Annotated in this window: 52 protein-coding genes and 1 pseudogene (1 of these 53 running past the window's edge); 24 read left to right on the top strand and 29 right to left on the bottom strand. The window is 62.5% G+C overall.

Annotation, left to right across the window (positions count from 1 at the left end):
• The first annotated feature begins 142 nt into the window (after positions 1 to 142).
• Positions 143 to 1,336, top strand: coding sequence for a porin (locus GH665_RS27560; RefSeq protein WP_153140406.1), 1,194 nt, complete (start codon positions 143 to 145; stop codon positions 1,334 to 1,336).
• A 6-nt stretch (positions 1,337 to 1,342) separates the two neighbouring features.
• On the opposite strand, the gene GH665_RS27555 is transcribed toward GH665_RS27560, so the two are convergent.
• The 9 genes and pseudogenes from GH665_RS27555 to GH665_RS27515 form a co-directional block, all read right to left on the bottom strand.
• A complete protein-coding gene (locus GH665_RS27555; protein WP_153140405.1) occupies positions 1,343 to 2,212 on the bottom strand; it encodes a helix-turn-helix domain-containing protein in 870 nt (289 codons plus the stop codon).
• Between the two features lie 133 nt (positions 2,213 to 2,345).
• On the bottom strand, positions 2,346 to 2,909 hold the full coding sequence (locus tag GH665_RS27550) for a carboxymuconolactone decarboxylase family protein (protein ID WP_153140404.1): 564 nt from the start codon (positions 2,907 to 2,909) through the stop codon (positions 2,346 to 2,348).
• A gap of 119 nt (positions 2,910 to 3,028) precedes the next feature.
• Positions 3,029 to 3,217: a hypothetical protein gene (locus GH665_RS27545; protein WP_246216382.1), complete on the bottom strand. Its 189-nt coding sequence runs from the start codon at positions 3,215 to 3,217 to the stop codon at positions 3,029 to 3,031.
• 28 nt (positions 3,218 to 3,245) lie between these two features.
• Positions 3,246 to 3,443 (bottom strand): annotated as a pseudogene (locus tag GH665_RS27540) (SDR family oxidoreductase); the annotation flags it as partial.
• Positions 3,444 to 3,482: 39 nt separating this feature from the next.
• Positions 3,483 to 4,052 carry a TIGR01841 family phasin gene (gene phaP / locus GH665_RS27535; protein ID WP_153140402.1) on the bottom strand — a complete coding sequence of 190 codons (570 nt, stop codon included), beginning with the start codon at positions 4,050 to 4,052 and terminating at the stop codon, positions 3,483 to 3,485.
• Between the two features lie 108 nt (positions 4,053 to 4,160).
• Positions 4,161 to 4,358 (bottom strand): hypothetical protein, encoded by a 198-nt coding sequence (locus tag GH665_RS27530; RefSeq protein WP_153140401.1) that lies wholly within the window; start codon positions 4,356 to 4,358, stop codon positions 4,161 to 4,163.
• A gap of 509 nt (positions 4,359 to 4,867) precedes the next feature.
• The gene (locus GH665_RS27525; RefSeq protein WP_153140400.1) at positions 4,868 to 5,974 is read right to left on the bottom strand and encodes a porin; all 1,107 of its coding nucleotides are present in this window, start codon (positions 5,972 to 5,974) and stop codon (positions 4,868 to 4,870) included.
• 84 nt (positions 5,975 to 6,058) lie between these two features.
• Positions 6,059 to 7,387: a uracil-xanthine permease family protein gene (locus tag GH665_RS27520; RefSeq protein WP_153140399.1), complete on the bottom strand. Its 1,329-nt coding sequence runs from the start codon at positions 7,385 to 7,387 to the stop codon at positions 6,059 to 6,061.
• A 30-nt stretch (positions 7,388 to 7,417) separates the two neighbouring features.
• On the bottom strand, positions 7,418 to 8,533 hold the full coding sequence (locus GH665_RS27515) for an aryl-sulfate sulfotransferase (RefSeq protein ID WP_153140398.1): 1,116 nt from the start codon (positions 8,531 to 8,533) through the stop codon (positions 7,418 to 7,420).
• 104 nt (positions 8,534 to 8,637) lie between these two features.
• Here GH665_RS27515 and GH665_RS27510 point away from each other — a divergent pair, with 104 nt between their 5' ends.
• Positions 8,638 to 9,594: a LysR family transcriptional regulator gene (locus GH665_RS27510; RefSeq protein ID WP_153140397.1), complete on the top strand. Its 957-nt coding sequence runs from the start codon at positions 8,638 to 8,640 to the stop codon at positions 9,592 to 9,594.
• On the opposite strand, the gene GH665_RS27505 is transcribed toward GH665_RS27510, so the two are convergent.
• On the bottom strand, positions 9,587 to 11,761 hold the full coding sequence (locus GH665_RS27505) for a tetratricopeptide repeat protein (RefSeq protein ID WP_153140396.1): 2,175 nt from the start codon (positions 11,759 to 11,761) through the stop codon (positions 9,587 to 9,589). The two genes, GH665_RS27510 and GH665_RS27505, sit on opposite strands and share 8 nt — an antisense overlap.
• A 228-nt stretch (positions 11,762 to 11,989) precedes the next feature.
• Between GH665_RS27505 and GH665_RS27500 the strand changes: the two genes are divergently transcribed.
• From GH665_RS27500 to GH665_RS27475, 6 genes are all read left to right on the top strand, one after another.
• Positions 11,990 to 12,391, top strand: a complete 402-nt coding sequence (locus GH665_RS27500) for a DUF2946 domain-containing protein (RefSeq protein ID WP_153140395.1) — start codon at positions 11,990 to 11,992, stop codon at positions 12,389 to 12,391.
• 83 nt (positions 12,392 to 12,474) lie between these two features.
• Positions 12,475 to 14,853 carry a TonB-dependent receptor gene (locus tag GH665_RS27495; protein ID WP_153140394.1) on the top strand — a complete coding sequence of 793 codons (2,379 nt, stop codon included), beginning with the start codon at positions 12,475 to 12,477 and terminating at the stop codon, positions 14,851 to 14,853.
• A gap of 127 nt (positions 14,854 to 14,980) precedes the next feature.
• Positions 14,981 to 16,504 (top strand): PepSY-associated TM helix domain-containing protein, encoded by a 1,524-nt coding sequence (locus GH665_RS27490; RefSeq protein ID WP_153140393.1) that lies wholly within the window; start codon positions 14,981 to 14,983, stop codon positions 16,502 to 16,504.
• A 50-nt stretch (positions 16,505 to 16,554) separates the two neighbouring features.
• Positions 16,555 to 17,016: a copper chaperone PCu(A)C gene (locus GH665_RS27485; RefSeq protein ID WP_153140392.1), complete on the top strand. Its 462-nt coding sequence runs from the start codon at positions 16,555 to 16,557 to the stop codon at positions 17,014 to 17,016.
• Complete coding sequence (locus tag GH665_RS27480; RefSeq protein WP_246216381.1) at positions 16,980 to 17,981, top strand: DeoR/GlpR family DNA-binding transcription regulator; 1,002 nt, start codon at positions 16,980 to 16,982, stop codon at positions 17,979 to 17,981. Before GH665_RS27485 ends, GH665_RS27480 begins: the two co-directional genes overlap by 37 nt.
• The gene (locus tag GH665_RS27475) at positions 17,978 to 19,156 is read left to right on the top strand and encodes an MFS transporter (RefSeq protein ID WP_153140391.1); all 1,179 of its coding nucleotides are present in this window, start codon (positions 17,978 to 17,980) and stop codon (positions 19,154 to 19,156) included. Before GH665_RS27480 ends, GH665_RS27475 begins: the two co-directional genes overlap by 4 nt.
• On the opposite strand, the gene GH665_RS27470 is transcribed toward GH665_RS27475, so the two are convergent.
• From GH665_RS27470 to GH665_RS27445, 6 genes are all read right to left on the bottom strand, one after another.
• Positions 19,079 to 19,972: a sterol desaturase family protein gene (locus tag GH665_RS27470; RefSeq protein WP_153140390.1), complete on the bottom strand. Its 894-nt coding sequence runs from the start codon at positions 19,970 to 19,972 to the stop codon at positions 19,079 to 19,081. The two genes, GH665_RS27475 and GH665_RS27470, sit on opposite strands and share 78 nt — an antisense overlap.
• Positions 19,973 to 20,249: 277 nt before the next feature.
• Entirely contained in the window at positions 20,250 to 20,966 is a 717-nt protein-coding gene (locus tag GH665_RS27465) for an OmpA family protein (protein ID WP_153140389.1), read from the bottom strand.
• A gap of 95 nt (positions 20,967 to 21,061) precedes the next feature.
• Entirely contained in the window at positions 21,062 to 21,835 is a 774-nt protein-coding gene (locus GH665_RS27460; protein WP_153140388.1) for a flagellar motor protein, read from the bottom strand.
• A gap of 80 nt (positions 21,836 to 21,915) precedes the next feature.
• Positions 21,916 to 23,160 (bottom strand): Crp/Fnr family transcriptional regulator, encoded by a 1,245-nt coding sequence (locus GH665_RS27455; protein WP_153140387.1) that lies wholly within the window; start codon positions 23,158 to 23,160, stop codon positions 21,916 to 21,918.
• A gap of 280 nt (positions 23,161 to 23,440) precedes the next feature.
• Complete coding sequence (locus GH665_RS27450; protein WP_153140386.1) at positions 23,441 to 23,914, bottom strand: VOC family protein; 474 nt, start codon at positions 23,912 to 23,914, stop codon at positions 23,441 to 23,443.
• A gap of 258 nt (positions 23,915 to 24,172) precedes the next feature.
• Positions 24,173 to 24,376, bottom strand: coding sequence for a hypothetical protein (locus tag GH665_RS27445; protein ID WP_153140385.1), 204 nt, complete (start codon positions 24,374 to 24,376; stop codon positions 24,173 to 24,175).
• Positions 24,377 to 24,653: 277 nt separating this feature from the next.
• Here GH665_RS27445 and GH665_RS27440 point away from each other — a divergent pair, with 277 nt between their 5' ends.
• Complete coding sequence (locus GH665_RS27440; RefSeq protein ID WP_246216380.1) at positions 24,654 to 24,806, top strand: hypothetical protein; 153 nt, start codon at positions 24,654 to 24,656, stop codon at positions 24,804 to 24,806.
• 44 nt (positions 24,807 to 24,850) lie between these two features.
• On the opposite strand, the gene GH665_RS27435 is transcribed toward GH665_RS27440, so the two are convergent.
• From GH665_RS27435 to GH665_RS27415, 5 genes are all read right to left on the bottom strand, one after another.
• Positions 24,851 to 25,954: a nucleoside hydrolase gene (locus GH665_RS27435; protein ID WP_153140384.1), complete on the bottom strand. Its 1,104-nt coding sequence runs from the start codon at positions 25,952 to 25,954 to the stop codon at positions 24,851 to 24,853.
• A 133-nt stretch (positions 25,955 to 26,087) separates the two neighbouring features.
• Complete coding sequence (gene rbsK, locus GH665_RS27430) at positions 26,088 to 27,020, bottom strand: ribokinase (RefSeq protein ID WP_153140383.1); 933 nt, start codon at positions 27,018 to 27,020, stop codon at positions 26,088 to 26,090.
• Positions 27,021 to 27,065: 45 nt separating this feature from the next.
• Positions 27,066 to 28,067 (bottom strand): ABC transporter permease, encoded by a 1,002-nt coding sequence (locus tag GH665_RS27425; protein ID WP_153140382.1) that lies wholly within the window; start codon positions 28,065 to 28,067, stop codon positions 27,066 to 27,068.
• A 3-nt stretch (positions 28,068 to 28,070) separates the two neighbouring features.
• Entirely contained in the window at positions 28,071 to 29,696 is a 1,626-nt protein-coding gene (locus tag GH665_RS27420; protein WP_153140381.1) for a sugar ABC transporter ATP-binding protein, read from the bottom strand.
• Positions 29,697 to 29,774: 78 nt separating this feature from the next.
• Positions 29,775 to 30,740, bottom strand: a complete 966-nt coding sequence (locus GH665_RS27415) for a sugar ABC transporter substrate-binding protein (protein WP_153140380.1) — start codon at positions 30,738 to 30,740, stop codon at positions 29,775 to 29,777.
• A gap of 200 nt (positions 30,741 to 30,940) precedes the next feature.
• Here GH665_RS27415 and GH665_RS27410 point away from each other — a divergent pair, with 200 nt between their 5' ends.
• Complete coding sequence (locus GH665_RS27410; RefSeq protein WP_153140379.1) at positions 30,941 to 31,813, top strand: LysR family transcriptional regulator; 873 nt, start codon at positions 30,941 to 30,943, stop codon at positions 31,811 to 31,813.
• Here GH665_RS27410 and GH665_RS27405 read toward each other — a convergent pair.
• A complete protein-coding gene (locus tag GH665_RS27405; protein WP_051743311.1) occupies positions 31,791 to 32,276 on the bottom strand; it encodes an Rrf2 family transcriptional regulator in 486 nt (161 codons plus the stop codon). The genes GH665_RS27410 and GH665_RS27405 overlap by 23 nt on opposite strands.
• A gap of 173 nt (positions 32,277 to 32,449) precedes the next feature.
• On the opposite strand from GH665_RS27405, the gene GH665_RS27400 reads away from it, so the two are divergent.
• The 5 genes from GH665_RS27400 (at position 32,450) to GH665_RS27380 (ending at position 37,808) form a co-directional block, all read left to right on the top strand.
• Positions 32,450 to 33,367: an NAD(P)/FAD-dependent oxidoreductase gene (locus GH665_RS27400; protein ID WP_153140378.1), complete on the top strand. Its 918-nt coding sequence runs from the start codon at positions 32,450 to 32,452 to the stop codon at positions 33,365 to 33,367.
• Positions 33,368 to 33,598: 231 nt separating this feature from the next.
• On the top strand, positions 33,599 to 35,944 hold the full coding sequence (locus tag GH665_RS27395; protein ID WP_153140377.1) for a TonB-dependent receptor: 2,346 nt from the start codon (positions 33,599 to 33,601) through the stop codon (positions 35,942 to 35,944).
• 37 nt (positions 35,945 to 35,981) lie between these two features.
• The gene (locus GH665_RS27390) at positions 35,982 to 36,641 is read left to right on the top strand and encodes a MotA/TolQ/ExbB proton channel family protein (RefSeq protein ID WP_153140376.1); all 660 of its coding nucleotides are present in this window, start codon (positions 35,982 to 35,984) and stop codon (positions 36,639 to 36,641) included.
• Positions 36,638 to 37,036: an ExbD/TolR family protein gene (locus tag GH665_RS27385; RefSeq protein WP_153140375.1), complete on the top strand. Its 399-nt coding sequence runs from the start codon at positions 36,638 to 36,640 to the stop codon at positions 37,034 to 37,036. The genes GH665_RS27390 and GH665_RS27385 overlap by 4 nt, the downstream gene beginning before the upstream one ends.
• A complete protein-coding gene (locus GH665_RS27380) occupies positions 37,029 to 37,808 on the top strand; it encodes an energy transducer TonB (protein WP_343038770.1) in 780 nt (259 codons plus the stop codon). Before GH665_RS27385 ends, GH665_RS27380 begins: the two co-directional genes overlap by 8 nt.
• Positions 37,809 to 37,814: 6 nt before the next feature.
• Here GH665_RS27380 and GH665_RS27375 read toward each other — a convergent pair whose 3' ends face one another.
• The 5 genes from GH665_RS27375 to GH665_RS27355 form a co-directional block, all read right to left on the bottom strand.
• On the bottom strand, positions 37,815 to 38,666 hold the full coding sequence (locus GH665_RS27375; protein WP_054039020.1) for a carbohydrate ABC transporter permease: 852 nt from the start codon (positions 38,664 to 38,666) through the stop codon (positions 37,815 to 37,817).
• Positions 38,667 to 38,676: 10 nt separating this feature from the next.
• Positions 38,677 to 39,675, bottom strand: coding sequence for a carbohydrate ABC transporter permease (locus GH665_RS27370; RefSeq protein WP_153140373.1), 999 nt, complete (start codon positions 39,673 to 39,675; stop codon positions 38,677 to 38,679).
• An 84-nt stretch (positions 39,676 to 39,759) separates the two neighbouring features.
• Positions 39,760 to 41,013 carry an ABC transporter substrate-binding protein gene (locus GH665_RS27365; protein WP_153140372.1) on the bottom strand — a complete coding sequence of 418 codons (1,254 nt, stop codon included), beginning with the start codon at positions 41,011 to 41,013 and terminating at the stop codon, positions 39,760 to 39,762.
• Between the two features lie 74 nt (positions 41,014 to 41,087).
• The gene (locus GH665_RS27360) at positions 41,088 to 43,112 is read right to left on the bottom strand and encodes a beta-galactosidase (protein ID WP_153140371.1); all 2,025 of its coding nucleotides are present in this window, start codon (positions 43,110 to 43,112) and stop codon (positions 41,088 to 41,090) included.
• 11 nt (positions 43,113 to 43,123) lie between these two features.
• Positions 43,124 to 44,281 (bottom strand): ABC transporter ATP-binding protein, encoded by a 1,158-nt coding sequence (locus GH665_RS27355; protein ID WP_153140370.1) that lies wholly within the window; start codon positions 44,279 to 44,281, stop codon positions 43,124 to 43,126.
• 194 nt (positions 44,282 to 44,475) lie between these two features.
• Here GH665_RS27355 and GH665_RS27350 point away from each other — a divergent pair, with 194 nt between their 5' ends.
• From GH665_RS27350 to GH665_RS27325, 6 genes are all read left to right on the top strand, one after another.
• Positions 44,476 to 45,510, top strand: a complete 1,035-nt coding sequence (locus GH665_RS27350; RefSeq protein WP_153140369.1) for a LacI family DNA-binding transcriptional regulator — start codon at positions 44,476 to 44,478, stop codon at positions 45,508 to 45,510.
• 254 nt (positions 45,511 to 45,764) lie between these two features.
• The gene (locus tag GH665_RS27345) at positions 45,765 to 46,529 is read left to right on the top strand and encodes a flagellar brake protein (protein ID WP_153140368.1); all 765 of its coding nucleotides are present in this window, start codon (positions 45,765 to 45,767) and stop codon (positions 46,527 to 46,529) included.
• A gap of 371 nt (positions 46,530 to 46,900) precedes the next feature.
• Positions 46,901 to 47,905 (top strand): sugar ABC transporter substrate-binding protein, encoded by a 1,005-nt coding sequence (locus tag GH665_RS27340; protein WP_153140367.1) that lies wholly within the window; start codon positions 46,901 to 46,903, stop codon positions 47,903 to 47,905.
• A 97-nt stretch (positions 47,906 to 48,002) separates the two neighbouring features.
• Positions 48,003 to 48,989 (top strand): ABC transporter permease, encoded by a 987-nt coding sequence (locus tag GH665_RS27335; RefSeq protein WP_153140366.1) that lies wholly within the window; start codon positions 48,003 to 48,005, stop codon positions 48,987 to 48,989.
• A 17-nt stretch (positions 48,990 to 49,006) separates the two neighbouring features.
• Positions 49,007 to 49,804, top strand: a complete 798-nt coding sequence (locus GH665_RS27330; protein WP_153140365.1) for an ATP-binding cassette domain-containing protein — start codon at positions 49,007 to 49,009, stop codon at positions 49,802 to 49,804.
• 30 nt (positions 49,805 to 49,834) lie between these two features.
• Complete coding sequence (locus tag GH665_RS27325; RefSeq protein ID WP_153140364.1) at positions 49,835 to 51,061, top strand: ROK family transcriptional regulator; 1,227 nt, start codon at positions 49,835 to 49,837, stop codon at positions 51,059 to 51,061.
• Positions 51,062 to 51,071: 10 nt separating this feature from the next.
• Here the strand turns inward: GH665_RS27325 and GH665_RS27320 are convergent, their stop codons facing one another.
• Positions 51,072 to 54,158: a transglycosylase domain-containing protein gene (locus tag GH665_RS27320; protein ID WP_153140363.1), complete on the bottom strand. Its 3,087-nt coding sequence runs from the start codon at positions 54,156 to 54,158 to the stop codon at positions 51,072 to 51,074.
• A gap of 194 nt (positions 54,159 to 54,352) precedes the next feature.
• On the bottom strand, positions 54,353 to 55,336 hold the full coding sequence (locus GH665_RS27315) for a LysR family transcriptional regulator (RefSeq protein ID WP_153140362.1): 984 nt from the start codon (positions 55,334 to 55,336) through the stop codon (positions 54,353 to 54,355).
• Between the two features lie 162 nt (positions 55,337 to 55,498).
• Between GH665_RS27315 and GH665_RS27310 the strand changes: the two genes are divergently transcribed.
• The 3 genes from GH665_RS27310 to GH665_RS27300 all read left to right on the top strand — a co-directional run.
• On the top strand, positions 55,499 to 56,431 hold the full coding sequence (locus GH665_RS27310) for a dihydrodipicolinate synthase family protein (protein ID WP_153140361.1): 933 nt from the start codon (positions 55,499 to 55,501) through the stop codon (positions 56,429 to 56,431).
• 132 nt (positions 56,432 to 56,563) lie between these two features.
• Entirely contained in the window at positions 56,564 to 57,133 is a 570-nt protein-coding gene (locus GH665_RS27305) for an RNA polymerase sigma factor (RefSeq protein ID WP_153140360.1), read from the top strand.
• Positions 57,133 to 57,344 carry the 5' portion of an anti-sigma factor gene (locus GH665_RS27300; RefSeq protein WP_153140359.1) on the top strand. Its footprint extends 571 nt past the window's final position, so only the first 212 of its 783 coding nucleotides appear in the window; it begins with the start codon at positions 57,133 to 57,135; its stop codon lies off the right edge, out of view. The genes GH665_RS27305 and GH665_RS27300 overlap by 1 nt, the downstream gene beginning before the upstream one ends.

The following is a 57,344-nucleotide window of genomic DNA, read 5'->3' as shown; positions in this document are numbered from 1 at the left end:
CCGCCAGAAATCGCGCAAGCCGCTTCCCCCGCTTCCCGCAGTCTGCTCCGTTGTTCAGGAGCGGACTGCGTGTGCGCGGAAAAAAAGAGAGATCGCCATGCAGGCGACCTGAGATCGACGATCCAACCAAGTTACCACTACGATGAAAAAGCACTTGCTTGCTGCACCCCTGTTGTTGTCTTTCGCGGGTATCGCGTCCGCGCAGAGTTCCGTCATGCTGTACGGCATCGTCGATGCGGGTATCACGTATCGCAGCAACGAACGCACCGGCACCACCGGCGCTTACTCGGGACACTCGAACGTCGCGATGACGAGCGGCAACCTCTCCGGCAGCCGCTTCGGCATCAAGGGTCAGGAAGACCTGGGCGGCGGCTGGAACGCCCTGTTCCTGCTGGAGGACGGTTTCGACATTACGAACGGCAAGACCGGCCAGAACGGCGGGCTGTTCGGCCGTCAGGCGTTCGTCGGGATTGGCAGCCAGCAATACGGCACGGTCACGCTCGGCCGCCAGTACACGTCGCTGAACGACTTCGTCGCGCCGGTTGCGCCGGTCGCGATGGTCGGCGGCTATGGCGCGCATCCGGGCGACATCGACGATCTCGATCAGACCGCGCGGGTCAACAACTCGGTCAAGTACACGAGCGCGAACTACTCGGGCTTCACGTTCGGCGCGTTGTATGGGTTCGGCGGTCAGCCGGGGAGCCTGAAGCAGCAGAACACGTGGAGCGTGGGCGCCGGGTACGGCAATGGCCCGTTGCATGTGGGTGTCGGCTATGAGCGTTCGGACAACAGCAAGAGCGGGACGAAGGATTCGACGTACGGCAAATGGAGCGGCACCGACGACGGCCTGTTCAATTCGTCGATCAATGAAGGTTACGCGAGCGCGCAATCGCAACAGATCATCGCCGCGGGCGCGACGTACAACTTCGGACCGGCCATTCTCGGCGTGAACTACAGCAATGTGCAGTACCGCTCGGGTGCCGATTCATTGTTCAACGGGCATGCAACGTTCAACGTCGCGGGCGTATTCGGACAGTGGACCATCCGCCCGGCCGTGCAACTGTTCGCGGGCTATAGCTACACGCGTGGCGGCGAGGTGCAAGGTGTTGACGAGCGTGCGCAATATCACAACGTCACGCTCGGCGCGCAATACAACATGTCGAAGCGCTCCACGGTGTATCTGATGGGCGGCTATCAGCACGCGTCCGGTGTCACGCTGGATGCGCTCGGCAATCCGGTCGCGGCAACCGCATCGGTCAGCGACAAGGGCAACGGCCACTCGTCGGATACGCAGTCGCAGGCGATCGTCAGTATTGGCTTGCGGCATCGGTTCTGACGAGGCTTAGTGCTGTTGCGGGAGCGCGTTGATCAGTTCAAGATGCCGTGCTTCCGTTTCGTCGTCCGCGGGGAACATGCATTCGATACGCAGTTCCTGCGCGGCGACGGTGCGTGGTGTGCCCACGGTGGCGACCATTGAAAAGTAGTTGAGGACCTTGCCGTCCTTGACGAAGCCAATGGGTATTACCGGCATGCCTGCTGTCGCGGCGCCGGCTCCCAGTGAGTCCTGGGAAGATTTCACGTCCGGTTTCACGTCCGGTTTCACGTCCGGATAGGCACGCAACGCGGCAAGCAACTCGCGTGTCTGATCGTCGACCACACGGCCGACCGACTCCCGATAGACACGCTGAATCAGGCTATCCGCCACTGTTTGCCAATCGGCCACGAACGGCCGCATGCCGTCCGGATCGAAAATCAGATGCAGCATATTGCGCGGCCCCTTGCGCGCCGCCATGTCGATAAAGCAATTGAAGAAATGCGGCGCCGATTCGTTGGTCATCAGCACGTTCCAGTAGCGATCCATCACGAGCGCGGGAAACGGCTCATGCTGTCGCAGCATGCGCTCGAGTGCGCTGGTGACACTCCGCATTTCCTGTGCATTCCACGCGCTGTCGGCATACATCGGCGCGTAGCCTGCCGCCAGTAGCAGCGTGTTGCGCTCGCGCAGAGGAATATCGAGCGCCTGGGCGAGATCCAGCAGCATCTGACGGCTCGGCACGCTGCGGCCGCTTTCGACAAAGCTGATGTGCCGCTGCGAGACGCCCGCGTTGAACGATAAGTCCAACTGGCTGAGGCCGCGCATGTCTCTCCAGTGACGCAACAACGCGCCAAGTTCATTCGACGGCGTCTTCCGTTCGGGATTCGCGGGATTCATCGGTCTATTTTTCGCAAGTCGGTACAGATCGGGTTGGATGAGCGGTGGCGCCGGAACATCCGTGGATGTCCGGCGCCACGCGGTGGTTCGAACCGCGTCGATCAGCATACTCCCTTCCCTGTTACTGAACGGCTCAGCGAGACGGGACCGGGGCGGTCCAGGCGTGCTCCTGGAAAGGCGCTTCGAGTGCCGGCTTCGTGATGTTGCCGGTGTAGTTCGTGATCGCGGAAGCAGCCAGCACCGTGAGAACCTCGAGCACCTGGTCCTTGCGGAAACCTGCCTCGATAAACTGGTTCACTTCATGGTCGCTCAGGTGTCCGCGCTTTTCGATCGCCGTTTTCGTCAGCGTCGAGAGCGCCGCGTGTTTCTTGTCGGCAGGCGCGCGGCCGTCGCGAATCGCTTCGACATCGGCGGATGAAAGCCCCTCTTTCAGTGCAAGAGCCGTGTGAAACGCAACGGCCCACGAGCACGCGTTCGTCACCGCGTTAGTCAGCAACAGGGTCTGGATCTGCGCTTCCGTAAACGTGCCCGAGTGGACTTTCTGGAAGATACCGATGAAGCCGCCGATCAGCACCGGCGATTCAGCCATGGCTCCCGCAATGTTGGGGATAAGGCCGAAGTTCTGCTGGAGTTGCCGCAGCACCGGCCGGGATTGTTCGGGTGCGGAATCAATCGTATGAATCTGGAAGGTCGACATGACAGGTCCTCGATCGTATGCGCCGCTCGGGATGAGTGGCGCGATGACCGAAGATTAGGCGTGTGCGTGCGGCTCGCCAATTACCTCGGATGTAATAGGTTCCAGCCGCCGGCACACCCTCACCTGCCGCGCGTGCGTTGATTGGCGCGATCCGGCCGCCCCTTGCTCCAGTACGGCCAGTAGTGAAAATGATCCAGTTTCCTGAGCCGTTTTCGATGCATCTGCTCCCGGTAATAATGAGCGGCGACGAACACGGGTGCCATCGCCAGCACGAACGAACCCATCACGATTCCCACTGCTTCACTCATCGCAACCTCCATGGCGGAACGGCCAGCTTCACTGCAGGTGTTGCCCTCCGTTGATGGCAATGTTGGCACCGGTCACGAAACCCGCTTCGCGCGAGCACAGGTACAGCACGAGTGCGGCAACTTCGTCGGGTTCTCCGAGGCGGCCGACCGGAATCTGCGGAATGATCTTCGTCTCGCGGATTTCTTCGGGCACGGCCATCACCATCTTCGTCGCGATATAGCCGGGCAAACGCGTTCACCGCAGGCATTGCTGCCCGCGTCACTGCTATCGCTTCGTGCTTGCGGCTACGGGAGTCTGTTCGGCATTGCTTCGTGCCGCTTTTGACGCTGTGGCGGTGACCGCCTCGAGATTACTCTCCGCCATCTTCACGGCCTGTTGTCCCGTTTTCTGCAGTGTTTCACACAGGGTCGTGGTAGCGGCAATCGCCGATCTCCACGCAGCGATCGCGGCTTCGGACCCTGAGGGAGCATGTTTCGCCGCATCTTCAACGAGGGTCTGCACGCGATTGTTATATCGCTCGTAGTAAGCCTGGGCGAGTTGCGTGACTTCAGCCTGCGTGGCCGCGGCGATGTCGAACACCTGCCGGCCGTACGACAGCGATTTTTCCGCCCAGGGCCCGGCGAAATCTGCCGCCAGCGTGAACCCTTGCTGCGGCTCGCTGGCACTGGACACCTGGCTCACGTTCTCCTGCGTCTCGGCCAGCGTGGCCCTGAGCGCCTGCAAGTTCAGTGCGGCCAGTTTTTCGACACCCTCATAAATCTTTCCGCCCACCTCAAAGAACGTGTCGACGTTGATCTTGGTGGCGGCAGCCTGCTCGGGACTCAATAGAGTCATGGTTGAATTCCTCAGATTTCGATCCGACGCGCGAACGCCCGCCCGGACGGGCTGACAGATTTCGGTGGATCGCGATAGTGAATAAATCGCAGCAGATATCGCCGATGCCTAGCGCATCCGGGCGACCGCCTTAAGAATGGAATCTCCTGCGCTGGTGATCTGAGGACGTGAGCGTCCCGACGCGAGGTTTTCCAGTGATATGAGTTGTCGCTCGATCAGGGCGTCGAGCTCGGCGCGGCCCAGTTCAATCTGATCCGGCGCGTTCTTGATGAGCATTAAGGTAGCGAATTCATGGGGACTCAGCATATCGTCTCCTCGATTTAGTCTATCTGCGCGGGAAGCATTAATTACCCCCTCCAGCCCGAATGCCCGGCAAATATTTCTGCCGCCTCCGTAGAGCGATCATTCGAGAAACCGCCTCACGGAGACGCCATCATAACCGTTAAATTTCCAATTGCAATATGCCGTGTGCGTTTTATCAAGGCAGCCGTTTTGTCTGTTGATTTCTGTTTTGTCTGCTTAATATTTTTGTATTGAATGACGCCCGGAAGCGCCCCGCCCGAGCCAGAATATCAGCACCCGATAAGGCTTACAGGCCGATTTGACGGACTCACCAGGATTTTAAAAGATCGCTTACATAACAATATCGATTCATTTCCATTTCACTGGGCTTTTATTTATACCTGAATATTATATTTACGGACCGTCGCTTTAATTGCGCGACCCATATACCCATACATTGCGAAATATTTATTACAACGCACACGCATTTTCGCAATACTCAATATTTCGATCAGCATCGCCTCACGTTCAAATCAGAACAGGTGATGTATCCCGCTCAGAAACACTGTCTGCCTGCCACCCGACGACGCGCCGATCCCAAGCGTGTTCGCCACGGCCCCGCCACCGGCAGTCTCGAACATCAAGTCCGCGTAGACTTGGGTCGTTTTCGACAGCGAGTACACGTTCGCCACAGTAAGTTGCGTCCAGCGATGCCCGGCGAGCGTCGCGGACCAGGCCCCCGCCGCGATTTCTTCCGCCGGTGTCAGGCGCACGTTGACGCCGCCGTCCACGGTGCGAAAGTGCTCGCTGCCACGGTCCGACTGAATCCTCACATCCGTGGCGAGTGCATGCAGCGTCACGCGTTCGAAGCGGTACGAGCCGCCGATCCCCGCGTCGCGCACCTGTTTCGCGTTGAAGTTCGCGCCGGGTGCGAGCGTTTGTCCTTCGAACGAAGTCAGACCCAGCCCGTTTGAGAGCGGCAACAAACGATCGCGGTATTCGGAGTAGACCGCCACCAGCTTGAGCGGCCCATTCGTATAGTTGGCGCCGAAGCTGATGGTCCGCCCATTCGTGTTGCTGGCCGAAGCGCCGGGAAAACCGTACAGCGCGCCGAAACTCAATCCGCTGTAGTTCGCGCTTTTCCATTTCACCGTACTCGACAGTTGTACCGGCAAGGTGCTTCCAAGGCCGTCGAGATTGCCGGGGTGAAATGCGGAAAAGTCGCCAAGCAGTTGACCGGTCGACACCGAGCCGAGCCAATCGAAATTCCAGTCGGTCTGGCGGCCGAGCGTCACGGTGCCGAACATCGGATCGGACATCCCTACGTAGGCCTGACGATTGAAAAAGGTGCTGCTACTGGCGGACGCACCGGTTGTCGTGACGAAACCGCTTTCGAGCCTGAATACCACCGAACGGCCCGCGCCGATATCTTCGACGCCCTGGAAGCCGAAGCGGTCAGCCTGAAAGGTGCCCTGCTCGGCGATATAAGCATGAGCGCCGTGCAGATTGCTCACGTAGCCAAGGCCCGCGTCGAGACTTCCATACAGCGTCACACTACTCTGGGCGTTGGCCGCGGTGGAAACGACGAGCGCGGCCATGCACGCGACATCCGTCGCGCGGAAAGCGAAATTGGTTTTCATGGAAAAAGGATTGAAGCGTTTGAGGGAGAACTGCGAGGGCTTGCGTTAAAAGCTAAAAACCAAAGCAGGAACTGAAACCCGCGATCAGATTGCCTGGACCTTTTCCACAGGACTCACACGCCATGCGCCAAACACCAGATTGACGACGATTGCGGTGAGTGTCCCCGCGGCCATGCCGTTGCCCAATATGATCTGCGAATAGCCGGGGAACGACGCATACACGTTGGGAACAAGAATCGGCAGCAGGCCCACCACCAGCGCGGCAGCAAGCGTGTACTGATTGCCGCGTGCATGCAGGTCGACCTTGCCGAGCAGGTTCACGCCCATCACACCGATCATCGCGAATACGATCAGTGCCGTGCCGCCCACCACCGGCGCGGGAATCGCGTAGGCGAAGCGTCCGAGCGGCGCAAACAGCGCGATGACCATCAGCATCGCACCGGCCGTCGCGGTCACATAGCGCGAGCGCACGCCGGTGGTCTGCACGACACCGATATTCTCCGCGCTCGTGATGATGAGCGAGGTACCCAGCAGCGAGCCGAGCAGCGACGCCACCGCATCGCCGCGAATCGTTCTCGGCACGTCGCGGCGCATGTCGATCTTCTTGCCGGTGATCTCGCCGACGGCCACCGTCTGCCCGGTTGCCTCGGCCATCGAAATAACGCTGAAAATCAGCATTGGCAGCGCGGCGAGCACATCGAAGCGCGGCATGCCGAAAGGCAGCAAGACCGGCAACGTGAAAATTGGACCGGCCCACATGCCGCCCGCCGGCATCAGTCCGGCTGCCCAGCCGGCACAGGTACCGATCGCGAGACCTAGCAGCACGGCGAGCCGTCCCGCCGTGCCCTTGAACAGACGCGCCACGGCCAGCGTGGCCACGATCGTGAGCAGCGCGAGACCCAACGACTGCGGTCGCGCGAAGCCGGGCGTTCCCGCTTGGCCGACGACAATCCCCGCGTAGATCTTGATGAGACTCACCGAGACGAGCAGCAGCATCGTCCCCACCACGACACGCGGAAAAAAGCGCAGGCAGCGCGCGAATACCGGCAACACGAGCCAGTAGAACAGGCTGGTGAGAATCGCCGCGCCCGCGGCCGTGCGCAGGTCCGTCTGCATGGCGATCACGGCGAACAGCATGGCGGGCGCGCCACCCGGCACCATCACGAAGGGCAGCCGTGAACCGATCGACCCGGCCCCGAGCGATTGCAGCAGCGTGCCGGCACCGCAGGCAAAGAAAGTCGCGCCGATCAGTTGCACGGTCATGCCCGGTGAAAGCGCCAGCATCCGTGACACCAGAAAAACCGCGGTGACGGGCGAAGCCGCCATCGACAGGACATGCTGCAAGCCGAACAGCACGAGTTGCCATGCGGGCAAGCGCGTATCGACGCTGTGTGTGGCTGGGTCAGAATTCACGTTACCCCCGGGGGATCGAAAACGCGGCGTTCAGGCGCGCAGCCACGGCAATTGCTCGCGGCTGTAGCGGAAGGTCTGGAAGACGCTGTTCAACTGGCCAGGGCCGGTCTTGCGCGCCGCTTCGTCCGGGTACTCGCCGAACCACGGGATCACGTACTCCCACACCACCTCGCCCGCGGGCGTCACTTCGAAGAGGCGGCCCGTCGCCGACTCGGTGATGTGCGTGTTGCCGTTCGCGAGCCGCTGCGCGTTGCCCATGAACGCGCTGTAGAACGCATTCACCATGTCGTCGGCGTACGACCACACGACTTCGTTGTTCTTCGGATCGATCTCGAGCACGCGCGAGAAAGCCACATGTGCGCCGCTGCGGAAATTGCCGTTGTCGAACGTGAGAATGTTGCCGTTGGCAAGCGCCACCGGAGCGTGCTGGTGCGACACCACGCTCGGCGGAATATGCAGCGTGAGCCCACCGCTCCTGCGATCGACGGCGATGATGCCTGACGTGGTGCGCAGGCTCATCAGCACCTCGCCCTTCGCATTCACGCCGAGCCCGTTCACGAGCGGCCAGTGATACCGGCCGAAGCCGGACGCGATCGGAAAATCTTCGGGCTTCAGGTGCTCCCAGGCCTTCCATTCCCACACCAGTTCACCCGCGCGATTGACTTCGCGAATCACGTCGCCATACATGACTTCTTCAGGACCGTGCGCGGTGCCGCCCGGCACGCGCTCGGCAAACCCCGCCGGCACCGGTGCGCACGCGGCATACAGCAGATTGCCGTTGGCGAGCCACTGCGCGTCATGGTGATGCGCGGGATCTTCGTAATGCCAGACTACCTCGCCCTCAGGCGTGACTTCGGAGAAATCGCCGCCGTGCCACATCGACCACGGCGCGTAACGGTTTTCCGATTTTGCATGGTTGCCGTTGTAGCCGAGATTGCCGTTAGGAAGAATCACCGCGTGGCGGCCGGCCCGCACCGGCATCTTCCACTCGTGCACCACCGCGCCCTCGATATCGATGAGATAGACGTGGCCGCCCGCCGTTTGCGGAGCGATCAGCGTATACCCGCCGAATGAAACCCTGGGGTCGTGGGCGATGAGGCCGACGCCACGGCGGCGCTGGGTAATTTGATCGACTGTCGTGGTCACGATTCGCTCCGTTAAGATGATGAAGCGAAATCTAGGCTATCCGTTCCGTCAATAAAATCTGATTATTCTTTACGGGCCGTATGGAAAAACTATACGGTTGATTTATGCGTCCAATATCGCAGACATTCCGTTGTTTCGACGAAGTGGTCAGACGTGGCTCGATCCGCAAAGCGGCCGACTCGCTGCACCTGACCGCTGCTGCCGTTCACCAGCAAATCCTCAACCTGGAGGAGCAGGTTGGCTCGCCGCTGTTCGACCGTTTGCCGCGCGGCATGCAACTCACCACGGCGGGCGAGATCATCATTGCTGCGGTGCGGCGCGGCCAGCGCGATTTCGATAACGCGATGACCCAGGTGGAGGATTTGCGCTCGCTGCGCCGCGGGCATATCAACCTCGCGGTGTCGCCGTCGACAGCCGAACGCCTCGTGCCCGAAACCATTCAGGCAGCGATGCAAAGCTATCCGGGCGTCACGTATAGCGTGCGCTCCGGCAATGGCGAAAGCATTCTCAAGTGGGTGGAGACCGGCGAAGCCGACATCGGCTATGGCTTGCGCCGCAAGCCGCCGCCGGGCGTCGTGGAAGTGCGCGCGTTCTCCCAGCACCTCGGGCTCGTCACGCCGCCGGGGCATCCGCTCACGAAGCTCGGCAAGCGGCCCCGGTTGCGCGACTGTCTCGACTACCCGCTCATTCTGATGACCCCGGATACGGAGTTGCGGGCCATGGTGGATCAGATCGATCACCGCGAGCAACGCAAGGCACGCCCGCTGGTGGAGACGAGTTCGGTTTCGATGGTGCGCCGGCTGATCGTCGACGGTATCGGCATCGGTTTCCTGATTGGGGAGAACGTGGCGGAAGATGTAGCGCAGCGCAAGCTCGCGTGGACCGCGCTCGCCGATGCCGGCGCGAAGTCGTTCAGTTGCCTCTATCAACGCTCGGACCTGACCACGACCGTCGCGATGAGCATGTTCCTGCAGTTCCTCGGCCACGCGATCGAGCAAACCGAGAGCCAGTTCCACACCGCGTCGCAATCCGGCCGCAAACGTGCGCAACGAGTCAGCTAAGGAGTCCGGAGGTATTCGCGATGCAGAAGCGCTCCACACACGCCTGCCGCACGCGTTCGACCGTCACAGACCAGGCTTCGCCCGCTGCCCGGCGAAACAGCCGCAGCGTGTGCGGATACCACGGTGAATCGCTGCGCCCGTGCATCCAGCGCCAGTCGATGTCTTTCTCCGGCAGCATCACCCAGCACGGTTTGCCCAGCGACGCGGCCAGATGCGCGGTGGACGTATCCACGCAAATCACCAGATCGAGTTGCTCGATGATCGCGGCGGTGTCCGCGAAATCGTTCACCGCCGAGCCAAGCTCCAGCAGCGGCTGACCGGCTGGCGGATTGCGCGCGTCATCCTCCCCCTGGCCTTTCTGCAGGCTCACAAAGCCGATGCCGGGCACGCTCCAGAGCGGTGCGAGCGTGGCCAGCGTGGGGATCGAACGGTTCGCGTCGTTGTGGTGTTTCGCGTTGCCCTTCCAGACCAGGCCGATTTTGCGGCCGGGCGGCATGGTCTCGAGTATCGGCCGCCACTTTTCGACGAGCGACGGCTCGGCCGCGAGACGAAGCGCGCGCGGAATCGTATCGACCGTTGTACGCAAATGCAGCGGCGCGCTCAACAGGCTCGTCCAGCAGTCGTAGGTGGAGGCAGCCACGCGGGCCAGTGCCGTGTCGTGATCGAGCACGGCATCGATGCCGTCCACCGCAGCCATCAGCCGGTGCAACGCCGGTGCGCACGCAAAGGCGATATGCGCGGCCCCTTTTGCCTTCAGCAACGCGAAATAGCGGCCGAACTGGAGCATGTCGCCGAGCCCGTCTTCCTGCCAGACCAGCAAAGATTTGGCGGTCAGCGTGTCGCCTTGCCACTGCGGACAGCTCAACATGGAACGCGTCTTGTGATGCACGAAACCCGGCTGGTCGTAGCGGCACTCGTACAGGCGCCAGCCCTCTTCGAAGCGCCCCATGCCGAGCAACAGCACGGCCAGACCGAATCTGGCGTCGCCGTAATCGGGGCGTAAAGCCAGCGCGCGAAGGTAAGCGGCTTCGGCCTCGGGTAGCTGCTTGAGTTGCGCCAGCGCGGTCCCGACGTTGTAGTGCGCTTCAGCCAGATCGGGGCGCAGCGCGAGTGCTTGCGAGAATGCCTCGATGGCTTCGGGCAACCGGTCGAGCAAACGCAGCACGCAGCCCAGGTTGTTGTGCGCATGGACGATCTCGGGCCGGCAGCGAATCGCCTCCCGGTAGGCCGTTTCGGCTTCGGCCAGACGCTCCAGATTGGACAGCGCGAGGCCGAGGTTATAGTGAGCCTCCGCATAGTCCGGGCGATGCGCGATGGCCTGCCGGTAGGCCGCCTCAGCCTCGGGCAAACGCTTGAGATCCGCCAGCACCGCGCCGAGGTTGAGGTGCGCCTCAGGGTAATCCGGGCGAATCGCCAGCGCGAGCCGGCAAGCGAGTTCGGCTTCGGGCAGGCGCAACGCGGCCTTCAGTGCGCCGCCGAGATTGTTGAGCGCCTCGGGATACTGGGGCTTGAGGGTCAGCGCCTGGCGGTACGCGGTATCGGCATCGTCGACACGTCCGAGGCCCATCAGCACGTTGCCCAGATTGTTGTACGCCTCCGCATGCGCGGGCAGCCCGATTAGCGCGTGGCGATAGGCGGCTTCGGCTTCATGCAGGCGGTGCAGTTCGTGCAATACGATCGCGTGGTTGTAATGGGCCTGGGCATAGCCGGGGTGGATCGTGACCGCCTGGCGATACGAGGCCTCCGCCTCGTCCTTATAGCCCAGCCCGTAGAGCACGGTGCCGAGATTATTGTGCGCGTCGGCCTGGCCGGGCCGCAACGCGACCAGTTGCCGATAGACCGCCTTGGCCGCCGAGAGCCGCCCGAGCGACTTGAGCAGCATGCCAAGACTGCTGTACACCTCGGCGTAGTCGGGCCTGGCGCGCAGACATTGGCGCCAATGGTTTTCCGCGTCCGGCAGATTGCCCATCCCATACGCACAGGCTCCGGCAATATTCAACGCGTCGGCCCGCACGTCTTCCGTTACGCCGGCATGCGGTTCGAGGATCGGCATTACCAGTGCCAGGGCCTCGGCAAATTGCCCGGCCGAGCAGAGCGACGCCGCCTGCTGATTGAGGTCGCTTATCGGGGATGCCCGCGTCGGCGTGAATGTCTGCGTGGATGCCATGAGTCGTCGTAGTGGGGCTGGCGGGATTCGGGTCGGCGGCGTTCGGGCCGGCCCGAAGCATCCGCCTGGAAAGCGCAACCTGTACCACGCAGCTTACGGCAAACGGCCGGACGGCAACGCCCGGAAATGAGCGGGTTTCGGGCTTCTAATCCCACGCTATAAACGGAATCAGACGAGAAAAGAATGCGCGGGAATGCTAGAATCGCCCGCGTCCTTACGTTGACCATCATGACTCTACGTTCCCGCAACCGCATGACCGCATGGCTTGGCCTGATCGCCATGTGGCTCGTCGTGTTCGCGCCGATCGTGAGTCAGATGCTGGTGTCGAACCGCGCGAACGATCCTTTCACCGTGCTGTGTTCGGCGCTCCAGCCGCGCACCCAGAGCGTCGCGAGCCCGTCCACCCAGACCAGCCCGGCACCGGTCCATCTCAGCCACGAAGACGCCTTCGGCGCATGCGGCTACTGCCACCTGCTCGAACACCACGTCGCCCTGCCGGGCATCGCGGTCGTCGAACCGCCTGCCGCGCTCGCGCTGGCGGGCACCGCGCCGTCCGCCCTCTCCACCCGCTTCACACCGCTTGGCGCGTTCCCGTCCGGGCGCCCACGAGATCCACCCGCCGTTTCCTGATCGCCGTTGTTGCCGGTCGCGCATCTTGTCGCACCCGTTGAGGGCGCGCGCGATCGCCTGTTCAATGCATCAAGGAAACGTTCATGTTCAACTTCGCTCTGCGAAGGCTGCCCTTCCGCGCCCGCCGTGGTGCGCGGCGCATTCCGTCCGGCCGGCGGCCGCTGTCGTACTTTCCAGCGTATTTTCCCGTATTGGCGCCCGCCTTCGTGCCGGTCCTGATCGCCTCCCCGGCTCACGCGCAGAACGCCCCCGCCGACGCCACCCTGCCCGCGGTCAGCGTTACTGCCAATGCCGTTGCCGCACCACGCGCCGTCGACCCTAACCTGCCGGCCTCGGTCGAGACCGTGACGCGCGAGCAGTTCGACAACTGGAATGTCGTCAACACCGAAGACGTGTTGAAGTACATGCCGAACCTCGCGGTGCGCAAGCGCTTTATCGGCGATCTGAATTCGATCATCGCGGTACGCGGCACCAGCAACTCGCAGAGCGCGCGCGGTCTGGTCTACGCGGACGGTCTGCTGCTCAGCAATCTGCTCGGCAACAGTTATTCGTTTCCGCCACGCTGGTCGATGGTATTCCCCGACGAGATCCAGCAGGTCGACGTACTCTACGGGCCGTTCTCCGCGCTCTATCCGGGCAATTCACTGGGCGCCACGGTGCTCATCAGCACCCGCATGCCAAAGCAGTTCGAAGCCAACGCCGACGTCAAGGCCTTCACCCAGCATTTCAGCCTTTTCGGCGTGAATCAGAATTTCAACGGCAGCGAAGCGAGCGCCTCGATCGGCGACCGGATCGGCAAGTTCTCGTATTTTCTGGGTGTGAATCACCTGGAGAACACTAGCCAGCCGCTGCAATTCGCCACGCTCGCCAGGTCCAGCACGCCCGCGAAGGCCGGCGACACGCCGGTGACCGGTGCGTACTTCTACAACAACCAGACCAATACGCCGACCGCGGTGCTCGGCGTGAACGGCGAAGGGATCGAGCGCACGGTGCAGGACCAGTTCAAGCTGAAGATGCAATACGACTTCACGCCGACGCTGCAGGGCGCCTTCACGCTCGGCTACTGGCACCAGACCTATAACAGCGCGACGTCGACTTTCCTGCGCGACGCGAACGGCAACCCCGTATACAGCGGCAAGGTCGCGATCGCCGGCTATGAGTACACGATTCCGGCGGCCGCGCTCGCACCGAGTCTCGGCCACAGCGAGAACTGGCTATACGGGCTCACGCTGAAAACACGCAACGCCACCGGCTGGAACGGCGAAGCAGTTGCTTCGTACTACGACGTAGGCAATAGCGTGGCGCGCACCGCGAATTCGGGTGCGCCGGGCAACGGCCCAGGCACCGTGATCTTCGGCGACGGCACCGGCTGGAAAACGCTCGATCTGCGCACCACCTATACCCCCGTCACGCCGCAAGCGGGGTTGACGAACCACGCGTTGAGCTTCGGCTACCACTACGACAACTACTTCCTCGACAACGAGAGTTACAACACGCTGAACTGGCGCGATGGATCGGCCACCTCGTTTGCCAATGCATTCACCGGCAAGACGCAGACCCAGGCGCTGTACGCGCAGGATGCATGGCGTTTCCTGCCGCGCTGGAAGCTGGTCTACGGCGTACGGTACGAAGACTGGCAAGCGTACGGCGGCTCGCAAGCGCTGCCCGGCGCAAGCATTGCGTACGCCGACGCGAGCCAGCATCACTTCTCGCCGAAAGCCTCGTTGTCGTTCGACGTTACCGACGATCTCACCTTGCGCGCTTCGATCGGCCGCGCCTATCGGTTTCCGACTGTGGGTGAGATGTTCCAGGGGCAAATCAACGGTTCATCGATCGTCAACAACAATCCGAACCTGAAACCCGAAGACGATCTCTCGAAAGAGCTGACCGCTGAATGGGCGCACTGGAACGGCGTGTTCCGCTTCTCGCTGTTTCAGGACGACGTGAAGAACACGATCTTCAGCCAGACCGATACGACCGTGATTCCGAACGTGACGAACTTCCAGAACATCGGCAAGGTGCGCTCGCGTGGCGTGGAAACGAGCTACGTGGGACAGGATGTGTTCGTACGCGGTCTGGATCTGCTGGGAAGCGTGGCATACACCCAGTCGAAGATCCTCGCGAATGCGCAGAACCCGGCCAGCGTCGGCAAGTACTTCTATCGGATTCCGCTGTGGCGCGTCAATCTCGCCGCAACGTATCACATCGACGAACGCACGGCGCTCACGCTCGCTGCGCGCTACTCGGGCCGTCAGTACAACACGCTCACCAATACCGACACGAATCCCGATGTATTCGGCGGCACCAGTTCGTACACGGTGGTCGACGCGAAGCTGACGTTCAAGCCGACGAAGCTGAGTGAGATCGGTATCGGCGTGGACAACCTGTTCGACGAACGCTATTTCGTCTACCACCCGTATCCGGGCCGCACTTTCTACGTCGAAGCGAAGCTGCGCATGTGACCACGCAGTGTGGCCGGGCCATTTGCCCTCGCGCTGTCGTCCTGGTCGAGCTACTCGCGAGTCGCAAACCGGCCCATGCGTCGCTGCGCAAACCGATCGACCCATTGTCTGTTTTCAGGAGGATTGAATGTCCACCACCCTTGCTCAACACACGACCTCGTCGACCGGCGCTGCGAACGCCGGTTACCGGACACTCTGGCGCTGGCACTTTTACGCCGGTCTCTTTGTGATGCCGTTTCTGGTGGTGCTTGCGATCACCGGCACGCTGTATTGCTTCCAGCCGCAAATCGAGCCGCTGCTTTACCCGCACCGCCTGATCGTCGAACCGCAGGCCACGCCCAGACTGACTGAAGACGTCCTGCTCGCCAAAGCACGCGCGGCGATGCCGGCCGATGCGCGCGCGGTGACGGCTCCCATCCCCAACGCACCGAACCGCAGCACCGAGTTCATCTTCCGTCTCGCCGACGGCGAAAAGCAGAGTGTCTATCTGAACCCGTACAACGGCGAAGTATTGGGCACGCTGAGCATCGAGCACCGCTTCATGCAGGTGGACCGCATGCTTCACCGCAAGCTGCTGCTCGGCAAGCCCGGCGAATTGCTGATGGAACTGGCCGCGTGCTGGACGCTGGTGATGATCGGTACCGGCGTCGCACTCTGGTGGCCGCGCGAGAAAACCACCGCGCGCGCGGCACTGGTGCCGCGTTTCTCGCTAAAAGGGCGCCCGCTCTGGAAGAACCTGCACGCCGTGATGGGTATCTGGCTGGCGCTCGGCGCGCTCGTCTTCGTGCTGAGCGGTCTGCCGTGGACGGGTTCATGGGGTAAGCAGTTCAAGGCACTTGCAAGCGCCGCCAATCTCGGCGCGCCGCCAGGCGCATGGGGTGGCCTGTCCTTGCGTTCCGCACTGCCGGGCACGGCGGATAGCCACGCCGGAGCGCAACCCACCCATGCAGTCCACACTGCCCACGCCGCGGCCCACGAACACGATATGCACGATGAGCACGACGAGCACAGCGCCCACGAAGCGAACATGGATTCGATGCCGGGCATGGTGATGGATGACCTGCCCTTGCCGCTCACGCCATGGGCCGTCGGCAACACCCCGGTCCCGCACTCCGCCGACCCGCACGCGGCGCAGGCGCTGCCCCTCGGGCGCATCGTCGCGCTCGTTGCATCGCTCGGTGTCCCGAGCGGCTACGACATCGTGCTGCCCACCTCCGCAACGGGCGTTTATACGGTCTCGTACTTTCCCGCCGACCCGAAAGACGAGCGCACGCTTTACATCGACCAGTACAGCGGTGCCGTGCTGAAAGACATTCGTTACGGCGATTACGGCGTGGTGTCGAAGGCCGTGTCATACGGCACGTCGTTGCATATGGGCCGCTATTTCGGTGTCGCCAATCAGATTCTCTGCGCGGCGATTTCACTCGGGCTGGCTGGGATGGCCGTGACCGGTTGCGTGATGTGGTGGAAACGGCGCCCCCAGCGCTCGCTCGGCGCACCCTCGCGCGAGCGCGCCGCGCCGCCGATGCGCGGCTGGAAAACCAGCCTCGTTCTGCTCGGCCTCGTCTTTCCATTGATGGGTCTCACGCTGCTCGCGGTGTGGCTCGCGGACCGCACGATTTTCGGCCGCGCCACGCGGCAAGCCGCATAGGTAATCCACTTAACGCTTCATTCCCGCTGTCAAAAATCAAGGAGTACATCATGAAAGCATCACGCCCACTGCTACTCGCCGCGTTGCTGTGCGGAGCAACCCTGCAGGCCTTCGCGGGCACCGTGGCAAGCGCTTCAACCGCGGCGAGCATATCGGACTGCTGGATCCGCGCGTTGCCGGGCGATCTGCCGTCGGGCGGCTATTTCAAGGCCAGCAACTCGGGCGAGCAGCCGGTCAATCTCGTCGGCGTCAGCGCCGACGCGTTCGGCATGGCCATGCTGCATCAAACGCAAAGCCAGGGCAGCACCTCGTCGATGGCGATGGTCGATCAGGTGGCCGTGCCCGCGCACGGCTCGCTCGTTTTTGCGCCGGGGAACTATCACGTGATGCTGGAGCACCCGAAACAGCCGCTCAAGGTCGGCACGACGATCCCGTTGACGTTCTCGTTCAGCGACGGCGAGAAAATCACCGCCAATTGCGCCGTGAAAAGCGCGGGGACGATGAGCCAGTAACAGAGACCGGAATGTCGATGGATCGACAGTCCGCCGGCAACGCGTGGACTCACGCTGCATGCTGCACCCGGCGGCCCAACCCGCCCCCGTTTTCCGGCGTTGCGCATGATGCTCGTTTGAGCTATATTTTGCTCGATTATGATCGTTTCGTAACCGGGCAAGGTAACGTCATGCAACGAACGCGGCAAGACGCGGTGGACGGGCTTCTGCCCGAGGAACGGGAACAGCTGATTCTGGAACGGCTGCGAGCACGGGGCCGCGTCCTCGCCTCGGAACTCGCGGCTGAACTCCAGACATCCGAACATACGGTGCGCCGTCACCTGCGCGAACTGGCCGACCAGGGTCATTGCAAACGCGTCTACGGCGGCGCCCTGCTGATCTCGCCCGCCGCCAAAAGCGCTGCAGTCCGCATGCACGAAGCGGTGGACCGCAAGGCCTGTCTGGCCGTCACCGCTGCATCGATCGTGCGGCCCGGACAGATCATTCTGCTGGACACCGGCTCGACCAATGTCGCGATTGCCGCGGCGTTGCCTGACAACGCGGATCTCACCGTCGTAACGAATTCGCCGGAGGCGTGCGCGCGGCTTCTGAACCGGCCCGGCTTCGACATCATTCTGGTCGGCGGGCGCATCGCCGCGCACGCGGCCGGCTCGACCGGCGCCACAGCCTTGCTGCAGATCCAGCAGATCAAGCCCGACCTATGCTTCCTCGGCACCTGTGCGTTCGATCCGGACGAAGGGGTCGCCGCGTGCGAAGCTGAAGAGGCCGAACTCAAACGGGCGATGGTCAAAGCCAGCAGCCAGGTCGCGATTGCCCTGACATCGGAAAAGCTGATAACCGCCGCGCCGTTTTTCGTGGCGCCGGCGCGCGCCGTGGACTACCTGTTCGTCGAAGCGGATGTGACAGCCGAGCGGCGCGCCCTGCTCGAAACGGTCTGCGACAACGTCATGGTGGCGCACTCATGAACACACTCAATAAGCCGTTCGTTCAGCCGGACACCCGGCCGCTCAAGGAGCGTGTGGCCACCCTCGGCGTGTTTCTCGCCAACGGATTCGGGATCGGCGCCTGGGCGGTCGAAGTACCGCGCATCAAGGAAAGCCTGGCGCTCAGCGACACTTCGCTGGGCATCGCGTTGTTCGCCTTCGCATTGGGGGCCATCGTGGCGATGCCGCTCGCCGGACAGCTGGCGCCGCGCTTCGGCAGCGGCCGGGCTACCGCGTTGCTCGGCGCGGCGTTTGTCGTCGCGCTGCCGCTGCCCGCTTTCGCGCCGAACATGGCGGCACTGTGTATCGCGCTGCTTGCGCTCGGCGCGGCGAACGGCGCGCTCGACGTCTCGATGAACGGTCACGCCAGCACGATCGAAACGCAATGGAAGTCGCCGATCATGTCGTCGTTTCATGCGTCGTGGAGCGCAGGCGGCCTGCTCGGCGCGGCAACCGGCGCCATGCTGCAGAAAGGCGGCGTCGGCGTGATCGGCGGCCTCATGCTGCCGGACGTGTTCATCGCCGCCCTGATTCTGGCCGCCGCGCTGCTCGCATTGCGCGATCTCGGCCCTCGCGTGGCCGCGTCCTCCAGTGGATTCGCGTGGCCCACGGGCGCCGTGATGAAACTCGCGCTGCTGGCGTTTCTTTGCATGCTGGTGGAAGGCGCGGTGGCCGACTGGAGCGCGGTGTATTTACGCTCGGCCTTGAAAGGCGAGGCCAGCGTCGCCGCGGTCGGCTATTCCGCGTTTGCCTTCTCGATGGCCGCCTGCCGTTTCGTCGGCGACGTCTCCGTGCGCCGTTTCGGTTCGAGCAAGGTGATCGGCTTCGGCGGCCTTCTCGCGGTCGCCGGGTTCACGCTGGTGTTGAGCCTGCCGACCGTGGTCACGGCCTGCGTGGGCTTCGCCATGGTCGGCGTCGGTCTGGCGAATATCGTCCCGGTCATTTTCAGCGCGGCGGGCCGTTCGACGGCCACGCCGGCTATCGGTGTGTCGATGGCGGCCACGGCGGGCTATGCCGGCTTCCTCGTCGGCCCACCGTTGATCGGGCTCGGCGCGGGCCTGTTCGGCTTGCGCCTCGCGTTATGCGTGCTCGTCCTGGCCACCATGGTCGTCTGCCTGCTGGGCGGTAAAGCGGTGCGCAGCGCGAGGCTGGTCTAGAACGGGCGCGGCGTGCGCGCGCAGCGGCCAGCTCAGCGCGCCGAGCAGCGAGCGCGGTTGCGCGCCGTCGTCGAGCCCGGTGGCCGGCCATTCGTGTTTCGCGGGCAGCCACAACGTGCCGAACAGGTGATCCCACAGCGGCAGCAACTGCGTGAAGTTGTGGTCGAAGTGTTCGGCACGGTTCGAGTGATGCAGGCGGTGGTATTGCGGATTGTTGACCCACGCCGTAAAGCGACCCAGGTCGATGCGCAGGTTCATATGCGCGAAGTAATTGCCGAACATGAAAATGATCGAGGTCACACCGACAATCCACGGCTCGACCTTGAACAGCACACCCACCACCGGATAAAGCAGGCAGCCTTTGATGAGCACTTCGAACCAGTGATGCCGGAACGTCACCGTGATATTGAATTCGGTGGCGCTGTGGTGCAGCGAATGCAATTTCCACAAGACGGGCCATGCATGCTGCAAGCGGTGAAACCCATATTCGAGCAGATCGATCGTCAATAGCACGATCACGATGGAAGCCAACGCGCTCCACCCGCGCGAGGCCAGCACGACCCAGCCGCCGCCGAGTGCATTGACGATCGCGACGCTGACCATCGCCAACAGCGGCCGCACGGCTTCCGCGAGCGCCGAATACAGCGCCGCGTAGACGATGTTAAAGCGCTTGCCGGCCCGCGATTGCAGCAATTCGGCCGGCCAGCGCCGCTCCAGCGCCGCCCCCGCGGCCATCGTCAACAGAACGAGCGCGAAACCGAGCAGCCACTGGCTCGCATGGTTCAGCAGTCCGGCAAACGGGCTCGACGCAAACATGTAACTCCCCGGTCAATACGGTGCGGCGCACTCAATCGCTCAAGCCCGATCTGGCCATGATCGGAAACAGTCGGCCCGCTGCCTGAAACGCCGAAGGCAATCATCGCCGCGGCGAAAGGCGTCGGACAATGCGATACATCAGAGGATAGCGCGATTCAACGCAATCTTCGCAGCCTGTTTCGCCGCGCGCAAGTGCCGCTCGTTGCGCCGGTTACCGGCTTGCCATGCAGGGTTCGAAGCGGGCTTTCAGCACGTATGCGCTCACCCGTCCGTCGACTCAATACGCCACGAGAATGGTCACGCGGCGATTCGCGGCGCGCGCCGCCGCATCGTCGCCGATGATCAGCGGAAAATTGTCCGCCCTGCCGATCGCGGCCATTCTGTGCGGCTCAATGCCCCGGCCGGCAAAAAATCGAACAACGGCGCCGGCCCGCGCCGATGACAGCTCCCAGTTCGACTCGTACTTCGCGCTCGAGATCGGCACACTGTCCGTGTGCCCTTCGACGAGGATGTTGTTCTTCGCGCGCTCGCGCAGGACCCCGGCGATCCGATTCAAGACGTCGAAGGATTCCGGCAACAGATGCGCGTCGCCAGAGTTGAAGAGCACCTTCGCGTTGATCGCGATCTCCACGCCCTGCGAAGCATTTGAAATCGTAATCTGCCGGTTATCCTGAAGCGGCGCGAGCAAGGCAAGCAGTTGCCGTCTTGCCGCGTCGGGCACTTCGGGCACGGCGGGAGGAGCCTGAACCACACGAGCGGCCGTTGCCGTTTTCACCGCACGCTGCGCCAGCATCTTTACTTCAAGCTCGCGGTTCTTTGCCAACTGCAACGCATACAGCGCCAGGAACAACACCATCAGCGTGGTGATGAGGTCCGCATAGGAAATCAGCCAGCGTCCGGACTGCACTTCATCGTCCGCGTCGCCGTTCCCGTCAGCGTGCCGATAGCCGGTTTTGTCCGCCACAAGGCGCTTGTTACCCGAAGAAGTGTTCATGCCAGGAACGTCTGTTTCCGAATGCGTTTAATCAGGTGCGCGGCTCGCCGGTGCCGACCGGTCACGGCCGGCTTCGCGATCGCGGTCGAATACGATCAACCCAGCAACTCGGCCGACCGTTCCCGGATGTCGCCCGCCAGCCGGGTTTCGATCGTATGAGGCGACTCCTTGCGTGAAATTGCGAGCAGGCCGTCGAGGTATAAGCGCCGGAAGCGCAACTCGCTGTCCACCTGCGCCCGGATCTTGCCGTACAACGGCAGGAACACCAGATTCGCCAACGCGAGACCGTACAAGGTGGCCACGAACGCGACGGCAATCCCCTCGCCGAGTTGCGCCGGTTCGAGCATGTGGCCGGTGACCTGAATCAGGCCGAGCACCGCCCCCAGAATGCCGAACGTCGGCGCGTAGCCGCCCGCCTGCTGCCAGATGCGTGCGGCCGCCATGTGGTTGCGCTCATAGGCGTCCAGCTCCCGTTGCAAGGCGTCTTCGAGTACGGCAGTCGACACGCCGTTGGCCAGAAGCTCCAGACCGCGTTTGGCAAACGGATTGAAGCCACCGGCCTCGCTCACCTCGAGCGACTCGAACACAAGCATGCCGTTCAGCTTCGCCTGATCGCCCCACTCGAGCAGGACCGCCAGGCTTTTCCGGTCGACCTGGCGCGCCTTCACAAAGGCGAACCGCAGTTGCTTGACGCCGTCGTAAAACCTGGCCCAGGTGTTCTGGATCATCACCGCGCCGAACGTGCCGCCCAGGACGATAACGAACGCCTCCGTCTGAAACAGCGAAGTGAAATGCCCACCCTCGAGCGAAAAGCCGGCCACGATGGCCGTTACGCCAAACAAGGCGCCAAATAGCGTCAAAAGATCCATACATCCTCTCGAACGGCTGCCCGGTCATCCGGGCAGCAATCCTGCAAAGCACCCGGCCGTCCCGCTGGCAGACACAGGCGTCAGGCACTCACGTTGGCAAGCGGCGCTACAGCAGCGGCCGAGAACTTGAGCGAGCGCACGGTCTCGATGAAGCGCTCCTCGATCTCAGCAATCTCGAGCGGATCGATCTTGATTTCACGGCGCATGACCCACGACACCTCCTTCTTTCGCGCCTCGGTCATCACCGAAAAGAGGCGCTCGGAGATCGGCTCGCCGGTTACCGCGGCGAGCAATTTCGCGAGGTCATAGGTGTCGAACGCACTCACGGCTTCGAACAGGGTGCGCTGGTCGACCAGCTCCAGATCGGCCAGCGTCTTCAGCTCGCTCGTGCCCTGCGGATTGCGCCGGGAAAAATACGTAATGCCCTTTTCCTCGACGTAGTTCAGGACCCGCGTCTTGCGAAACGCGAAGACGTCTTCGGCAATCTCCGCATGCGAGAGCTTGTTGAGGATCAGGTTCTTCTCGACGCCGATCAGGGCTTCGAGGTCGGCCAGCTCGATCAGCTCCAGCTCGCTGTTGATCGACAGGTCGAGATCGTGGTCCGCCACCTGCTGGGCCCGTTCCGTGATCCGCACGGGATCGAAGGTGACGAGCTGCCGCCCGGCCGCGCCGTCCTGCGCGGAATAGCGCGCCGACAGCGTGCTCAAGCGATCGGAGCGGCCCGGTTCGAGCGTCACCAGATTGAGTTTTTCCATGCGCTTGAGCATTGCCATCACATGCGGACGCGAATGGCCGGCAATCGCATGGCACTTCTTGATGACTTCTGGCAGCGGCACCGAACACTCCTCTCCTTGAGCGCGGCGCGCGCGTCCGTCCACGCGGTCCGTGTTCTCGATGCCCGCCATCAGCGAAAGGACGTGCGCGTACGAGAGCACCCCCGGAAGAAAATCGGCATGCGTATTGGTGGCGAGAACGTCGTCCTTCTTCTTCACGCGTCGAATCATGGTGCGCACGATATACCGCAACAGCGGCGATACGCGTTCGAGCTCTTCTTCCACGACGCCCGCCGCGATCACGGTCAATTGACAGAAGCTGATGGCTCTCGCGGTATGCGCGCGCGGTTCGGCGGGTAACAAGGACGCCTCGCCAAAGAACTCGCCCTTGCCGAGCGTGGCGAGGATGACCTTCTTGTCATCGCATTGCGTGGAAATTTCGACTTTGCCGTCTGCGATCACGTAGATGACGGCGTCGCCCGCGAAGCCTTCAGCATAGATGACCTCACCTGGCGCCGCTGTGCGCGGCCATGGCGATCGTTGGTGATTCAAGTTTCGTTCCCCCGGAGAGCTCTATTGCCTCGGCCATCCCGCGCTCTCGTGAGGCGCGGGTATGGACGATGGCCCTGACTTGTTTGACAGGATAACGACATGCAAAACGCAAATCTTTAGCCTGACAAATCGTCGGCAAATAGCTGCAACGGCGCAAACGTTTGGTGAAGCAGCGACGATCGGTGCGCGATTACGCTGGGCATGCGCTGCAGTACCCGGCTACCCTCGCGCTGCGCGCCGCCGGGTGACACGGAAAGTGAAACTGCAGCAGGGTCTTCTGTTATTTCGCCGTCCCCAGATAGGCGGCTTTCAGCGCCTCGACGTCAAGCTTCACCATTTTCATCATGGCTTCGGCAACGCGGGTGGCCTTGACCGGATCGGGGTCGGCCATCATGCTGATCTGCTCGGTTGGAGTGAGCTGCCAGGAGACGCCGAAGCGGTCTTTCAGCCAGCCGCAGGCCTCAGGCGAACCGCCATCTTCGAGAAAGGCGTTCCAGTAACGGTCAAGTTCCGCCTGATCGTCACAGCTCACCATCAGCGAGATCGCGTGGTTGAACGAGTCGGGTCCCGAGGCGCTCATTGCAATGAAGGGCTGCCCGAAGAGAACAAACTCGACGACCTTGGTGTTGCCGGCACTCGGCACCGCCGTCACCCGGACGACGCGCGAGTCCGGAAAAATCTTCGCATAGAAGGCTGCGGCCTCTTCAGCTTGCGTGGAGTACCAAAGGAAAGGGGTGATCTTCTGAATCGTCATGGCAAATCTCCTGTCAGGATGGACGAAATGCGGAGGCGAACCGCGTGCCACCACTGAGACGACGAAACAAGACCATCAAAATCGACAGCGGGCGCGGAAAAGTTCCATTTTTTTGCCTGCCCGATGTCGTATGACCCCGGTCGACCCGCGGTCCATGTTAGCTGCTATCCGTTATGGTCAAGCTGTCTCGCTGAGGATATTTGCACATTCTGCCGCGCCACGGTTCTCCGGCATTCGCGGGCGATGTTCCGTCTTCGCTCAGCCCCCCGCGCCCATACGCAACCGTTCCAGCAGTGCACGGCCCTGGCGGGTGAGTTGCAGCGTCGATCCTTGCGGATCGCGCTGCCGTATTTCAACGAGTTCGTAGCGGCGTAAAGCCAGCACGTCTGGATCGATAGTTTCCAACCGCTTGTCTGTGTCGCCAAGCAGCATGAGTGTCGCGAGTTCGTGATGGCTAAGCATCCGGCACCTCCATTGATCGATACATGGGCGATGGGGACATCCTAGACACGTGACACTACAGTTCGGCTACGGTTGTGTTTCGGTGGATTACCTGCAGCGCTGTAAGCGTCGGCGGTAATCCGCTGCCACGCCTTGCGGCACAAGCAATGCGCGGCATGGGCGGGTAAAGATGCGCAACATTCTTCGCGCGCCGCGTAATTGGGGTCTGCGTAGAGGCCTCACGCCCCTCATGACCGGCGGATCGGGTGGGCCGCCGGCCATGACGTCATGCGGTTTTATGGATCCGCTTAAGCGCCCCGCGTTGCCGCCTGTCTCATACGTCGCCATGCATCGGGCGGAGCAGCCCCATTCGCTCAATACCGAGATCGCGCGGCTCGCCGCGCAGTGCCGCGACTTCGGTTCGAATCTGCTCGATCCGGGCCGGGTCTGACCGAGACCGCGGCCCTTGTGAGCGATGCGTCCTGCCTCGTGCCATCAAGGCAGCGTGATCGGCACCGGACGCGTTAGCAGGTCGACGTAAAGGCTGAAAAACCGATTGTTGTCGAACTGCGTGACATAGGTGATCTTGTTCGGCGACGCACCCGGCGCGGGCTGGTCGGGGTAGACCGTCACATGCCCCTGATCCTCGCCGTTCGTGGTATCGATATCCAGGTAAGCGCTTTTCGTCTGCGTGGCATAGGTCGGATCCATGAAATACGCGATCGTCAGCGTGTCGAACAGATGAGTGTTGTCGCCGAACGAACCGGCATTGACAATGCCGTACGTTCTCGTCACCGCTGTCTGCTTGTTCGGGTTGTTGACGATCTGATCGAAGATGCTCTGCGTAAGCGGCACCGTATCCGTAACATCGAGCGGAATGACGGCCTGCGGAATCGTCGTTTGAAGCACCGTGCGCACGGCAAGCGGATCGAACCACCAGTTCAGCTCACCCACGGCGTTCGCATTGCCCGGCACCGCCATCGCCCCGCCCATGTACACAATCTGCTTGATCAGCGGCACGATCTCCGGCGCCTTCATGATCGCCGTGGCGAGATTGGTGGGCGGCCCCACCTCGAGAATGGTGACCTGATTCGGATAGCGCTTGATGGTCTGGATCATGAAGTCCGCGGCGCTTTGAGCCTGCAGTTTCGTCGACACCGCGAAGCCATCAGGCGGCGCAACAAGCTGCGACTGCTGGGTCGGTTCAGGCCGCATCCACGCGCCGAAATAGCCTTGCGGATTGGCGGCTTGCTGCGCACGAATGCTCGCCACGTCGTATTGCAACGGATAGTCCGCGCCGCCGTAGACGCCCACCACGTTCTGCACGCCCATGCGCTCCACGGCCTTTAGCGCATCCGCTTCTTCCTGGAGCAACCAGTCGTTGCCGGTCACGACAGTCAACCCGAGCAGGTTGACCTTGCCCTGCCCCATCAACTGCGTGGTCATGGCGAACAACTGGCCGTCGTCGCCCATCGTGTTGAAGTCCGAGTCGATGATGACCTTCGGCGCGTTGGCGAGTGGATCGGTGGCCGTCACGTTGCCGCCGCATGCGGCGATGACCAGCGACATCATCAGGATGCCTATATATTGTGATTTCATGTTTCGTCCATTGATTCCAGTAGAGATCGCGATTAAACCAAAGGAACACCATCCGGAGATGGTGCCGGTCATTCAACGTCAAGCTACCCAGAGTTGCAGGTCGAACTGCCTCATGTCACAACAGGCATCCGCCTCACACTGCGCTGTCGACTTCCGCGCGAGTCGGAATCGACGGCTGCGCGCCGGCGCGCGTGACGGAAATCGAAGCCGCGCGTTGCGCGAGGCTGATCGCGCCTTCCAGCGGCTGCCGCGCGGCGAGTTGCGCGGCAAAGACACCGATAAAAGTATCGCCGGCCGCGGTCGTGTCGACCGCCCGCACCTGCGGCGCCGGGAAATGCGTGCCTTCGCCGCCCTCAGGCAACAGGTAGGCGCCCTGCGAGCCGAGCGTGACGATCACATTGCGGGCGCCGCCGCGTTGCAATTCCAGCGCCGCCCGGCGCGCGCCGCTTTGCGATTCGACCGGCAGGCCGGCGAGTATCCCCGCTTCGACCTCGTTCGGCACGAGGTAGTCGACCAGCGGCAGCCATTCCGCGGGCAGCGGGCCGGTTGCCGGCGCCGGGTTCAGCACGGTGATCTTGCCCAGCCGCCGGCCCAGCGCAAGTGCTGCGTGGACGGAATCCCACGGCGTTTCCAGCTGGCACACCACGACGTCGCTGGCCTTGATCGCCGCTTCCTGACGCGCAACGCTCTCAGGGGTAAGTTCGCCGTTACTGCCCGCGACCACCACGATCGTGTTCTGCCCGTCGTCCGAGACCGTTACCATCGCCACGCCGGTAGGCTGCGCGGGGTCGACTTCGATACCCGCGCAGTCGATGCCCTCCGCTTCCAGATCCTGGACCCGCTGCGCGCCGTTCGCATCCTTCCCCACCCGCCCGATCATCGCCACGCGCGCGCCGATGCGGGCGGCCGCCACCGCCTGGTTGCCGCCCTTGCCGCCGGCAACCTGCGAGAACTCATGCCCGCCGATCGTCTCGCCCGGCCGCGGCAAATGCGGGGCACGGGCGACCAGATCGGTATTGATGCTGCCCACCACGAGTACGCGGCCCTGCTTCACTTCTTTCGACACTTTCACTCTCCTGCTGACCCGCCATGCGTGGTCGCCAATGGTCAATTATGCGGCGCGACGCCGGCTTCTATAGGTATCCAGCACGACAGCCACCACAATGACGGCTCCCGTGATAATGCGCTTGGTCGGCTCGGTCGCGCCGATCTGGGCGAGACCCGCGGCCAGCACCGAGATGATCAACACACCAAAGAACGTGCTGATCACCGAGCCGCGCCCGCCCATCAAACTCGTTCCGCCAATCACCACGGCCGCGATCACCTGCAACTCGATGCCCGAGCCGGCGTTCGGGTCCGCGGCCTCGAGCCGCGAAATCTGGAACAGGGCCGCGAGACCCGCTAGCAGTCCCATCAGTGCAAATACGGCAATCTTGTAGGGCCGCGGATTGACGCCCGCAAGACGCACCGCTTCCTCGTTCGTGCCAATGCCCACCAGATAGCGGCCGAACACCGTGCGGGTCAGCACCCACTGCGCAACGATCATCACGACGATCGCAATCAGGAACGCAGGCGATATACCGAACGCAATCGGATTGGACAGGAAGTCGAACGCGTCGCCGATGTAGGCCGTGCGGGAGTTGGTCAGTTGATACGCGAGACCGCGGGCCGCCTCGAGCACGCCGAGCGACACGATGAACGAAGGAATCCGCCAGGCCACGGTGATCGCCCCGGTCACGCAGCCCGTCAAGGCCGCGCCCGCCATGCCGAGCAACGCAGCGGGCAACGCCGGCCAGTGCCACTGCAGGGCTGCGACGCTCGTGAGCGCCGCGCCGAGCGCCAGCACGGAGCCAACCGACAGGTCGATCCCGGCGATGATCAGCACGAAGGTCATGCCCACCGACATCACGACCAGATCGGGAATCTGATTCGCGATCGTGCTGAAGGTGTCGTAGCTCAGGAAATGCGAGCTCAGCAGCGAGAACAGGACGATCATCCCGAGCAAGGCGCCGAGCAGGCCGAGGTAGTTCGACAATCCCAGCCGCGTGCCGATCGGCTTTGCGTCTTTGGGCGGTTCGTTCTGCAACGTAGGCAGGCTGGTTGGTGCGGTCATGCTTCAATACTCCACAGATTTTTCGTCGGACGCCGGGGTGTCGGGCGCCCGTGCGTCGGGTTCGATCGGATCGTGCAGCAGCGCGTCACGATTCGTGTAGCCTGCGAACGCCGCAGCCAGCAGCGAGTCTTGGGTCCAGCTGCCGCGCTCGAACAGGCCGGTCATGCGCCCTGCCGACATGACCCCGATCCGGTCGCAAATCGACATCAACTCGCGCAGATCGCTCGACACCACCACCAGCGCGCGGCCTTCCCGCGCGAGCGCGCCCATCAATGCATAGATATCGAACTTGGCGCCGACGTCGATGCCGCGAGTGGGCTCGTCGAACAGCAACACCTGGCAATCACGCGCGAGCCAGCGTCCGATCACCACCTTCTGCTGGTTGCCGCCCGAGAGCTCGGACACCGGTTGCGACGGCCCCGTGCTGCGGATGCTCATCGCGTCGATCTGTTTGCGCGCCAACGCCGCCTCGCGACGGCCGTCCACCACACCATGCTTCGACACCGCGCGCAGATGCCCGAGCGAGATATTGGCGGCAATGGGCTGCGTCAGCAGCAGGCCTTCGCCCTTGCGATCCTCGGTAATCAGTGCGATGCCGTTCCTCACGGCGTCCGCGGGCGACGAGACCTTCACGGGTTCGAGCGGGCCGTCGCCATGGGCGATCGACACCATGCCGGCATCCGCGCGATCGGCTCCGTAGATGAGCCGCATCAGTTCCGTGCGGCCCGCGCCGATCAAACCGCTGATGCCGAAAATTTCGCCCGCCTTCACCTCGAAGGACACATCGCGCACGGCCGGTTCGCGGCTCATGCCCGTGACCTTGAGCGCCACGTCGCCAATGCGCCGCTCGCCCAGATCGATCCGCTCGCCGATATCGCGCCCCACCATCAGCGTGACCAGGCGGTCGGCCGAGAGATTGGCCATTTCGTCGACATGTACGAGCCGCCCATCGCGAAGCACCGCAGCGCGGCGCGCGATCCGCCGCAACTCTTCCAGTCTGTGCGAGATATACACCAGCGCCACGCCGCGCGCCTTGAGCCGCTCGACCTGCTCGAACAGCAGGTCGACCTCGCGGGCGGTCAGCATCGCGGTGGGTTCGTCGAGAATCAGCACGCGGCAATCGCCGATCAGATTGCGCGCGATCTCGACCATCTGCTGATGCCCGATGCCCAGCGTGCCCACCAGCGTGTCGGGATGGATCGCGTCGAGCCCGACTTGCGCCATCGCGTGCCGGGCGTCTTCGCGCAGCTTCGTACGGTCGATCCGGCCAAATATGCCGCGCTGCGGCAAGCGGTTCAGAAACAGGTTCTCCGCCACCGAGAGAGTCGGCAGCAGGTTCAACTCCTGCATGACCATGCGCACGCCGAGCGCCTCGGCGTCCTTGCGGCTGGCCGGCGTGTAAGCCGCGCCGCCGAGCGTCATCGAGCCGGTAGTCGGCGTGACGAGACCGCCGACGATCTTGGACAAGGTGCTCTTGCCCGCGCCGTTCTCGCCGGTCAGCGCCAGCACCTCGCCTGCGTGCAGTTCCAGCGAGATATCGGCGAGCACCGGCCCGGCGTAGGTCTTGCCGATGCCTTGCACGCTCAGCACGGGCGGGACATCGGTCAAGGATAGGATGGGAGTAGACATCAGATCGATAAAGCGGGGACAAAGATCAGGCAGCGTGGCCCGTCATGCGTACGGGCCGGACCACGCGTTGTGCCAGTCTTACTTGGTGACCAGATCGACAGGCGTCTCGACGACGCCCGACAATTCCGACTGCTTCTTGTGCTCGGCGAGCGCCTTGAGCGCCGTATCGATACCGAATACGGCCTGCTTGGCGGCATACTGATTCGCGGTGGCGAGAACGCGGCCGTCGGCGAGCATCGGCTTGATCGCGTCGATGTCGTCGTAGCCCACCACCTGCACCTTGCCGGCCTTGCCTGCCGCGCGCACCGCCGAGACCGCGCCGATTGCCATGTTGTCATTGCCGCACAGCAGCGCCTTGACGTCCGGGTTGGCATTGAGAATCTGGCTCGCGACGGCGTTGCCCTTGTCGATTTCCCATTCGCCCGATTGCAGCGAGACGACCTTCATGCCGCCCGTTGCCATGGCCTGCTTGAAGCCGGCCGTGCGTTGCTGCGCGTTGGTGGTGGTCGACACGCCTTCAATAATGGCGACGTTGTCGCCCGACTTGAGGTGCTTGGCCAGATAATCGCCCACCTTCTGCGCGCCCTTCGCGTTATCCGGACCGACGAACGGAATGTTCAGGTCCTTCGACTTGAGCACGCCCGGGTCCAGCTGGTTATCGATGTTGACCACGATGATGCCGGCGTCGACCGCTTTCTTGAGCACCGGCACCAGCGCCTTGGAGTCGGCCGGGGCGATCACGAGTGCGTCGACCTTCGAGACGATCATCTGCTCCACGATGCGAATCTGGTTAGCCGTATCCGTCTCGTCCTTGATGCCGTTCGTGACGAGATCGAATTTCGTGGGATTCTGCTTCTGATAGTTCTTCGCGCCGGTTTCCATGGTCAGGAAAAACTCGTTCGCCAGCGACTTCATCACCAGAGCGACTTTCGGCTTGTGGGCGGTCTGGGCGAACGCTGCGGGCATCGGCAGAATCGATACGGCGAGGAAAGCCGCGCTGGCTACGATAGCGCGACGCCGCGCCGGTTGGAAATGACGAATCATTAATGTCTCCTTTTTGCTCGTTCGGTCTACGTACTGATAGCCGTTGAGTCGCGTGATGGGCAGGTTCGCCACACTTGCCGCCACCCCCGGTGAAACCCTTGGGTTCCTTGCCAGATGCTGGGACGAGTACGGCCAGGTCCAATGCTATCCTCGCGATCCACGTTATGCTATGCCCAATTTTAAAACTTAGCGTTACAAAAATGGAACACGTAGACTGGGACGACCTGCGGATTCTGGTGGAAATCGCACGCGGCGGAACCATGCGAGCCGCCGCTACGGCATGCGATCTGAGTGCGCCGACCCTGTCGCGCCGCCTGACCGAGCTTGAACGGCGGCTGGGCGAGCCGCTCATCGACCGGGTGCCGTCGGGCTGCACGGTCACGGCCTTCGGCGCGCGGGTGCTGGCCTGGGCCGAGCAGATGGAGGATCTCGCCCACCAGATCGAGCGCGCCGCGGACGTGACCGGGGGCGCAGCCGCTCACGGCACGGTGCGAATCAATGCCGTCGAATGGCCTTCTTACATTTTGCTTAAGCTGCTCGGTTCATTCCAGGACCGGCTGCCCGGCCTCGCCATCGAAGTGCTGACTTCACGGCGGCCGTATAGCCTTGCCCGCCGCGAAGCGGACATCGCGCTGTGGTCCGAATGCCCCGACGAGGGCGATCTGTATGTCCGACGCATCGGCAAGATCCGTTTCGGGCTCTACGGTTCGCGCGACTACTATCTGCGCCACAAGGCGGCGATCGTGCGCAAGGAATGGGACAAGCTATCGCTCGTCGGTTATGACGACCGGCAGCCCGATCATCCCGCCACGCAATGGCTGAAGAGCCTGCCCGGCGCGCCGGCGCCATCGCTGCGCAGCAGCTATGGCATGGGCGTATTCGACGGCGTGCTGGGGGGCTCCGGGCTCGGCGTGCTGGCTCAACTCGCGGGCGACACCACGAGCGACCTGGTCTGCGTCGAAAAGCACATCAAGGCGCTCGACCAGGACGTGTGGATGGTGCTGCATCCCGCCTTGCGCGATAGCGAGCGCATCCGGACCGTGGCCAACCTCATTGCCGAGATTTTTCGTTAGGCCGGCGCGCCGGCCGGCGCGTCGAATCCGGCTGCTGGCTGCGCGCAAACCGTTCGTCGAAATCGCGTACCAGCATCCCGACTGTAATTGCGCCGAACCGCGCAAGCAACGCAGCTTCTGCCTCTCGAACCGTTTCTGACAGACGGACGTTGACGGCTTGCTCGACGAGACATTCCGGATGGTCTTCCGTGAACAATTCGGAAAAAATCGGCGGCTCCCCGACGGCCCGGTAGACGTCCAGCAACGTCAGTTCATCAAGATTTTTCGACACGATCCAACCGCCGCCGTGCCCTTTCTCGGACTGCACGTACCCCTGATCTCTTAGCCCGGCCAGCATGCGCCGCACGACGACGGGGTTCGTGCCCAGCATCTGCGCGATCGTTTCAGACGTCAGCGGGCCATCATGCCGGTCCATGTGAATCAGGGCATGCAGCATTCGCGACAGGCGGCTATCCGTTCTCATTCATCGCCTCAGGTTCAGGAAGCATGGCGGACGAACCCACTCACGCAACATTCGAAGTTGCGTTAAGTATAGCATCACCTTATCATGCAACTCGTGATGTTCCATGAAGCGGTTGGCGTCAGTTTGACCATCGCCCATCGGTGTGGACGCCGGCACAAACCAGGAGAAAGGATATGCATACCCAGCATGATGTGATCGTTGTGGGCGGGAGCTTCGCGGGCCTGTCGGCCGCCATGCAGCTTGCGCGCGCCAGAAGGAACGTGCTTGTCATCGACACCGGCTTGCCGCGCAACCGTTTTGCCTCGCACGCTCACGGCTTCTTCGGCCAGGATGGCAAACCGCCCGCCGAGATCATTCGCGAAGCTGGGTCGCAGCTTGCGGCCTACCCAACGGTTCAGTGGGTCAAAGGCGAGGCTGTCACCGCGCAACGGACCGACGACGCCTTCAGCGTCGCGCTTTCGGACGGCCGCATTGAATCGGCTTCCCGGCTTATTCTCGCGACCGGCGTGCGAGACGAACTGCCCGCCATACCGGGCTTGCAGGAACGTTGGGGCATGACGGCACTCCATTGCCCGTACTGTCACGGGTACGAGGTTCGGGATCGGCGTCTCGGCGTACTGGGCAATCATCCGCTGTCGGCATACCAGGCGCTGCTCATTCCCGACTGGGGCCCGACAACGTATTTCACTCAGGGCACCTTCGAGCCCGACGCAGGACAACTCGCTCATCTGGCCGCGCGCAACGTGCGCATCGAGCGTTCGCCGGTAGTCGAACTGCTAGGTCAGGCTCCGCACCTCGAGGCGCTCAGATTGGCCGATGGACGCGTTGTCGCGATCGACGCGCTATTCATCGCGCCGAGGACGCACATGAACAGCACGCTCGCGGAACAACTCGGCTGTGCATTCGATGAGGCGCCGCTTGGGCCCGTCATCAGGGTCGACGACCTGAAGCAGACGACAGTCGAAGGCGTCTATGCCGCAGGCGACGTGTCGAACAAGATGACCAACGCGACGTTTGCCTCGGCGGCCGGCGTGGCAGCGGGCGTCGGTGCGCATCATTCGCTGGTGCCGGAGCTCGCACAGCACAAGTAAGCCCCATCGCGGCGCACCCTGCGCTAACCCCATGGCGGCCCGGACCCAGGCCGCCACTCGCGCGTCAAACACCCACTCTCGCCCTCAAAGCGCTCACAGCGCCCTTCATCGAGTTGTTATTTTCGTTTATCGATGTAATGATATAACATTCCGCACGTCGAACGATGTAGCAGAAGAACGTCGACAAGACGGAAACGCATCCACCCAGCGCTCAACCCTGAATAAATAAAGATGAAAAACCGCACGCGCGTCTCTCACGCAGCCTTGCTGCTGTTCGCTATCGCCGCTCATGCTCATGCCGCGCCCGACGAAGCTTCGGTGACAGGCGCCGTCACCGACACAGCGGGCAAACCCGTCCGGAACGCCACGGTGAGCGTTCAGAATGCAAGCGGCGCCGCGATCAGCGAAGCAAAAACGGATGCAGACGGCCATTTCGCGATCGCTCACGTGAGCCCGGGCATCTATGCGGTTGTCGTCACGGCACCGGGATTCGCGAGCGGCAGCAGCATCGCAACCGCAACCGCGGCGGCGCCAGGCGCGGTCAGCATCAAACTCGCTCAAAGCGACACACTCGACGTTCAGGTAAATGCAAAGCGTCTCGATCGAGCCCGCAACGGACTGCTGCCGGAAACCGGCAGCAGCGTGTACCGCTTCAGCCAGGCCGATATCAATGCCCTGCCCGCGGGACAAGACACGCCGTTGAACCAGGTGTTGCTGCAGGCGCCCGGCGTGGCAAGCGATTCCTATGGTCAGTTGCACGTGCGCGGAGACCACGCGAACCTGCAATACCGCATCAACGGCATCATCATTCCCGAGCCGATCAGCGGTTTCGGCCAGTCGCTCGACACCCGCATCATCGACCAGGTCAACCTGCTCACCGGCGCATTGCCGGCGCAGTACGGCTACCGCACCGCAGGTGTAGTGGACATCCGCACGAAGTCGGGCGATGCCGGCAACGGCGGGTCCATCGACGTGTTCGGCGGCAGCCATCAGACGATCAAGACCAGCGCGGATGTATTCGGCAGCCAGGGGCCGTTCAGCTATTACTTCAGCGGCTCAGTCGGCATGAACAACCTCGGGATCGAGAATCCCACCTCCAGTGCCAATGCGATTCACGACCACACCCGTCAAGGCAACGCATTCGGCTACATGTCGTACATCATCAATCCGCTCACGCGCGTAAGCGTGATGTTCGGCACCACGAGCAACCAGTTCGAGATTCCCAACACGCCGGGCTTGCAGACCAACTTCACGCTCAACGGCAACAACACCTTCAACTCAAGCCAGTTGAACGAAACGCAATCGGAGTTGAACAACTTTGCCGTGGTCGCGCTTCAGGGCACCAATGGCGGCGCCCTCGACTATCAGGTCGCCCTCTTTACGCGCTACACGCGAACCCAGTTCAATCCCGACCCGGTTGGCGATCTGCTCTTTAACGGTGTGGCGTCGCAGGATTTTCACAGCAATTCGGCCAACGGCGCGCAGGTGGACACGACCTGGCGGCTGAACGACAAGCATACGGTTCGGGCCGGTATCTTCTTCCAGCAAGAACACGCGGTGTTCGACGACAGCGTCAACGTATTCGCGACGGACAGCAGCGGCAACCAGTTATCCGATCAACCCTTAAATATTAAGGACTCCAGCAGCAAGACCGGCTATCTGTACAGCGCCTACGTGCAGGACGAGTGGAAACTCACCGACAAGCTCACGCTGAACTATGGCCTGCGCTACGACAAGATGGACGAGTACGTCAGCGCGAGCCAGCTTAGCCCGCGCATCGGCCTCGTCTATGCGCTGACGCCGGCCACGACGCTCCATGCCGGCTATGCGCGCTATTTCACGCCACCGGCATTTGAACTGGTGTCGGGCTCGACTATCAGTCGCTTTAACGGCACGACCAATCAGAGTCCGTCGAGCCAGAACGGTCAGGTACAACCGGAACGCAGCCATTATTTCGATCTCGGTGTGACCCAGCGCCTCGGCTCGAACGTTACGGTCGGACTCGACGCTTACTACAAGAAGTCGACCAACCTGCTCGACGAAGGACAGTTCGGTTCCGCGCTCATCTTCACGCCGTTCAACTACCGGCAGGGTCGCGTGTATGGGGTCGAGTTCACGGCCAACTACAAGCAGGACAACGTATCGGCCTACGTGAATCTCGCGTGGAGCCGCGCACAGGGAACCCAGATCGATTCGGCGCAGTTCAATTTCGACCCGGCGGAACTCGCCTATATCAACGATCACTGGGTCTACCTGGATCACGACCAGCGCATTACCGCATCATTCGGCGGAACCTACGATCTCGGCAGAACGACTTTCACGTTCGATGGACTGGTGGGAAGCGGATTGCGTAGCGGCTTTGCGAACACCGACAAGCTGCCGCTCTATGCGCAGGTCAATCTCGGCGTGATACAGCACTTTAACCAGCCGCTAGTCGGGAAGTTCGATGCACGGCTGATGGTCGTCAACGCGTTCAACCGCGTCTATGAGTTGCGCGACGGATCGGGTATCGGCGTGGGTGCGCCGCAGTATGGCCCGCACTTCGCCGTCTACGCCGGCATCACCAAGAATTTCTGATTCCGCCAGGCTATCAAGAGCGAAGAAGAGGTAGGACATGCAAGATTGGGCAAGTGTTCTGGCAGCGGTACGCGTGGGCGGATGGGTCATCTATCCGCTGACGGTACTCGCTATTCTGGCGGTCGCGATTACGCTCGAGCGGGCTTATGTGTTTCTGCGCTTTGGCCGCTTGCCGGGCACGCAGGGTAACGCGCACACCATCAGGCACGAAATCGCGGTGCCCGGATCGGCCCTCGATTGGGCCGGCAGATTAAAGGATGCATCCAGTCAGAACGCGTTCAGACGCATGAGCGCGCCGTGGGCGCCCGACCCTTCCGTGCCGCTGTGGCTGCGCGAAGCAAAGGCGCAATCGGTTGCCTCGCAGATCGAACGCGACATGAGTAAAGGTTTCTGGGTGCTGGAAACCATCGTGACGGCAGCGCCTTTGCTGGGTCTGCTGGGCACCATTGTCGGCATGATGCATTCGTTCCAGTTGTTCGGTGGCGATGGCCTCGTCGATCCGGGTGGCGTGACGGGCGGCGTGGCACAGTCGTTGGTGGCGACCGCGATTGGCCTGGTGGTTGCCCTGTTTGCGCTCTTTGCATTCAACTATTTCTCGCGCCGGCTCGAACGGCTGATGGACGAACTCGAGTCGCTCGCAAATGCACGGCTCAGCGAAATCCGTCTTGCCGACACGCCCGCGGGAGCGCTGCCGTGAAGTTCAAGCGTGCGCACGCGGTCAAGCGCGGCCGCATCGAAATCATTCCGATGATCGATGTGATGTTCTTTCTGCTGGCGACCTTCATGCTTGCATCGCTCGCGATGCAACGGCTCGACGCCGTCAAGGTCAAGCTCCCGGCCGGCCGCGCACAGCAAATGGCAACCCATGAACCGCTTACGATTTCCGTGGACAGCGGCAACGCGATCTTTGTGAACCATCAGTCAGTTCATCTCGATCAGATCGAGCCGATGGTAAAACGTCTGCTGCAACCGGACGGCAATGTCGTGATTGCCGCTGACGACGCAGCCGGCCACGGCGTGGTGGTTCAGGCAATGCTGGCCGCACGCCGTGCCGGCGCCGAGCGTTTCCTGATCGCCGTACATCGTGAGTAACCGGATGCGCTTTGCCGTTGCTGTCGACGATTCTCCGTCAATACGGTTCGCACTGGCGGTACTGGCCGCGCTAATTGTCTGGATCGTATTCCTGTTTCAGGTGGGGCACTGGTTGCGTCCGTCGCCCTCTGCGCGTGTGCAGGACAAGCCACTCGAGATGCGAGTGATGGAACTCGATCCGCCGGAAGCTGCGGTTACGACGCCTTCCGTGGCTCCGGCTGCGCCCGCTGCACCCGTTGCACCCGTTGCACCCGTTGCGCTCGCTCCGAGCAAACCACGACAAGCCGCTGATCCGCACGCTCACGTCACAACGCGTTCGCGTACGCCACCCCCTGTGCCGTCGAAGCCGGATGCGCGTTCAATGCAAAACGTGCCGCCGGCTCAGCCGACGCCCGCGATGCAAGAGCCGAAGACGGCCGCCGAGCCGCCTGCGCGCGCTGCCGTCCCTTCGGACGAAAGCGCAACCGCCATACCGTCCGCCATACCGTCCGCCAAATCATCCGGCGACGCGGCGGCACATTCCATTTCCCAACCGTTGCCGGAACTCCCCGACGATTTGCGCGAGCAGGCGTATCAAACCGTCGCGACGGCCCGCTTCGCGATCCACGCCGACGGGTCGGTCGACGTGGAGCTCATCAAACCGACGCCCAATCCCCGGCTCAACCAGCTCCTTCTTGAAGCGCTGCGCAAATGGCGTTTCTTTCCGGCGATGCAGGCAGGGCATCCAGTCGAAAGCCGGCAAGACATTCGCGTGCATTTCAACGTGAACTAGCGGAGCTCACCCCTTCGTTGCGCCAAACGTCAAACCGGCCACGAAATGCTTCTGCATTGCGAAGAACATCGCGACAGAAGGCAACGCGGCGAGAATCGACCCGGCGGACACGAGATTCCATGCAGTAGTCCACTGCCCCTTCAACGCCGCGACACCGACAGTAATCGGGGCGGCGTCGTCACCTTGCGTCAGACACAAGGCCCAGAAGTAGTCATTCCACACGAACGTGAATACAAGAATCGCCAGCGCGGCAAGCGCGGGACGGATCAGCGGCAACACGATTTTGAAGAACACTGTCCATTCGTTCGCGCCTTCGATGCGCGCCGCCTCAACCAGTTCGAATGGCAACTGCTTGATGAAGTTGCGCAGAAACAGCGCGCAAAATCCCGTCTGAAACGATACATGGAACAGAATCAGCGCGCTCACTGTGTTGAACAGACCAAGCTGCAACGACAGGTCCCGCACTGGAATCATCAACACCTGAACCGGCACAAAGTTGCCCGCGACAAACGTCGCAAACAGCGTGGAGTTGCCCCGGAACCGGTAGATGGCCAGCGCGAAACCCGCCATGGCCGCAAGCGCAATCGACCCCACCACGGCCGGCACCGTAATCAGCACGCTGTTCCAGAAGTAATGCAGCATCGGGGAAGTCGTCAACGCCTCGCGATAGTTGTCGAACATCGCGAAGTGCTTCGGCCAGCCCCAATAATTGCCCTCGCTCAGTTCCTCGGTTGAACGCACCGAAGTCACGAGCACCGCGATCATCGGCAGCAGCCAGATCAACAGCGCGAGCGGCAAGGTCAGTTTGTACGCACGGCGCGTGACCGGCTTCCATTTGTCGATCGGGATCGGAAACATGACCGGCTCCTTATTGCTCGGTGCGCAGCATGCGGCGCAGGTGATAAACGATGTACACCAGCATGATCGCGAACAGCACCACGGCCACCGCCGCGGAATAGCCGATACGGTAGTACTTGATCGCCTGGTCGTACATGTAGTACGCGAGCACCGTCGAACTTTCGAACGGTCCGCCACCGGTCATGACCGAAATCAGGTCAAAGCTGCGCAATGCGCCGATCACCGTGACGACGATCGCCATGAAGGTGGTGGGTCGCAATTGCGGCAGGATCACATGCCACAGCATCGACCAGCCACGCGCCCCCTCCATGCGCGCGGCCTCGATCTGTTCGGCGTTCAACGAGGTCAAACCCGTCAGATAAAGAATCATGCAGTACGCGGTTTGCGGCCACAGCGCCGCGAACACGATCCCGAGCGTTGCATAACGCGGGTCGCCGAGTACCGGCACGCCGTGCCCGAGAATCATCGCAAGCAGGCCGAAGGTCGGATCGTAGAACCACGAGAAGATCAAACCGACCACGACGCCGGATAACACGAACGGCGCGAAGAACAGCGATTTGACGATGCGAATGCCGGCCACCGCCTGGTTCAGATAAAGTGCGACGGCGAGCCCCATCGGCGGCGCAAGCAGGAACAGCAGTAGCCAGATGAGGTTGTTCTTCAGCGCCGTATAGAACGTCTGCGTATGGAACAACTCGATATAGTTGGCGAGACCGACGAAAGACGGGTCGGTCATCCCATCCCAATTGAAAAAACTCAGGCGCACGGTCGAGATGATCGGCCATACGACGTAGATCGCCACCATCACGCAGGCCGGCGCGAGAAACAGAAAAGCGGCGCGCCGCTGCCGGCGCGCGGTCGGCGACGGACGGCGCCGGCGTGCCACGCGAGGCGGCCCACCGCGCGAAGCACCGCCCGACGCGGGCATGCCGGCACCGGGCAAGCCGGGACCGCCGGGTTCGGCAGGACCGCCAACAGTGTGACGGGTGACGGAGTGCGACACGATCATTCTCCCGATCGAACGTAGCGAGTTGACGCTTAAGTTTGACGCTCCGGCAGGCGGCCCGTTCGTGCATCAACGGGCCGCCGCCGCTCACTTCTTGTAGATCCGCTTACGCGTCTGCTCGAGTTGCGCAAGGATGTCGTCGAGCTTCGAAGGATCGGAAATGAATTGCTGCATTCCCTTCATCCCTTCATCGGCCATTTCCTTCGTCATGTCGCGATCGTAGAACTGCGCAATGCCGCCCTTCGTGTTTGCGAGAATCTGGAAGCCGATCTTCGAGATTGGATCGTCGGGTTCAGGCGACTTGCTGTTCGCCGACAACGAACCGAGCCCCTCCGCGAGCTTCGCACCATTTGCCGGCGTCTGGACGAATGCAAGGAAAGCACGCGCATCCGCCTTGTTCTTCGCCTTCGACGGAATATTCAGCGATTCGACCGGCCCCTCTTCGGCAGTCGGCACGTTCGCGTCGATGATCGGGAACTGGAAGTAACCCATTTCCGGCTTCACGCTCGGCGGGAAACCACCGGTGATGAACGTGCCCATCAGCATCATCGCGGCCTTGCCCTGGAACAGGAACGGCTGCACGGCGTCCAGATCGTAAGAGAGCGAGTTGTCGATGAAATAGCCGGCGTCGATCAGTTGCTTCCACGTCGTGTAGACCTTCTTCACGCGCGGATCGGTGTACGCGATATCGCCCGCCATCAGTTTCTGATGGAACGCGTTGCCGTTCAGGCGCAGATCGAGATAATCGAACCAGCCCGCCAACGTCCATGAATCACGGCCTGCCACGGCAATCGGCGTAATGCCTGCCGCTTTCAGTTTCTTGCAGTCGTCGAGAAACTGGTCCCACGTTTTCGGCTCGCCGGCAATGCCGACCTTCTGGAACAGGTCCTTGCGATAGAACATGCCCCACGAGTAATACACAGTCGGCGCGGCGTACTGCTTGCCCTTATACGACGACGCTTCCTTCGTCGATGCATACATGTCGTTCCAGCCGTTCTTCACCCAGTCGCCGCTCAGATCCTCGAACAGGCCGCGCTGCGCGTAATACGCCATCCGTTCGCCGTCATGCCAGTTGACGATATCGGGTGCGACGGTGGAGAGCCAACCGGGCAACTGGACCTTGTACGCTTCTTCGTCGATGAACGACACCTTCACGTCGGTGCCGGGATGTGTTTTCTTGAAGTCGTCGATGATCGACTGCCAGACGGCGCGTTGACTCGCGCCCTTGAACGCGATGTTGACCGCGAGCGTGCCGGCCTGCGCCGTGCTGACGACGGAGGCCCCTGCGGCCGCCGCGGCCAGCGCGAGTGCCAGCAGAATCTTGCGAGGTTTCAGTGCCATGTTGCTGTCTCCTTTGCTCCGTGATTTTGCGTCGTTGTTGTTACTGCATGGAATCCTTCGTTCAGCGCTTCAGATCATTTCCCTGATCGATAAACGGCCACATCCTGCGGTTCGACGGTGCGTGAACCGATCACGAATGCGTCGTCGGCGATATTGGCCAGCGTGTGCGCCTGGTCGCCGTAGTTCAACACGTAGGTCAGCGCGCCACGCCGGCTCAAGCGCACGCTGTCGCCGAGCGGGACCGGGTCGAGGCCGGCCTCCTGCGCAATCCGTGCGAACAGACGGACCGTGAGCGCATCGTCGAACAGGCTCGCGAGGTAATGGAACACGCCGCTTTTCACGTAAGCGGGATGGCCGTCGGCGAAACGGGCTCGTACGTCGAGCGCATCCGTTGCATCGTTGCCGCCGTCGCCTTCGCCTTCGCCTTTGCCTTTGCGTTCGATGAAATCGCGCCAGTGGCGCGCCACGCCGTCTTCCACGCTCGCGTTGCTGCTGTCTTCAAGCCGCACGGCTTCAGTCACATTCGGCCGCATCGATTCGACCCGCCACACGCGCAGCGGCAGCACCGAGGCAAGCGCGCCCGGCGGCAGATTGGCCGGAATCTGCAGGTCCTGAGTCTTCGAACCGGTACGCGGACCGAGCACGACTTGCGCGCCCGAACTCGCCAGCCGCGCGGCGAAATCGGCCGGCACGACCGGCAACGGCGGCACGACGATCAGACGATAGCCGTCGAGCGCTGCATCGACCGGCACGACATCGACGTCCAATCCGAGCGCGCGCAATGCCGAGTAGTACTCGAATGCGAAACGCGGATAGTGGAAATCCGCCCCCTGCGGATGAATCTCGAAGAGCCACTTCGCTTCGTAGTCGTAGACGAGCGCGACCTTCGAGCGAATCGCCGCATCGGCGTCGGCGTTCGCGGCGAGCACCGCGCGAATCTCGTCGGCAACCTGCGCGGCTTCTTTACCGCCAATGTCGAGCCGGTTATCGGGCGTATTCAGACCGGCGTGCATCTGCTCCTGCGCGAACGGTGCCTGGCGCCAGCGGAAATACGACACGCAGCCCGCGCCGTGCGCGAACGCCTCCCAACTCCACAGCCGCACCATGCCGGGCAGCGGCGCCGGATTCCACTGCGCCCAGTTCACCGGACCGGGCTGCTGCTCCATGACCCACAGCGGCAGCTTCGACATGCCGCGGTACACGTCATGATTGAACGACGCGAAGTCAGGGTGCCCGGTGCGCAGCCAGCGCGCCTTCACGTCCGGCGCAAACCACTGCTCTTCCAGCGCGCCGAGTGGATAGCTGTCCCACGTCGCCACATCTAGGTCGGCCGCCACCTTGTAGTGATCGAACTCGGTAAAGAGCTGCATGAAATTGTGCGCGACCGGCCGCCCCGGCGAATGCGCGCGGATGATCTCGACCTGCATGCGGTTGTAGCGCGCCACTTCGTCGGAGGCGAAGCGGCGGTAATCGAGCCGGTGCGACGGGTGCGCTTCGGTCACGGTCGCCACCGGCGCGTCGATTTCGTCGAAGCTGCGGTATTCCATGCTCCAGAACACCGTACCCCATGCGCGGTTCAGCGCGTCGATGGTTTGATAGCGCGCCTTGAGCCACTCGCGAAAGCGCCCCACGGCCGCCGGCGAATAACTGATCACCGTGTGATGGCAGCCGAATTCGTTATCGGTCTGCCAGTACGCAACGGCCGGATGCTTGCCGTAACGCTCGGCAACCGCCGTGCAGATCCGCTGCGACGCGGTGAAATACGAAGGCGATGAAAAGTCGTAATGACGGCGTGAGCCGAACGCGCGCGGACGGCCATCGGCGCCAATCGGCAAAATGTCCGGATGGCGGTCGATCAGCCACTTGGGCGGCGTCGCCGTCGGCGTGCACATGACCACTTGCAAACCGGCCGCGCCGAGTACGTCGACCGCGCGATCCAGCCAGCCCCAGTCATATTCGCCGGGCGTCGGCTCCATCCGGCTCCACGCAAATTCGGCGATTCGCACTTGCTGGATGCCAAGTGCTTTCATCCGGCGAGCGTCGTCTTCCCACATCGACTCCGGCCAGTGTTCCGGGTAATAACAGACTCCAAGGCGCATCCGAATGTCCCCTATGCGTAATGTTCGACGGATTCGAGCGAAGCAGCGGCAAAGCCGTCTTCGGTAAACAAATGGCAGGCGCGGCTGGGGACGCGCAAGCCGGCGCGGTCTCCCGGCGCGAGACGGGTGTCACCCGGCGCCTTGGCGATCAACGCGGCGCCGCCGGGTTGATCGAGGTGGACATAGCTGTGCTCGCCGAGCTGTTCGACGAGCGACACGGTGCGGGTCAGCACGGCGTCCTGCGTGTTTTCTGAACCTGCCGCGTCAATGAATTCCAGGTGTTCCGGGCGTACGCCGAGCGTGACGGCTTGCGACGCATGGAGCCCATCACCATTGACCGGCACGCGCACGTTTTCATTTGTGTGATCGAGCGTGACGATCACGCCTTGAGGATCGACCGAGCTCACCTTCCCCGGCAGGAAATTCATGCGCGGCGAACCGATGAAACCGGCGACGAAGCGGCTTCTCGGCCGGTGATACAACTCGAGCGGCGCGCCGATCTGCGCGATGCTGCCGTAGCGCTCGGTGTCCTTGCCCGCGTGCAGCAACACGATCTTGTCGGCAAGCGTCATGGCCTCGATCTGATCGTGCGTGACATACACCACGCTGGCTTTGGCGAACTGCTTATGCAGCCGCGCGATTTCGATGCGGGTCTGGCCACGCAGCGTCGCGTCGAGATTGGAGAGCGGTTCGTCGAACAGAAACACGCCCGGCTCCCGCACAATGGCCCGGCCGATCGCCACGCGCTGCCGCTGGCCGCCAGACAGCGCCTTCGGCCGGCGCTCGAGCAGCGTCTCCAGTTGCAGGATGCGCGCGGCTTCCCGCACCTTGCGGTCGATTTCTTCTTTCGGGGTTTTGGCAAGCTTGAGGCCGAAGGCCATGTTCTCGAACACGGTCATATGCGGAAACAGCGCGTAGCTCTGAAACACCATCGCTACCCCGCGCTGCGCCGCCGGGACGTCGTTGACGAGGCGCCCGGCGATCGACAGGTCGCCGTCGGTCACGTCTTCGAGGCCGGCGATCATCCGCAGCAAGGTGGACTTGCCGCATCCGGACGGACCGAGAAACACGCAAAACTCGTTCTCGCCGATCTCCAGGTCGACGTCGCGAATCACCAATGCACCGTCGCCATACGCCTTCTGCACGCCTCTCAACGAAATGCTCGCCATTGCATCAACTCCGTGATTTAATCGGCTCGACATCGAAGATTAAGCGCTTAATCAGCAAGGCCGAAAAAAAAATCGATCGGACTCGATCGTGGGGCCCTGCCTGTCTCCGATATCGTTTTGTCTGTGCGGCAAATGGTGCCGCGCCTTGAGCTGCGATGCAAATGTCGGACAGTCATCTCATATATTGGAACACCATGCCCACACTCAGCGAAGTCGCACGCCGTGCCGGTGTCACGCCTGCCACGGTATCGAACGTGTTGCGCAATCGCGGCAGGGTCGGCGCGAACACCCGGCAACGGGTGCTGGAAGCCGTCGAGGCACTCGGCTACCGCCCGCATCTGGCAGCCCGCGCGCTCGCCGAAGGCCGCGCGCCGACGCTGGCGTTGATGGTATCGAGCATTGCCAATCCGTTCTATCCGGAGTTCGCACTCGCCGTCGAACATGCGGCGCGCAGCAGCGGACATTTCGTGATTATCTGCAATACCAACGAAGATCCGCTGATCGGGCGAGCGTACCTCGATCAGATCGCCGGCACGCTTTCCGAGGGCGTGCTCGTGACGAATGCAAACCTCGATTTCACGGACCTGCATACGACCGAATCGCGCGGCACGCCCGTGGTGCTGTGCATGTGGGAGCGGCCCAACGAGCCGCCAGGTTTGCCGTGCGTCGCGGTCGATTTTCGTCTGGCAGGTGAATTGGCCGGCACGCATCTGCTGGAACTCGGCCATCGGCGGATCGGCGCGATTGTCGGCAGTAAGGCGTCGGGCATTCACGCGGCCCGCTATGAGGGGTTTGTCGATGCGCTGCGGGAGGCCGGAATAACCAAGGGCCGGGTCAAGCATGCACCCGACACGATACAAGGCGGCTACACCGCGGCGCGCGAGCTGCTGGAAGCCGATCCGAAGCTCACCGCGATCTTCGCGACCAACGATCTGCCGGCGCTCGGTGCAATGCATGCCGCAGCGGATCTCGGCCTGAACGTGCCGCGCGATCTGTCCGTGATCGGCATTACCGATATTCAACTCGCGCGCGAGTCGCGGCCCGCGCTGACGACGGTCGCCGTACCGACCGTCGAAGTCGCCGGTCTCGCGGTATCGCTGTTGCGCGAGCTGATCGAATCGTCGTATGGGCAAGCGGAGCGTCCACTCGCGGCAAGCGTGCCGATGCGGGTTTCCTCCGCGCCGAAACTGGTCGTGCGTGCGTCGACTGGCGTGTCGCGTTCGGCGTAACGTGGCCGTAACAGCGCCAGGGACGTTACGTAGCGAAGCTTGCCTGCATCCCTCTGCGCCTACCGGGCCAGCATCCGCAAACGCCCATATCAAGCGGCTTCGCGGCGAAAAACACCGCTTCGATCAGTCCATCCATGCAGTTGGCACGGTCCCTGCAAACAGGCAGGGAAAGGGCCGAGCGCCGGCATGAGTCACATGCCGCCCGTGCTCCCCCAACCGGCCGGGCCAAGGCCATAACACGCATGGATACTCAAATGATTGCCGACCTTCTGCAGGACGCCGACGTCGCAGGACAGACCACCGACGCGGACTCGCCCTTCGCCCAACACCATCCCCTGCAAATTGCGGTTTGCCTGCGCAAGCTGATGACCGGACAGGACTTCGTGACGGTGGAATTCAACGGTCGCCAGATCGTGACGCAAGTGCTCGAAGTCGATTCGCGCAATGCGCGCTTCATCTTCGACGCCGGCAGCGTGGAGGCGGACAACTATGCGCTTGCGTCCGCACGCCAGTTGATCTTCCGCAGCTTGCCCGACGGCATTCGCACCGAGTTCACGACGCTTAACGCTGATCCGGTCATGTTCGAAGGGCGCCCGGCTTTCGAGGCATCCTTCCCGAGCCTCCTGTACTACGTTCAACGCCGCGAATTCTTCCGCGTGCAAACGCCCGTGCTGGATCCTTATACCGCCAGCGGACCCTGCGTGGATGGCGGTTCGTTCCGGCTGGAACTGCAGGACCTCTCATTGGGCGGCGTAGCGTTGAAAACCGCCGATGAGCGCTTCGGCTCACTGGAAAGCGGCACCGTATTGCGCGATGTCACGCTGCAACTCGGCAGCTTCGGCACGCTGCAGCTCGATCTGGAAATCGTCGCGCCACGGCAATTGACCACGCCGAAGGGCGACCGGCGTTTCGTGATCGGCTGCAAGTTCGTGCAGACGCCCGGGCGGGCGGAGCGAGTCTTGCAACGTGTCGTCACCCAGCTCGAAACCAAGCGTCAAACGCTCGCGCCGCGCCGATAGCTTGACGGCAGCTAATACCGTTGCAAAGAATCATTTGGTATTTCAGTTCACTTACAGGCGAGCCAGGACTTTCCCGAAGTCCCGGCGCTTGATCCTGCATTGCATCACTCCCGCAAAGCCCCACCACGTATGCCCCGCCGCCTTGGCGGGCGCTTCCGCGCGCCCATCTCCCATCCGATCGCTTTCTTGACGAGCCTCGCCGCGCCTGCTTTACTAAATCAACTAAAGTGATTTAGTCGCCCGACTTCAGACTGCCACTGAATCGCTTCAGGTTCCAAACAGGATTGCAAACAGGTAGCAGGCGCGCAGCGTTCGCGCGTGCCACCGCCCGCAGTTCATAACGTCGTGGCCAATAACCGGAGGAGCGTCCCATGAATCTGAATTCCCGCAGGCACCCTGTCGCCAGGAAAATCGTGTCGGTATGCGTCGCTGCATCGGCAGCCTGGTGCGCGAGCGCGAGCCAGGCAGCCGATCAGCCTGTCGTCGGTCTCATCACCAAGACGGATACCAATCCGTTCTTCGTGAAGATGAAACAGGGTGCCGAAGCGGCTGCCGCGAAAGACGGCGCCAAGCTGCTCACCGCCGCCGGCAAGTTCGACGGCGACAACGCGAGCCAGGTCACCGCCATCGAAAACATGATGACGGCCGGCGCGAAGGCGATTCTGATCACACCCAGCGACACCAAGGCGATCGTGCCGAGCATCAGGAAAGCGCGCGCCGCCGGTGTGATGGTGATCGCGCTCGACACGCCGACCGATCCGCAAGATGCCACGGACGCCCTCTTCGCCACCGACAACTTCAAAGCGGGCGTGCTGATCGGCAAGTACGCGAAAACGGCCATGAACGGCAAGCCCGCGAAGATCGCGACGCTCGACCTCGCCCCCGGCGTATCGGTTGGCGTGCTGCGTCATAACGGCTTCCTGGAAGGCTTCGGCGTGAAGGAAGGCGATCCGTCGATCGTCTGCAGCCAGGACACCCGCGGCGATCAGGCGAAGGGGCAGACAGCAATGGAAAACTGCCTGCAGAAATCGCCGGACATCAACGTGGTCTACACGATCAACGAACCGGCCGCCGCAGGTGCGTATCGCGCGCTCAAAGCCGCGGGCAAAGACAAGAGCGTGATGATCGTATCCATCGATGGCGGCTGCGAAGGTGTACGCAATGTGAAGGCCGGCGCGATTGCCGCGACCTCCCAGCAGTATCCGTTGAAGATGGCCGCGCTCGGCGTGACAGCCGGTGTCGAGTACGCGAAGACCGGCAAGAAGGTCTCCGGCTATCAGGACACGGGCGTGACGCTGATCACCGACAAGCCGATGTCCGGCGTGGACAGCAAGGATACGAAGTTCGGCCTCGACAACTGCTGGGGCAACAAGTAACAGGCACTGAATGGCGGCCCACTTTCCCGGGCCGCCGACGGATGACGGCCGTGCTTATCGCACAGTCCGTCAGATTCATGCATTGAGGACACCTATCATGTCGACTCCCTCCGCGCCCGCCGGGCACTCGCGCCCGTTCGCCGAACGCTTGCCGTCACTCGCTGAAATCGGACCGCTGATCGCGCTTCTGCTGGCTTGCGGCTTCTTCATTTCGCAGAGCAACCGGTTCCTGTCGTTCCAGAACCTTTCGCTGATCCTGCAGCAGACGATGGTGGTCGCCGTCATCGCGATCGGCCAGACCCTGATCGTGCTGACCGGCGGCATCGATCTGTCGTGCGGGATGGTGATGGCGTTCGGCTCGATCATCATGACCAAATTCGCGGTCACGCTCGGCGTGCCGCCCGTTCTCGCGATTCTGTGCGGTGTCGCCGCGAGCACGCTATTCGGTGCGCTCAACGGCGTGCTGATCACGCGGATCAAGTTACCCGCCTTCATTGTCACGCTGGGTACCCTGAACATCGCGTTCGCACTCACGCAGATTTATTCGAACGCGGAGAGCGTGTCGAACCTGCCCGACGCGATCATGTTCCTCGGCAACACGTTCAAGCTCGGGCCCGCCGAAGTGACCTACGGCACGGTACTCACGCTATTGATGTACCTGGCGACGTGGTTCGTGTTGCGCGATACGGTGCCGGGCCGGCATCTGTATGCGCTCGGCAATAACCCCGAAGCCGCACGCCTGATGGGTCTCTCGTCGCAGAAGATTCTGCTTACCGTGTATTCGCTGGCCGGCGCCATCTACGGTATCGCCGCGCTGCTGTCGGTGTCGCGCACCGGCGTAGGCGATCCGCAGGCCGGGCAAACGGAAAATCTCGACAGCATTACCGCCGTGGTGCTGGGCGGCACGAGTCTGTTCGGCGGACGAGGCTCGATTGCCGGCACGCTGCTAGGCGCGCTGATTGTGGGCGTATTTCGTAATGGTCTGACCTTGATCGGTGTCTCGTCGGTGTACCAGGTGTTGATCACCGGCATGCTGGTGATTCTCGCGGTTGCCGCGGACAAACTTTCCCATCGTCGCGGTTGAGCACTCAGGAGCCCGTCATGTCGACACCTACTTCCGCTTCTACCCTGATGCCCGTTCTGCAGGCGCGCGGACTTGTCAAACGCTATGGCAACGTCACCGCGCTCGACGGTTGCGATTTCGAAGTGCTGCCCGGCGAGATTCTCGCCGTGATCGGCGATAACGGCGCGGGCAAGTCGTCGTTGATCAAGGCGCTATCGGGCGCCACCGTTCCCGACGAAGGCGAAATCCTGCTCGACGGCAAGCCGGTCAAATTCCGCAGTCCGCTGGACGCCCGCGCTCAAGGCATCGAAACCGTCTACCAGGAACTCGCGGTAGCGCCCGCCATGAGCATTGCCGAAAACCTGTTTCTCGCCCGTGAACTCGTCAAGCCAGGCTGGCGCGGTTCGATCTTCAAGATGATCGACAAGCGCCGTATGCTCGAAGAAGCCACCGCGCACATGAAGGGCCTGCAGATCGGCATCCGTTCGATGCGCCAGGCGGTCGAAACCTTATCCGGCGGCCAGCGCCAGGGCGTAGCCGTCGCGCGCAGCGCGGCGTTCGCGCGGCATGTGGTGATTCTCGACGAACCCACGGCCGCGCTCGGCGTGAAGGAAGGCAACATGGTGCTCGAGTTGATCCGCCGCGTACGCGAGCGCGGCCTGCCGGTGATCCTGATCAGCCACAACATGCCACACGTGTTCGAAGTCGCGGACCGCATTCATATCCAGCGGCTCGGCCGGCGCGCGGCGCTCGTGAATACCAAAGACATCCATATGTCGGAGGCCGTGGCGATCATGACGGGCGCGAAGGAAGCGGACGTCAAGGCGATTGCATGATGTTTGCATCCCGCTGAGGGGCACCCGACGATGGAAACCACCGGCACCCGCTCGCCTCTTGACCGCACGGTCGGCTCGAATCAGGTCGGCATGCGGCAGTTCAACGAGCGAATCGTGTTGCAGGCGATCCGTTTGCACGGCCCACTGCCGAAAGCCGACGTAAGCCGTCTCACCCGCCTGTCGATGCAGACGGTGTCGATGATCGTCGACCGTCTGATCGACGATGGTCTGCTCGAAAAGCAGGCGCGGGTGCGCGGCCGTATCGGTCAACCGTCGGTGCCGATCGCGTTGCGTGCCGACGGCGCGTACACCATCGGCATCAAGGTGGGACGCCGCAGTCTCGACGTGCTGGCGATGGATTTCGCGGGCCATGTCGTGTGCCGCGATGTATTCGACTATGCCTATCCCGATCCACGCACGCTCTTCCCTGCGCTCGAAAGCAGGCTGGCACGCGTGACTCAGACGCTCGGCGCGAAGGCGGACAAAGTGGTTGGAGTGGGTGTGGCGGCGCCATTGTGGCTAGGTGGCTGGCGCGATTTTCTCGGCGCGCCGCCAGAAGCGCTGGAAGCGTGGCATGAAATCGATCTGCGCAGCCGCATCGCGACCATGACGGGCCTGCCTGTCGAGTTCGCCAAAGACACCACTGCCGCCTGTGCGGCCGAACTCGTGATGGGCCAGGGCCGCGGGATTCACAATTTTCTGTACCTGTTCGTCGGCACGTTTATCGGCGGTGGACTGGTGATCGATGGCCGTTTGCATGCCGGACCGCACGACAATGCGGGTGCCGTCGGCTCGATACCGCTGCGAGACGGCAGCACGCGCAAACCCGCGCGGCAACTATTGCACGCTGCATCGGGCTTCGTTCTGGAACAGTTGTTGAGCGACACCGGCGCGCCCCCCGCCGCTGCGCATGACCATCGCGCGCTGTCGCCGGACCTGTGGCGATTGACCGAACAATGGCTCGACACCGCATGCCCGGCCATCGCCAATGCGTTGACCAATGCAGCCGCCTTGCTCGACCTGGAAGCGGTCGTGATCGACGGCGAGCTCGACCGTCAACTGGTCCGCGAAATCATCCGCCGGACCGAGCGTGTACTCGATCGCTTTGAATGGGAAGGGATGGTGCGTCCGCAACTACTGGAAGGCACCATCGGCGCCGATGCACGCGCGATGGGCGGCGCGATTCTGCCGCTGTACGCACATTTCGCCCCCGTTCACGAGCTTTTTCTCAAGCCGGCGACGGAGGTGGGATATTAGACGGTGCGGCTCATTGCGATCGTGCGGCCACCTTCGTTATCGATACGGTTCTGGCAGGCGGATTGTCGAGCAACGGTTGCAACACCGGCGCGAGCGATTTCAGCAACTGCACTGAGAGTGCGCTCGTGAAGTCGTACCGGGCCGCGTACGGTTCGTGCACCCAAGCCGTCAATGTGCCGTAGAAGCGGTCCCCCATCACGAACACGAAGGTTGCGCTGCGGTTCACCTTGCGCGACTCGATCAGGCGCGCGCCTTTAGCCCACACATTGAAACGCTGATCGCCGGTGCCGGTCTTGCCGTAAATCTCCAGCGTCTGGCCGTCGGGGAACGTCATCCCCTGGGCGAGACGCCTGGCCGTACCGCCCAATACGACGTCACGCAACAGCCCTCTAACCACCCCGGCAATCTCCGGCGACAACTGCTGCTGCGGCGCTACCGCCGCGCGCTGGAAATGCGTTTCGTACGGCGTGTTTTTCGCGAAGTCGAGTTGCGTGAGGGTTTCGGTCGGCACCTTGCTGCCGTCGTTCGCAATCACACCAATCAGTTGCGCAAGCGCAGCCGGACGGTCGCCGGATGCGCCAATCGCCGCCGCATAGGACGGCGTGAGCGTCGCGAACGGATAGCCGAGCGCCTGCCACGATTTGCCGATCGCATCGTATGCGCGCAGTTCGACCATGCGCTTGATGCGGCGATCCTGGGTGGCGTGATAGCGGGTCTTGAAGAGCCACGAATAGGTCGACAGGCGCACGTCCCGACTCGCGTTTTCCATCTGATCGAGCGTTGCGTCGGGATGGGCCCGCAGATAGTTCAGGGTCCACAATTCCAGTGGATGCACGCTCGAAATGTAGCCTCGATCGTTCAGATTGAAGCGGTCGATCGCATACTTTTCGTAGAGGTTCGCGAGATCCTCATCGTCCAGTATGGAAGCGGCCGGTGTGTTCTTCAACGCGGCGCGCATCTTCGCGTCGAACCACGCATTCGACTCATCCGGCGCCACGCTGCGCAATGCCGTCGCCACTTTGGGCGGCGATTTACGCACGCCGAGCAGTAGCAAGGCCAGTTGTTGATCCGGCGTTTTGCCGTGGTATTTCGTGTAGAAACGATTCATATACACGCGGCTTTCCTGATCGGCGAAACGCGTGAGATACATCTTGCGGGTCGCCGGATCGCCCAGCCATTGCGACGACGGCCCGGTGGTCTGCACCATTTCATAGTGGACGATATCGCGCATCAGCCGCACGAACACCAGATTCACCGAATGCTGGAAGGCCCGGTGTACAGTGAGAATGCGGCTGTTGTCGTCGGAGTCGAAGTTGTTGAAGGTCTGCGCGCCGCCGCCCGTATAGAACGTTTCGCCCGGACTCGCGGAGTATTTACGCTCCACGGCCGCATCGAGCATGGCTTGCAGCGAGCGGTCCGAGGTATGCGTCAGATAGTCGAGCGCCCAGCGCGTAAGCTGATCGTTCGGATCGGGTTTCACCGCTTTGAGCTCCGCTATGCTCAGCGGGGCATAACGCGCATGCAGGTCGGAGACGATTTGCAAATACGTCACCACGGTGCGCATTTTCGCGGTTGAACCGAGATTCAGCCGTGCGCCCGAGTTGATGTCGAATGGCTGGTTGACGCTGTCGGTTTGCACCCGCACGAGGTTCGCGCCGCCGCGCCGTTCGAATAGCGTGAAGCTGTAGGCGATTTTCGATGGATCGTCGGAGGCGCGCAGCATTTCAAAGCCGACAATCCCGGCGGCTTTCGCACCGTCGCGCGTCGCGGCGGCAGCGAGACGATCGCTCACGGCCTGCTGCACGGCATTGTTGAGCGTACCCGTCGCCTGCAAGTCGAGCCGGTCGAGTTCATAGAAACCCGGTATGCCGAGCGCCGCCAGCAGATGCGAGCGCATCGACGTCACGGCCTTGCGCGACACGAACGAATCCGCGTTCTGCATCGTGCCCGGTGCGTGACGCAGCGCCACTTGCGCGGACAGCGCGGCATCACGCAGTGCAGGCGTAATGACACCTCCGTTCGCCAGCAGGCGGATATAACTATCCGTCCGATGTTCGAGGTCGCTATAGCCGTGACGCAGGAAATACGACGGTGCGCGCTGCGCGATCATCAGCGACAGTACCTGGCGAAACGCGACGCCCTGCCCGGCAAGGTTGGCTTCGGTCGACGGCGCTTTCAGGATACGGTTGACGTCGTCGAAATCGCGGCCGTACCAGGCGGCCAGGCCGTCGCCGATGCCGTTGATTTCGCCGACGCCCGGTTGCGCGGCAAGCGGCACCGAGTTGAGATAGTGGACGACGATCTGCTGGCGCGCGGGCATGGTCTGCGGGCCGTTCAGGTAGGCGCGCACCGAGGCCGACGCGATTTGCCGCAATTTCTCCGGCGGCGTTGCCGTACGGCCGCCCGCCGAGTGACGGAACTTCTCTATCTGCGTCGCAAGCGTGCTGCCGCCCGGCGTCGACTGATGCCGGTTGAACACGCGTGCGCCCTGATCGACTAGCGCGCGGCTAAAGCGCCCCCAGTCGATCGCCGGATTGCGGTTCGGCTGATCCGGATCGAGCAGGTAGCGGTCTTCGATAAACAGCAGCGAATTGACGACAAGCGGCGGGATCGAATCGAAGCTGTCATAAACGCGGCCCGGAAACTGTGCGCCAAAGAGCGGCGCGCCGGTGCCGTCGAAGAGTTGCAGCCCCGCCTGATCTTTTTCGGCGTAAGGAATAAACAGACCGTCATCCGCCAGCGACAGCATCCGTTCGGAATCGCGCGCCTGCGCGCTGATTTCAAACCCGCGTTGCAGCAATCGCTGCTGGAACGACGGCAGCAACGCGTAGCCGAGGCGGGTGTCGTACGGACCTTTGTCTGCCTGAGGAAAACGGATGGAATGGCTTGGACCGTTGTCGACGGAGAAACCCACGTCGCGCGTGAGTTCGGAGAGATAGCGCGCCTGCAGTCGGGACGTTTCGATCTCGACCTGGATAAAGCGGGCCGCCAAAGCCAGCGCGAGCAAAAACGCCGCCGCCAGCCCCCATTTGAGCCACTTCCTGACAGACGTCGTGCCTGTCGCGCGAAGCGGTAACCGAACCAGTGGCCGATTCATGGCTGCTCTCCCCGAGCGTGCGCCGTGCTATTGATTCTGGCGCACCTTCGATCAAGTGTAGCGCGGAAAATGAGCGTGCAATCGGTTCGGATTTACCCGAGAGTGTCGCCGCCGCAACACCCCACCGCAAGGCATGGCGGAGCGCCGCCGGGCGTGAGATATTGAAAGTCTTTCGCGACTCGAAAACCGCCGTTTCAGGCGGTGTTCTGCTTCTGCACCGCCTGACTCTCCACCTGCGCCGCCACCTGTCCCACCGCCCGTTCACGCAATAACTCGATGAATTGCTCAGCCGGCGGCGACAGCACGCCGCCCTTGCGCGTCACGATCCCGAACGTCTGCGAAGGCGATTTAAGTTTGACCGGCACGAAGCGCAACATTTTCTGCTGCACGAATAACGTCGCGATCGCGGTGGGCAGGAGTGAAACCAGATCCGCACTGCTTTGCAGTAATGCGACTGTCACGAACGTGGAGGCAGTCGAGATCGGGTTGTCCGGCATATCGAGCCCAGCCAGATCCATCTCCCGCTCGAGCAACGCGTGCAACGGCATATGCGACGGATACATGACCCAGCGGTGGCCGGCCAGGTCACGCAGCTTCACTTCCTTTCTGGGCAGCGGCGCATGCCCGTAACCCACCACCACCGATAACGGTTCGTCCGCCAGCGGTCGATAGTGATATTTCGACGGATCGGCCGCAACCGCTGCCCGGCCGATCACCAGGTCAAGCCGGCCTTCGTCGAGTTGCAGCAGCATGCGCGCGCTCGTGTCTTCCACCACTTCGATCGACAGGCCCGGCTGGCCGGCATGCAAATCGTTCAACGCCGGCACGACGCACCCGGGAATCGCGCCCATGATCGCGCCGATCGCGAGCCGCCCGCCACGCCCCGAACGGATCTCCGCCACGTCCTGGCACAGCGCGGTCAGGTCCGTCGCAAGAAGCCGCGCGTAGCGGATCACGCAGTGGCCGAGCTGGTTCGGAATCATGCCGCTCTTCGAGCGCTCGAAAAGCGGCGCCTCCAGCATCGACTCCAGTTCCTGTAACGCCTTGCTGGCGGCCGATTGCGTCATCGACATCGCACTGGCCGCTTTGTGCAGCGACTTGTGGTCGTCGAGCGCGATCAGCAATTGCAACTGCTTCATGCGCAGTCTCGACAGAAGAACGTTCAGGGTGTCTTTCATGGCGTGTCTGGAACCTGCCGGGGTGAGTCGCAAAAGCGATCACAAGATGGAAACAATTCAATATACCCGCCACGTGCTGCGCCGTATAGTCGGCGCTGGAGACATTCCCCCACACCTGACCACGCCCGACCACGTCAGCACCTCAACACGACGCCCATCACCATGACCCAGACACTCAACCCAGCTCCTTTGCGCGGTGTGTTCCCCGTCGCGCCGACCATCTTCGACGAAGCCGGCCGGCTCGACCTGGAAGGCCAGAAACGCTGCATCGATTTCATGATCGACGCGGGTTCCAACGGCCTGTGCATTCTGGCGAACTTCTCCGAGCAGTTCGCGCTGTCCGACGACGAGCGCAACACGCTGATGCATGCAGTGCTCGAGCACGTCGCCGGCCGCGTGCCGGTAATCGTCACGACCACGCATTTCAGCTCCCATCTGTGCGCTGAACGCAGCCGCAGCGCGCAGGCCGCGGGCGCCGCGATGGTGATGATCATGCCGCCTTATCACGGTGCGACGATCCGCATTGGCGAGCGCGGCATCTATGAGTTCTATCGCACGGTGTCCGATGCAATCGGGATTCCGATCATGATCCAGGACGCGCCGGTCAGCGGCACGCCGTTGTCCGCGCCGTTTCTCGCGCGCATGGCGCGTGAAATTCAGAACGTGTCGTACTTCAAGATCGAAGTGCCGCAGGCAGCGAACAAACTGCGCGAGCTGATCGAACTGGGCGGCGACGCCGTGGTGGGTCCGTGGGATGGCGAAGAAGCGATCACGCTGATGGCCGATCTCGATGCGGGCGCGACCGGTTCGATGACCGGCGGCGGCTATCCGGACGGCATCCGGTTGATTATCGACGCCTATGCGGCCGGCGACACCGAAACCGCCGCCGCGCATTACCAGCAGTGGCTGCCGCTCATCAATTACGAAAACCGCCAGGGCGGCCTCGCGTCGTGCAAGGCATTGATGAAAGAAGGCGGCGTGATCCGATCGGACGCGGTGCGCCATCCTTTGCCGCCGATGCATCCCGCCACGCGTTCAGGCTTGCTGGAGGTCGCACGGCGGCTCGATCCGCTGGTGTTGCGCTGGGGCGCATAAGGTCGGCCGGGCCGGCGGCGGCCGTATACGCTGCCGCCGGCCCGGCGGATGCAGCTAACCGGTAAAAAACCGCATATAAGACCAGGAGGAAATTGAGTAACATAGGCCCGCAAGCCCACCACTCCACTTTCCATGACCGCCAATCCTCGAGAGCTAACGCCGGAAACCCTCGCCGAGTTGCTCGAACGCGTAGCCAGACAGGACGCCGTGGCACTGCGCGAGCTATATGATCTCGCCGCCCCGAAACTGTTTGGCCTCGCGCTCCGTATATTGAGCAGACACGAGTGGGCCGAAGAAGTCTTGCAGGACAGCTTCGTCAATATCTGGCGCTTTGCCGGCGACTACCGCCGGGCACTGTCCGCGCCAATGACGTGGATGTCGGCGATCGTCCGGAACCGTGCTCTCGATCACCTGCGGCGAGTCAATACGCAGGAAACGGAATGGAGCGACGCGTTGGACGATCTTGTGGCGAGTGGCGATCCGGATCCCGAAGCACTGAGTGCGGTCAGCCTGCAGGCACGTCTGCTGGCCGGCTGCATGCAGCAGCTTGAGCCGGCGCAGCGTCAGGCGGTCGCCCTCGCCTACCTGCGCGACCAAAGCCATAGCGAGATCGCCGACGTGCTGACGGTGCCGCTCGGCACCGTCAAATCCTGGATCCGGCGCGGCCTTGCCAAGCTGAAAACCTGTCTGGGAGGTCAGTGATGAATCTCCATCGCTACCCCCAACTGGTCGACATGCTGGCCGCCGAGTATGTGCTCGGCACGCTGCGCGGTGGCGCCCGGCGCCGCCTCCAGTACTACGCGGACCACGACGCAGTGATTCGTCAGGCCGTCGACGAATGGCTGCGCCGCATCTCGCCGCTGGCCGAACTCGCCGCGCCGCGCATGCCGTCGGCCGCCGTGTGGCAAGCCAT

It is taken from the genome of Paraburkholderia agricolaris (genome assembly GCF_009455635.1).
GTDB classification, from domain to species: domain Bacteria; phylum Pseudomonadota; class Gammaproteobacteria; order Burkholderiales; family Burkholderiaceae; genus Paraburkholderia; species Paraburkholderia agricolaris.
This window is presented reverse-complemented; position numbering and strand designations above follow the sequence as displayed.

What these genes read in the sequence shown, in the direction of transcription:
- GH665_RS27420 (WP_153140381.1), bottom strand. Translation starts at nt 29,696, where the DNA reads ATGTCTACTCCCATCCTATCCTTGACCGATGTCCCGCCCGTGCTGAGC.
- GH665_RS27470 (WP_153140390.1), bottom strand. Translation starts at nt 19,972, where the DNA reads ATGTTTGCGTCGAGCCCGTTTGCCGGACTGCTGAACCATGCGAGCCAG.
- GH665_RS27330 (WP_153140365.1), top strand. Translation starts at nt 49,007, where the DNA reads ATGTCGACACCTACTTCCGCTTCTACCCTGATGCCCGTTCTGCAGGCG.
- GH665_RS27365 (WP_153140372.1), bottom strand. Translation starts at nt 41,013, where the DNA reads ATGGCACTGAAACCTCGCAAGATTCTGCTGGCACTCGCGCTGGCCGCG.
- GH665_RS27315 (WP_153140362.1), bottom strand. Translation starts at nt 55,336, where the DNA reads ATGAAAGACACCCTGAACGTTCTTCTGTCGAGACTGCGCATGAAGCAG.
- GH665_RS27530 (WP_153140401.1), bottom strand. Translation starts at nt 4,358, where the DNA reads ATGCTGAGTCCCCATGAATTCGCTACCTTAATGCTCATCAAGAACGCG.
- phaP (WP_153140402.1), bottom strand. Translation starts at nt 4,052, where the DNA reads ATGACTCTATTGAGTCCCGAGCAGGCTGCCGCCACCAAGATCAACGTC.
- GH665_RS27440 (WP_246216380.1), top strand. Translation starts at nt 24,654, where the DNA reads ATGGATCCGCTTAAGCGCCCCGCGTTGCCGCCTGTCTCATACGTCGCC.
- GH665_RS27400 (WP_153140378.1), top strand. Translation starts at nt 32,450, where the DNA reads ATGCATACCCAGCATGATGTGATCGTTGTGGGCGGGAGCTTCGCGGGC.
- GH665_RS27345 (WP_153140368.1), top strand. Translation starts at nt 45,765, where the DNA reads ATGATTGCCGACCTTCTGCAGGACGCCGACGTCGCAGGACAGACCACC.
- GH665_RS27545 (WP_246216382.1), bottom strand. Translation starts at nt 3,217, where the DNA reads ATGAGTGAAGCAGTGGGAATCGTGATGGGTTCGTTCGTGCTGGCGATG.
- GH665_RS27305 (WP_153140360.1), top strand. Translation starts at nt 56,564, where the DNA reads ATGACCGCCAATCCTCGAGAGCTAACGCCGGAAACCCTCGCCGAGTTG.
- GH665_RS27445 (WP_153140385.1), bottom strand. Translation starts at nt 24,376, where the DNA reads ATGCTTAGCCATCACGAACTCGCGACACTCATGCTGCTTGGCGACACA.
- GH665_RS27340 (WP_153140367.1), top strand. Translation starts at nt 46,901, where the DNA reads ATGAATCTGAATTCCCGCAGGCACCCTGTCGCCAGGAAAATCGTGTCG.
- GH665_RS27505 (WP_153140396.1), bottom strand. Translation starts at nt 11,761, where the DNA reads ATGGCATCCACGCAGACATTCACGCCGACGCGGGCATCCCCGATAAGC.
- GH665_RS27350 (WP_153140369.1), top strand. Translation starts at nt 44,476, where the DNA reads ATGCCCACACTCAGCGAAGTCGCACGCCGTGCCGGTGTCACGCCTGCC.
- GH665_RS27525 (WP_153140400.1), bottom strand. Translation starts at nt 5,974, where the DNA reads ATGAAAACCAATTTCGCTTTCCGCGCGACGGATGTCGCGTGCATGGCC.
- GH665_RS27335 (WP_153140366.1), top strand. Translation starts at nt 48,003, where the DNA reads ATGTCGACTCCCTCCGCGCCCGCCGGGCACTCGCGCCCGTTCGCCGAA.
- GH665_RS27405 (WP_051743311.1), bottom strand. Translation starts at nt 32,276, where the DNA reads ATGAGAACGGATAGCCGCCTGTCGCGAATGCTGCATGCCCTGATTCAC.
- GH665_RS27555 (WP_153140405.1), bottom strand. Translation starts at nt 2,212, where the DNA reads ATGAATCCCGCGAATCCCGAACGGAAGACGCCGTCGAATGAACTTGGC.
- GH665_RS27360 (WP_153140371.1), bottom strand. Translation starts at nt 43,112, where the DNA reads ATGCGCCTTGGAGTCTGTTATTACCCGGAACACTGGCCGGAGTCGATG.
- GH665_RS27500 (WP_153140395.1), top strand. Translation starts at nt 11,990, where the DNA reads ATGACTCTACGTTCCCGCAACCGCATGACCGCATGGCTTGGCCTGATC.
- GH665_RS27460 (WP_153140388.1), bottom strand. Translation starts at nt 21,835, where the DNA reads ATGGATCTTTTGACGCTATTTGGCGCCTTGTTTGGCGTAACGGCCATC.
- GH665_RS27490 (WP_153140393.1), top strand. Translation starts at nt 14,981, where the DNA reads ATGTCCACCACCCTTGCTCAACACACGACCTCGTCGACCGGCGCTGCG.
- GH665_RS27355 (WP_153140370.1), bottom strand. Translation starts at nt 44,281, where the DNA reads ATGGCGAGCATTTCGTTGAGAGGCGTGCAGAAGGCGTATGGCGACGGT.
- GH665_RS27510 (WP_153140397.1), top strand. Translation starts at nt 8,638, where the DNA reads ATGCGTCCAATATCGCAGACATTCCGTTGTTTCGACGAAGTGGTCAGA.
- GH665_RS27560 (WP_153140406.1), top strand. Translation starts at nt 143, where the DNA reads ATGAAAAAGCACTTGCTTGCTGCACCCCTGTTGTTGTCTTTCGCGGGT.
- GH665_RS27465 (WP_153140389.1), bottom strand. Translation starts at nt 20,966, where the DNA reads ATGAACACTTCTTCGGGTAACAAGCGCCTTGTGGCGGACAAAACCGGC.
- GH665_RS27550 (WP_153140404.1), bottom strand. Translation starts at nt 2,909, where the DNA reads ATGTCGACCTTCCAGATTCATACGATTGATTCCGCACCCGAACAATCC.
- GH665_RS27485 (WP_153140392.1), top strand. Translation starts at nt 16,555, where the DNA reads ATGAAAGCATCACGCCCACTGCTACTCGCCGCGTTGCTGTGCGGAGCA.
- GH665_RS27390 (WP_153140376.1), top strand. Translation starts at nt 35,982, where the DNA reads ATGCAAGATTGGGCAAGTGTTCTGGCAGCGGTACGCGTGGGCGGATGG.
- GH665_RS27495 (WP_153140394.1), top strand. Translation starts at nt 12,475, where the DNA reads ATGTTCAACTTCGCTCTGCGAAGGCTGCCCTTCCGCGCCCGCCGTGGT.
- GH665_RS27425 (WP_153140382.1), bottom strand. Translation starts at nt 28,067, where the DNA reads ATGACCGCACCAACCAGCCTGCCTACGTTGCAGAACGAACCGCCCAAA.
- GH665_RS27310 (WP_153140361.1), top strand. Translation starts at nt 55,499, where the DNA reads ATGACCCAGACACTCAACCCAGCTCCTTTGCGCGGTGTGTTCCCCGTC.
- GH665_RS27325 (WP_153140364.1), top strand. Translation starts at nt 49,835, where the DNA reads ATGGAAACCACCGGCACCCGCTCGCCTCTTGACCGCACGGTCGGCTCG.
- GH665_RS27415 (WP_153140380.1), bottom strand. Translation starts at nt 30,740, where the DNA reads ATGATTCGTCATTTCCAACCGGCGCGGCGTCGCGCTATCGTAGCCAGC.
- GH665_RS27395 (WP_153140377.1), top strand. Translation starts at nt 33,599, where the DNA reads ATGAAAAACCGCACGCGCGTCTCTCACGCAGCCTTGCTGCTGTTCGCT.
- GH665_RS27375 (WP_054039020.1), bottom strand. Translation starts at nt 38,666, where the DNA reads ATGTTTCCGATCCCGATCGACAAATGGAAGCCGGTCACGCGCCGTGCG.
- GH665_RS27435 (WP_153140384.1), bottom strand. Translation starts at nt 25,954, where the DNA reads ATGAAATCACAATATATAGGCATCCTGATGATGTCGCTGGTCATCGCC.
- GH665_RS27320 (WP_153140363.1), bottom strand. Translation starts at nt 54,158, where the DNA reads ATGAATCGGCCACTGGTTCGGTTACCGCTTCGCGCGACAGGCACGACG.
- GH665_RS27475 (WP_153140391.1), top strand. Translation starts at nt 17,978, where the DNA reads ATGAACACACTCAATAAGCCGTTCGTTCAGCCGGACACCCGGCCGCTC.
- GH665_RS27410 (WP_153140379.1), top strand. Translation starts at nt 30,941, where the DNA reads ATGGAACACGTAGACTGGGACGACCTGCGGATTCTGGTGGAAATCGCA.
- GH665_RS27450 (WP_153140386.1), bottom strand. Translation starts at nt 23,914, where the DNA reads ATGACGATTCAGAAGATCACCCCTTTCCTTTGGTACTCCACGCAAGCT.
- GH665_RS27370 (WP_153140373.1), bottom strand. Translation starts at nt 39,675, where the DNA reads ATGATCGTGTCGCACTCCGTCACCCGTCACACTGTTGGCGGTCCTGCC.